The 55,279-nt window shown below is 60.3% G+C and carries 59 protein-coding genes and 2 tRNA genes (1 of these 61 cut by a window edge); 45 read left to right on the top strand and 16 right to left on the bottom strand.

Annotated features, from left to right (window positions below; all coding sequences use genetic code 11):
- The 8 genes from ACR0FE_RS04945 to ACR0FE_RS04910 all read left to right on the top strand — a co-directional run.
- On the top strand, positions 1–74 hold the 3' end of the coding sequence (locus ACR0FE_RS04945; protein WP_170619417.1) for a cytochrome c oxidase assembly protein. Its footprint begins 502 nt before the window's first position; only the last 74 of its 576 coding nucleotides appear in the window; the start codon falls outside the window, past its left edge; its stop codon occupies positions 72–74.
- A 22-nt stretch (positions 75–96) separates the two neighbouring features.
- A complete protein-coding gene (locus ACR0FE_RS04940; RefSeq protein ID WP_170613246.1) occupies positions 97–912 on the top strand; it encodes a cytochrome c oxidase subunit 3 in 816 nt (271 codons plus the stop codon).
- 156 nt (positions 913–1,068) lie between these two features.
- Positions 1,069–1,746, top strand: coding sequence for an SURF1 family protein (locus tag ACR0FE_RS04935; RefSeq protein ID WP_170613244.1), 678 nt, complete (start codon positions 1,069–1,071; stop codon positions 1,744–1,746).
- Positions 1,743–3,131, top strand: coding sequence for a threonine synthase (gene thrC / locus ACR0FE_RS04930; RefSeq protein WP_480911467.1), 1,389 nt, complete (start codon positions 1,743–1,745; stop codon positions 3,129–3,131). The genes ACR0FE_RS04935 and thrC overlap by 4 nt, the downstream gene beginning before the upstream one ends.
- Complete coding sequence (locus tag ACR0FE_RS04925) at positions 3,128–4,390, top strand: M16 family metallopeptidase (RefSeq protein WP_480905675.1); 1,263 nt, start codon at positions 3,128–3,130, stop codon at positions 4,388–4,390. The genes thrC and ACR0FE_RS04925 overlap by 4 nt, the downstream gene beginning before the upstream one ends.
- A complete protein-coding gene (locus tag ACR0FE_RS04920; protein WP_170613774.1) occupies positions 4,390–4,974 on the top strand; it encodes a GNAT family N-acetyltransferase in 585 nt (194 codons plus the stop codon). Before ACR0FE_RS04925 ends, ACR0FE_RS04920 begins: the two co-directional genes overlap by 1 nt.
- Before the next feature lie 124 nt (positions 4,975–5,098).
- On the top strand, positions 5,099–5,917 hold the full coding sequence (locus ACR0FE_RS04915; RefSeq protein ID WP_480911465.1) for an MBL fold metallo-hydrolase: 819 nt from the start codon (positions 5,099–5,101) through the stop codon (positions 5,915–5,917).
- 38 nt (positions 5,918–5,955) lie between these two features.
- The gene (locus tag ACR0FE_RS04910; RefSeq protein ID WP_480911463.1) at positions 5,956–7,371 is read left to right on the top strand and encodes an FAD-binding oxidoreductase; all 1,416 of its coding nucleotides are present in this window, start codon (positions 5,956–5,958) and stop codon (positions 7,369–7,371) included.
- Positions 7,372–7,405: 34 nt separating this feature from the next.
- On the opposite strand, the gene ACR0FE_RS04905 is transcribed toward ACR0FE_RS04910, so the two are convergent.
- The 3 genes from ACR0FE_RS04905 to ACR0FE_RS04895 all read right to left on the bottom strand — a co-directional run bounded on the left by ACR0FE_RS04905 (position 7,406) and on the right by ACR0FE_RS04895 (position 8,813).
- Entirely contained in the window at positions 7,406–7,888 is a 483-nt protein-coding gene (locus ACR0FE_RS04905; RefSeq protein WP_480911461.1) for a fasciclin domain-containing protein, read from the bottom strand.
- Between the two features lie 170 nt (positions 7,889–8,058).
- Positions 8,059–8,598, bottom strand: coding sequence for an adenine phosphoribosyltransferase (locus tag ACR0FE_RS04900; protein WP_170619414.1), 540 nt, complete (start codon positions 8,596–8,598; stop codon positions 8,059–8,061).
- Between the two features lie 80 nt (positions 8,599–8,678).
- Positions 8,679–8,813 (bottom strand): hypothetical protein, encoded by a 135-nt coding sequence (locus ACR0FE_RS04895; protein WP_480440744.1) that lies wholly within the window; start codon positions 8,811–8,813, stop codon positions 8,679–8,681.
- 107 nt (positions 8,814–8,920) lie between these two features.
- On the opposite strand from ACR0FE_RS04895, the gene ACR0FE_RS04890 reads away from it, so the two are divergent.
- Positions 8,921–9,094 (top strand): hypothetical protein, encoded by a 174-nt coding sequence (locus ACR0FE_RS04890; protein ID WP_480911459.1) that lies wholly within the window; start codon positions 8,921–8,923, stop codon positions 9,092–9,094.
- 2 nt (positions 9,095–9,096) lie between these two features.
- Here the strand turns inward: ACR0FE_RS04890 and ACR0FE_RS04885 are convergent, their stop codons facing one another.
- Together ACR0FE_RS04885 and ACR0FE_RS04880 are read right to left on the bottom strand one after the other, a co-directional pair.
- The gene (locus ACR0FE_RS04885) at positions 9,097–9,726 is read right to left on the bottom strand and encodes a LysE family translocator (RefSeq protein WP_170613228.1); all 630 of its coding nucleotides are present in this window, start codon (positions 9,724–9,726) and stop codon (positions 9,097–9,099) included.
- 50 nt (positions 9,727–9,776) lie between these two features.
- Positions 9,777–10,793: a DUF418 domain-containing protein gene (locus tag ACR0FE_RS04880; RefSeq protein WP_480911456.1), complete on the bottom strand. Its 1,017-nt coding sequence runs from the start codon at positions 10,791–10,793 to the stop codon at positions 9,777–9,779.
- A 222-nt stretch (positions 10,794–11,015) separates the two neighbouring features.
- Between ACR0FE_RS04880 and ACR0FE_RS04875 the strand changes: the two genes are divergently transcribed.
- Positions 11,016–11,876: an alpha/beta hydrolase gene (locus tag ACR0FE_RS04875; RefSeq protein ID WP_480911454.1), complete on the top strand. Its 861-nt coding sequence runs from the start codon at positions 11,016–11,018 to the stop codon at positions 11,874–11,876.
- Positions 11,877–11,878: 2 nt separating this feature from the next.
- On the opposite strand, the gene ACR0FE_RS04870 is transcribed toward ACR0FE_RS04875, so the two are convergent.
- Positions 11,879–12,751, bottom strand: coding sequence for an S-methyl-5'-thioadenosine phosphorylase (locus ACR0FE_RS04870; RefSeq protein ID WP_480911453.1), 873 nt, complete (start codon positions 12,749–12,751; stop codon positions 11,879–11,881).
- A 219-nt stretch (positions 12,752–12,970) separates the two neighbouring features.
- Here ACR0FE_RS04870 and ACR0FE_RS04865 point away from each other — a divergent pair, with 219 nt between their 5' ends.
- Positions 12,971–14,605 carry a SulP family inorganic anion transporter gene (locus ACR0FE_RS04865; protein ID WP_170815909.1) on the top strand — a complete coding sequence of 545 codons (1,635 nt, stop codon included), beginning with the start codon at positions 12,971–12,973 and terminating at the stop codon, positions 14,603–14,605.
- Positions 14,606–14,744: 139 nt separating this feature from the next.
- Here the strand turns inward: ACR0FE_RS04865 and ACR0FE_RS04860 are convergent, their stop codons facing one another.
- Positions 14,745–15,350: a flavin reductase family protein gene (locus tag ACR0FE_RS04860; protein ID WP_170613218.1), complete on the bottom strand. Its 606-nt coding sequence runs from the start codon at positions 15,348–15,350 to the stop codon at positions 14,745–14,747.
- Positions 15,351–15,423: 73 nt separating this feature from the next.
- Between ACR0FE_RS04860 and ACR0FE_RS04855 the strand changes: the two genes are divergently transcribed.
- From ACR0FE_RS04855 to ACR0FE_RS04835, 5 genes are all read left to right on the top strand, one after another.
- Complete coding sequence (locus ACR0FE_RS04855; protein ID WP_170613216.1) at positions 15,424–15,918, top strand: GNAT family N-acetyltransferase; 495 nt, start codon at positions 15,424–15,426, stop codon at positions 15,916–15,918.
- Positions 15,919–15,971: 53 nt separating this feature from the next.
- The gene (locus ACR0FE_RS04850) at positions 15,972–16,718 is read left to right on the top strand and encodes an EcsC family protein (protein WP_170613214.1); all 747 of its coding nucleotides are present in this window, start codon (positions 15,972–15,974) and stop codon (positions 16,716–16,718) included.
- Positions 16,719–16,846: 128 nt separating this feature from the next.
- Positions 16,847–17,332 carry an NUDIX hydrolase gene (locus ACR0FE_RS04845; RefSeq protein WP_170816798.1) on the top strand — a complete coding sequence of 162 codons (486 nt, stop codon included), beginning with the start codon at positions 16,847–16,849 and terminating at the stop codon, positions 17,330–17,332.
- A gap of 51 nt (positions 17,333–17,383) precedes the next feature.
- A complete protein-coding gene (locus ACR0FE_RS04840; protein WP_170807785.1) occupies positions 17,384–17,839 on the top strand; it encodes a DUF1178 family protein in 456 nt (151 codons plus the stop codon).
- A gap of 3 nt (positions 17,840–17,842) precedes the next feature.
- Positions 17,843–18,481, top strand: coding sequence for an SDR family oxidoreductase (locus tag ACR0FE_RS04835; RefSeq protein WP_480905639.1), 639 nt, complete (start codon positions 17,843–17,845; stop codon positions 18,479–18,481).
- On the opposite strand, the gene ACR0FE_RS04830 is transcribed toward ACR0FE_RS04835, so the two are convergent.
- Complete coding sequence (locus ACR0FE_RS04830) at positions 18,475–18,831, bottom strand: hypothetical protein (RefSeq protein WP_480812685.1); 357 nt, start codon at positions 18,829–18,831, stop codon at positions 18,475–18,477. The genes ACR0FE_RS04835 and ACR0FE_RS04830 overlap by 7 nt on opposite strands.
- 166 nt (positions 18,832–18,997) lie before the next feature.
- On the opposite strand from ACR0FE_RS04830, the gene ACR0FE_RS04825 reads away from it, so the two are divergent.
- The 6 genes from ACR0FE_RS04825 (at position 18,998) to ACR0FE_RS04800 (ending at position 27,779) form a co-directional block, all read left to right on the top strand.
- Positions 18,998–20,236, top strand: coding sequence for an aspartate kinase (locus tag ACR0FE_RS04825; protein ID WP_170613204.1), 1,239 nt, complete (start codon positions 18,998–19,000; stop codon positions 20,234–20,236).
- Positions 20,237–20,282: 46 nt separating this feature from the next.
- On the top strand, positions 20,283–22,526 hold the full coding sequence (gene ptsP, locus ACR0FE_RS04820) for a phosphoenolpyruvate--protein phosphotransferase (RefSeq protein ID WP_480911449.1): 2,244 nt from the start codon (positions 20,283–20,285) through the stop codon (positions 22,524–22,526).
- A 119-nt stretch (positions 22,527–22,645) separates the two neighbouring features.
- A complete protein-coding gene (gene zwf / locus ACR0FE_RS04815) occupies positions 22,646–24,091 on the top strand; it encodes a glucose-6-phosphate dehydrogenase (RefSeq protein ID WP_170613200.1) in 1,446 nt (481 codons plus the stop codon).
- Positions 24,092–24,093: 2 nt separating this feature from the next.
- Positions 24,094–25,899: a phosphogluconate dehydratase gene (gene edd, locus ACR0FE_RS04810; protein WP_480911446.1), complete on the top strand. Its 1,806-nt coding sequence runs from the start codon at positions 24,094–24,096 to the stop codon at positions 25,897–25,899.
- 3 nt (positions 25,900–25,902) lie between these two features.
- A complete protein-coding gene (locus tag ACR0FE_RS04805) occupies positions 25,903–26,538 on the top strand; it encodes a bifunctional 4-hydroxy-2-oxoglutarate aldolase/2-dehydro-3-deoxy-phosphogluconate aldolase (RefSeq protein ID WP_480911445.1) in 636 nt (211 codons plus the stop codon).
- Between the two features lie 50 nt (positions 26,539–26,588).
- Entirely contained in the window at positions 26,589–27,779 is a 1,191-nt protein-coding gene (locus tag ACR0FE_RS04800; RefSeq protein WP_480911443.1) for a pyridoxal-phosphate-dependent aminotransferase family protein, read from the top strand.
- A 98-nt stretch (positions 27,780–27,877) separates the two neighbouring features.
- On the opposite strand, the gene ACR0FE_RS04795 is transcribed toward ACR0FE_RS04800, so the two are convergent.
- Complete coding sequence (locus ACR0FE_RS04795) at positions 27,878–28,993, bottom strand: pyridoxal phosphate-dependent aminotransferase (protein ID WP_480911441.1); 1,116 nt, start codon at positions 28,991–28,993, stop codon at positions 27,878–27,880.
- 127 nt (positions 28,994–29,120) lie between these two features.
- Between ACR0FE_RS04795 and ACR0FE_RS04790 the strand changes: the two genes are divergently transcribed.
- Positions 29,121–29,903, top strand: a complete 783-nt coding sequence (locus tag ACR0FE_RS04790) for a crotonase/enoyl-CoA hydratase family protein (RefSeq protein ID WP_170613193.1) — start codon at positions 29,121–29,123, stop codon at positions 29,901–29,903.
- On the opposite strand, the gene ACR0FE_RS04785 is transcribed toward ACR0FE_RS04790, so the two are convergent.
- The 4 genes from ACR0FE_RS04785 to ACR0FE_RS04770 all read right to left on the bottom strand — a co-directional run bounded on the left by ACR0FE_RS04785 (position 29,904) and on the right by ACR0FE_RS04770 (position 35,548).
- Entirely contained in the window at positions 29,904–30,236 is a 333-nt protein-coding gene (locus ACR0FE_RS04785; RefSeq protein ID WP_480911439.1) for a DnaJ family domain-containing protein, read from the bottom strand.
- 39 nt (positions 30,237–30,275) lie between these two features.
- Complete coding sequence (locus ACR0FE_RS04780) at positions 30,276–31,439, bottom strand: benzoate/H(+) symporter BenE family transporter (protein WP_480911437.1); 1,164 nt, start codon at positions 31,437–31,439, stop codon at positions 30,276–30,278.
- Positions 31,440–31,576: 137 nt separating this feature from the next.
- Positions 31,577–34,738, bottom strand: coding sequence for a valine--tRNA ligase (locus ACR0FE_RS04775; RefSeq protein WP_480911435.1), 3,162 nt, complete (start codon positions 34,736–34,738; stop codon positions 31,577–31,579).
- Positions 34,739–34,816: 78 nt separating this feature from the next.
- The gene (locus ACR0FE_RS04770) at positions 34,817–35,548 is read right to left on the bottom strand and encodes a dienelactone hydrolase family protein (RefSeq protein WP_480911433.1); all 732 of its coding nucleotides are present in this window, start codon (positions 35,546–35,548) and stop codon (positions 34,817–34,819) included.
- Positions 35,549–35,663: 115 nt separating this feature from the next.
- Here ACR0FE_RS04770 and ACR0FE_RS04765 point away from each other — a divergent pair, with 115 nt between their 5' ends.
- Together ACR0FE_RS04765 and ACR0FE_RS04760 are read left to right on the top strand one after the other, a co-directional pair.
- Positions 35,664–37,955 (top strand): xanthine dehydrogenase family protein molybdopterin-binding subunit, encoded by a 2,292-nt coding sequence (locus ACR0FE_RS04765; protein WP_480911431.1) that lies wholly within the window; start codon positions 35,664–35,666, stop codon positions 37,953–37,955.
- Positions 37,933–39,009: a T6SS phospholipase effector Tle1-like catalytic domain-containing protein gene (locus ACR0FE_RS04760; RefSeq protein WP_170678056.1), complete on the top strand. Its 1,077-nt coding sequence runs from the start codon at positions 37,933–37,935 to the stop codon at positions 39,007–39,009. Before ACR0FE_RS04765 ends, ACR0FE_RS04760 begins: the two co-directional genes overlap by 23 nt.
- A gap of 53 nt (positions 39,010–39,062) precedes the next feature.
- Here the strand turns inward: ACR0FE_RS04760 and ACR0FE_RS04755 are convergent, their stop codons facing one another.
- Both ACR0FE_RS04755 and ACR0FE_RS04750 read right to left on the bottom strand, forming a co-directional pair.
- Positions 39,063–39,743, bottom strand: a complete 681-nt coding sequence (locus ACR0FE_RS04755; RefSeq protein WP_480911429.1) for a hypothetical protein — start codon at positions 39,741–39,743, stop codon at positions 39,063–39,065.
- Positions 39,744–39,806: 63 nt separating this feature from the next.
- Positions 39,807–39,974 carry a hypothetical protein gene (locus ACR0FE_RS04750; RefSeq protein ID WP_170613177.1) on the bottom strand — a complete coding sequence of 56 codons (168 nt, stop codon included), beginning with the start codon at positions 39,972–39,974 and terminating at the stop codon, positions 39,807–39,809.
- Positions 39,975–40,535: 561 nt separating this feature from the next.
- Between ACR0FE_RS04750 and ACR0FE_RS04745 the strand changes: the two genes are divergently transcribed.
- The 4 genes from ACR0FE_RS04745 (at position 40,536) to ACR0FE_RS04730 (ending at position 44,403) form a co-directional block, all read left to right on the top strand.
- Positions 40,536–41,282 (top strand): porin family protein, encoded by a 747-nt coding sequence (locus ACR0FE_RS04745; RefSeq protein WP_480911427.1) that lies wholly within the window; start codon positions 40,536–40,538, stop codon positions 41,280–41,282.
- Positions 41,283–41,490: 208 nt separating this feature from the next.
- On the top strand, positions 41,491–42,069 hold the full coding sequence (locus ACR0FE_RS04740) for a hypothetical protein (RefSeq protein WP_480911425.1): 579 nt from the start codon (positions 41,491–41,493) through the stop codon (positions 42,067–42,069).
- A 155-nt stretch (positions 42,070–42,224) separates the two neighbouring features.
- Complete coding sequence (locus ACR0FE_RS04735) at positions 42,225–43,571, top strand: metal-dependent hydrolase family protein (protein WP_480911423.1); 1,347 nt, start codon at positions 42,225–42,227, stop codon at positions 43,569–43,571.
- A gap of 367 nt (positions 43,572–43,938) precedes the next feature.
- A complete protein-coding gene (locus tag ACR0FE_RS04730; protein WP_321251590.1) occupies positions 43,939–44,403 on the top strand; it encodes a phosphate-starvation-inducible PsiE family protein in 465 nt (154 codons plus the stop codon).
- Positions 44,404–44,882: 479 nt separating this feature from the next.
- On the opposite strand, the gene ACR0FE_RS04725 is transcribed toward ACR0FE_RS04730, so the two are convergent.
- A tRNA-Thr gene (locus tag ACR0FE_RS04725) sits at positions 44,883–44,957 on the bottom strand.
- A gap of 83 nt (positions 44,958–45,040) precedes the next feature.
- On the opposite strand from ACR0FE_RS04725, the gene ACR0FE_RS04720 reads away from it, so the two are divergent.
- From ACR0FE_RS04720 to ACR0FE_RS04645, 16 genes are all read left to right on the top strand, one after another.
- Entirely contained in the window at positions 45,041–45,196 is a 156-nt protein-coding gene (locus ACR0FE_RS04720) for a hypothetical protein (RefSeq protein WP_480911422.1), read from the top strand.
- Between the two features lie 6 nt (positions 45,197–45,202).
- A complete protein-coding gene (gene murA / locus ACR0FE_RS04715) occupies positions 45,203–46,471 on the top strand; it encodes a UDP-N-acetylglucosamine 1-carboxyvinyltransferase (protein WP_480911420.1) in 1,269 nt (422 codons plus the stop codon).
- Positions 46,468–46,944 carry a DUF2948 family protein gene (locus tag ACR0FE_RS04710; protein WP_480911419.1) on the top strand — a complete coding sequence of 159 codons (477 nt, stop codon included), beginning with the start codon at positions 46,468–46,470 and terminating at the stop codon, positions 46,942–46,944. Before murA ends, ACR0FE_RS04710 begins: the two co-directional genes overlap by 4 nt.
- Positions 46,945–47,466: a GNAT family N-acetyltransferase gene (locus ACR0FE_RS04705; protein WP_480911417.1), complete on the top strand. Its 522-nt coding sequence runs from the start codon at positions 46,945–46,947 to the stop codon at positions 47,464–47,466.
- 60 nt (positions 47,467–47,526) lie between these two features.
- A complete protein-coding gene (hisD, locus tag ACR0FE_RS04700; protein WP_480911415.1) occupies positions 47,527–48,828 on the top strand; it encodes a histidinol dehydrogenase in 1,302 nt (433 codons plus the stop codon).
- A gap of 104 nt (positions 48,829–48,932) precedes the next feature.
- Positions 48,933–49,730, top strand: a complete 798-nt coding sequence (locus ACR0FE_RS04695) for a hypothetical protein (protein ID WP_480911413.1) — start codon at positions 48,933–48,935, stop codon at positions 49,728–49,730.
- Positions 49,731–49,816: 86 nt separating this feature from the next.
- Positions 49,817–50,296 carry a UPF0262 family protein gene (locus ACR0FE_RS04690; protein ID WP_170807803.1) on the top strand — a complete coding sequence of 160 codons (480 nt, stop codon included), beginning with the start codon at positions 49,817–49,819 and terminating at the stop codon, positions 50,294–50,296.
- A 3-nt stretch (positions 50,297–50,299) separates the two neighbouring features.
- Entirely contained in the window at positions 50,300–50,758 is a 459-nt protein-coding gene (locus ACR0FE_RS04685) for an arsenate-mycothiol transferase ArsC (protein ID WP_170619887.1), read from the top strand.
- The gene (locus ACR0FE_RS04680) at positions 50,755–51,153 is read left to right on the top strand and encodes a ketosteroid isomerase-related protein (RefSeq protein WP_480911411.1); all 399 of its coding nucleotides are present in this window, start codon (positions 50,755–50,757) and stop codon (positions 51,151–51,153) included. Before ACR0FE_RS04685 ends, ACR0FE_RS04680 begins: the two co-directional genes overlap by 4 nt.
- Positions 51,146–51,739, top strand: coding sequence for a GNAT family N-acetyltransferase (locus ACR0FE_RS04675; protein ID WP_480911409.1), 594 nt, complete (start codon positions 51,146–51,148; stop codon positions 51,737–51,739). The genes ACR0FE_RS04680 and ACR0FE_RS04675 overlap by 8 nt, the downstream gene beginning before the upstream one ends.
- 363 nt (positions 51,740–52,102) lie before the next feature.
- Entirely contained in the window at positions 52,103–52,978 is an 876-nt protein-coding gene (locus ACR0FE_RS04670) for a carbon-nitrogen hydrolase family protein (protein WP_480911407.1), read from the top strand.
- A 91-nt stretch (positions 52,979–53,069) separates the two neighbouring features.
- On the top strand, positions 53,070–53,288 hold the full coding sequence (gene infA, locus ACR0FE_RS04665) for a translation initiation factor IF-1 (protein WP_005978431.1): 219 nt from the start codon (positions 53,070–53,072) through the stop codon (positions 53,286–53,288).
- 11 nt (positions 53,289–53,299) lie between these two features.
- The gene (locus tag ACR0FE_RS04660; RefSeq protein WP_170619885.1) at positions 53,300–53,878 is read left to right on the top strand and encodes a Maf family protein; all 579 of its coding nucleotides are present in this window, start codon (positions 53,300–53,302) and stop codon (positions 53,876–53,878) included.
- Positions 53,875–54,897 carry a ribonuclease E/G gene (locus ACR0FE_RS04655; RefSeq protein WP_170612410.1) on the top strand — a complete coding sequence of 341 codons (1,023 nt, stop codon included), beginning with the start codon at positions 53,875–53,877 and terminating at the stop codon, positions 54,895–54,897. Before ACR0FE_RS04660 ends, ACR0FE_RS04655 begins: the two co-directional genes overlap by 4 nt.
- The gene (locus ACR0FE_RS04650; protein ID WP_170612412.1) at positions 54,894–55,076 is read left to right on the top strand and encodes a DNA gyrase inhibitor YacG; all 183 of its coding nucleotides are present in this window, start codon (positions 54,894–54,896) and stop codon (positions 55,074–55,076) included. Before ACR0FE_RS04655 ends, ACR0FE_RS04650 begins: the two co-directional genes overlap by 4 nt.
- Before the next feature lie 79 nt (positions 55,077–55,155).
- Positions 55,156–55,230: transfer RNA gene (locus ACR0FE_RS04645), tRNA-Phe, on the top strand.
- Positions 55,231–55,279 lie beyond the last annotated feature (49 nt).

Genomic DNA, 55,279 nt, shown 5'->3' with positions numbered 1-55,279 from the left:
ATACATTCTACGAAATCGACCTGCCCGAGGGCTATGCTGCCCTTGACGTGCAGGCAGACACAAATACGAACTAACGCCTTAAGGTGAGGGACACTGATGGCACACGCTAAAGACCATGACTACCACATTCTGAACCCCTCGATCTGGCCGCTTGTTGGCGCCGTCGGTGGTTTTGTGATGCTGTTCGGAGCCGTTTTGTGGATGCACGGAATCACTCCGTGGATATTCTGGGCCGGTCTGGTGGCCGTTCTCTACACCATGTTCGCCTGGTGGTCCGAAGTGGTGGTCGAAAGCCGTCAGGGCGACCACACGCCGGTTGTCCGTATCGGCCTGCGCTACGGCTTCATCCTGTTCGTGATGTCCGAGGTGATGTTCTTCTTTGCCTGGTTCTGGTCGTTCTTCAAACATCGGATGTACCCGATGTACGACTATGCCGGCACCGAATACATCCAGCCGGACATCCACGCGGTTGACCCGTTCCACCTGCCGCTGATCAACACGCTGGTTCTGCTGTTGTCGGGCTGCGCGATCACCTGGGCGCACCACGCGCTTGTGCACGGCAATGACCGAAAGGCACTGGTGCAGGGTCTGGCAATCGGTATCGCGCTGGGTATTGCGTTTACCTTCCTGCAGGGTTTCGAATATTACGAACTGCTGGCCCACGGTGGTTGGGAATTCGGCGGCGATCAGTTCTATTCGAACTTCTTCATGGCAACCGGGTTCCATGGCGCACACGTGATCATCGGCACCATCTTCCTGACGGTCTGTCTGATCCGCGCACTGAAAGGCGATTTCACGCCCGAGAAACACGTCGGTTTCGAAGCGGCCGCCTGGTATTGGCACTTCGTGGACGTTGTCTGGCTGTTCCTGTTCTTTGCCGTCTACATCTGGGGTCAGGCCCCGCTGATGTAACTCCGCTTTGGTGATCCAATTGCAAAAGCCGCCCTTTGGGGCGGCTTTTTCTCTATCCGGGGCGCAAGATTGCGCCCCATACAATTGCGTGGTTGCAATTCGGGTCGCACGGCCCTTAACAAGACGCCGGTTCCTGCAATGAGGTTTGCCCAAGCCATGCGCCGCTTTCTGTTTCTGCTGATCTTCGGCCTTGCCGGTCTGGGCGTGCTGGTGTCGCTGGGCGTCTGGCAGGTGCAGAGACTTGCGTGGAAACAGGGGATCCTGGCCGAGATCGAAAGCCGGATCTCAGCCGAGCCCGTTGCTTTGCCTCCGCAGGTTTCGGAGGATGCCGACAAGTATCTGCCAGTCACTGTCTCTGGCGAAATGGAACCGGGCGAAATCCATGTTCTGGTTTCGGTCAAGCAGGTTGGGGCCGGGTATCGCATCATCCAGTCCTTCAGTACCGCGGATCGGACAATTCTGGTGGACCGGGGTTTCGTCCGGACCACTGCCAAGCAGGCGGAGCGTTCGACCGGGCCTATGGAGATCACCGGCAATCTGCACTGGCCCGATGAGATCGACAGCTATACGCCCGATCCGGACATCGATGACAACATTTGGTTTGCCCGGGATGTGCCAAATCTGGCCGCAGCGCTGGGAGCGGAGCCGGTGCTGTTGATTGCCCGCACGAAGACCGACCCGAATGTAACGCCTTTGCCAGTGGATGCGGCGGGTATCCCGAACGATCATTTGCAATATGCAATCACCTGGTTTGGTCTGGCTCTGGTCTGGGCCGCGATGACCGGGTACTTCCTGTGGCGCAGCCGTGCCAATACTGAGAGTGACGCGACATGAAATACATCTCGACCCGTGGGCAGGCGCCCGAACTGACCTTTGAAGAGGCGATGCTGACCGGACTGGCCCGCGATGGCGGCCTGTACCTGCCTGCCGAAATTCCGGTAATGTCACAGGACGAGATCGCCGCTCTGGCCGGTCTGTCCTATGAAGAAATCGCGTTCCGCGTTATGTGGCCCTATGTCAGCGGCTCGTTTGCCGAAGATGAGTTCAAGGAAATCATCGCCCGTGCTTACGAAGGTTTCGGGCATGATGCCCGGGCACCATTGAAGCAGCTAAACGAAAACCATTTCCTGCTGGAATTGTTCCACGGCCCGACGCTGGCATTCAAGGATTTCGCGATGCAGTTGATCGGTCAGCTGTTCCAGGTCGCTCTGAAACGGCGGGGCGATCGGGTGACCATCGTCGGCGCGACCAGCGGCGACACCGGATCGGCGGCCATCGAGGCGTTCCGGGGACTGGATGCCGTGGACGTATTCATCTTGTATCCGCATGGCCGCGTGTCCGAGGTGCAGCGCCGTCAGATGACCACACCCGCCGATGGCAACGTGCATGCGCTTGCCGTGGATGGGGATTTCGACGATTGCCAGGCTGCGCTGAAGGATATGTTCAACGATTTCGACTTCCGTGATGGTGTCAAATTGGCTGGTGTGAACTCGATCAACTTCGCCCGTGTGCTGGCGCAGATCGTTTATTACTTCTCCGCCGCCGTCAGCCTTGGTGCACCACATCGAAAAGTCAGCTTTACCGTCCCCACCGGCAATTTCGGTGACATCTTCGCGGGCTATCTGGCCAAGCGCATGGGTCTGCCCATTGACCGCTTGGTCGTGGCCACGAACCAGAACGACATCCTGCACCGATGCCTATCGGGCGAGGGGTATTTCAAGGGCGACACGATCCCTTCGATCAGCCCGTCGATGGATATTCAGGTCAGCTCGAACTTCGAACGCGCGCTGTATTATGCCTATGGCGAAGACGGCGCCGCAGTGGCCCAATTGATGGACGAACTAAAGACGGGCGGCTTCAACGTCAGCCAGGGCGCGATGGAGGCCTTGCGTGAAAGCTTCGACTCCGGTCGCGTGTCCGAAGAAGAAACGCTTGCGACGATCCAGAACACGCTGGCCCACAGCGCCGAGCTGGTTTGCCCGCATACCGCCGTCGGCGTCAGGGTCGCCGAAGCGCACCGCACGGCGGACGTGCCGATGATCACACTGGCCACCGCGCACCCGGCGAAATTCCCGGCTGCGGTCGAGAAGGCGAGCGGCGTGCATCCGCCTCTTCCATCCCGCATGTCTGATCTGTATGAACGTCCGGAACGGGTGACCCGCATTGCCAACGATCTGGGTGCCCTCGAGGATCATATCAGAAGGCATATTGCTGAGTGACTGTCAGACAGGACCAACTGAAGAACGGGTTTCGTATCGTCAGTGAACATATGCCGGGGCTGCAATCGGCGGCCATCGGTATCTGGGTAACCGCCGGCGGGCGGCACGAGCGGATCGAGCAGAACGGCATCGCCCATTTCCTTGAACACATGGCGTTCAAGGGAACCAAGCGGCGTTCCGCACTGCAGATCGCCGAGGCGATCGAAGATGTGGGCGGCTATATCAATGCCTACACCTCGCGCGAAGTAACGGCCTATTACGCACGTGTCCTGAAAGACGACGTGGCGCTGGCCATGGATGTCATCGGCGACATTGTCCTGAATCCGGTTTTCGACCCGCGCGAGATCGAAGTCGAGCGCGGCGTCATCCTGCAGGAGATCGGTCAGGCCTATGACACGCCCGATGACGTGATCTTTGACTGGTTGCAGGAGCAGAGCTATCACGACCAGCCCCTGGGCCGGACCATTCTCGGTCCCACCGAGAGGGTCAGTTCGTTCTCGCGCGAGGATCTGTCGGGCTTCGTGGCGGAGCATTACGGCCCGGATCAGATGATCCTGTCCGCCGCCGGCGCTGTGGATCACGATGCGCTGATGAAACTGGCCGAGGAGATGTTTGGCCATCTGACACCCAGAACTGGCCTGATCGCCGAGCCTGCGCGGTTCACCGGCGGTGAGGCGCGGCAGGAAAAAGCGCTGGAACAGGCCCATTTCGCACTGGCGCTGGAAAGCCCCGGCTATCGTGACGATGCGATCTATACCGCACAGATCTACTCGACCGCACTGGGCGGCGGCATGTCCTCGCGTCTGTTTCAGGAAGTGCGCGAGACGCGCGGGCTTTGCTACACGATTTTCGCGCAGACAGGTGCCTATGCCGATACCGGGACAACCACGATCTATGCCGGAACATCGGCCGATCAGGTTGGCGAACTGGCAACGATCACCATCGACGAGATGAAGCGCGCCGCCGAAGACATGAGCGAGGAAGAGGTCGCCCGTGCCCGTGCGCAGATGAAGGCGGGCATGCTGATGGGGCTGGAAAGCCCGTCGAACCGGGCCGAACGCTTGGCGCGGCTGGTGCAGATTTGGGGCAGGGTTCCGTCGCTCGAGGATACCGTCGCCAAGATCGACGCCGTCAGCACCGAGGACGTCCGCGTCTTCGCCGAACAGATGGCCGTACAGGCCCCGGCAGCGCTGGCGCTCTATGGCCCTGTCTCGGGCGCGCCCACGCTGGCGCAATTGCAGGAGAGGCGTGCGGCGTGATGCTGTTGGGCAGACGCAAGCTGAAACTCGAAACCGAGCGGCTGAGCCTGCGTCCGCCTGTGCATTCCGATTTCAACGACTGGGCCGCGTTGCGGCGGGCGTCGCGAGATTATCTGACCCCGTGGGAGCCGATCTGGGCCCAGGATCACCTGAGCCGCAAATCCTTCACCAACCGGGTCTACTGGGCGCAGCGTTCGGTCGGCAGCAGTACGGCGATCCCGTTGTTCCTGTTTCGCCGCAGCGACAACGTACTGCTGGGGGCGATCACGCTGGACAACATCCGGCGTGGCCCGGCGCAGGCCGGAACGCTTGGCTATTGGACGGGTCAGGCGTTTGCCCGGCAGGGGTATATGCGCGAGGCCATCGGCGCGGTTGTGCACCACGCCTTTACACGCCTTGACCTGAGCCGGATCGAGGCTGCCTGTCTGCCGGAAAACAATGCCTCCCGCGGGTTGCTGGAAAGCTCGGGGTTCAAATACGAAGGCGTGGCGCAGTCGTATCTGCAGATCAACGGGCGCTGGCGGACGCATGTTCTTTATGCCAGCCTGCGTTCGGACCGGCGCGGCAAGACCGACGCCGGGTAGGTGGCCCCAAAGGGGCCATCGGGGGCTCTGCCTCCGGCCGCGGCAAGCCGCGTCTCCACCAGGATAGTTTTTGCCAGATGAACAAGGGGCATGACTTGGTGGCGTTCTGCGCTACACTCTCCTCATGCGCTGGGTGGTTCTGGCATTGATGGTAATCTCGGGAGCGGTGTCGGCGCAGGAGCGGCGGCCGAGCCATTGTATTGCCATTGCAGACGCGGCACCGGGCATTGAATATCTGCACAAGGCAGCGTGGACCGACCCGGTGCCCGAGTATTCGGTGCGCATCAGTTACATTGCCCACGCATCCTTTCTGATCCAGACGCGCGGCGGTTTGAACTCGGTCACCGATTTCACCGGTTTCATCGGCAGCGCCGATCTGATCCCCGACGTGGTGACGATGAACCACGCCCACAACACGCACTGGACGGCGCATCCGGATCCTGCCATCCCCCATGTCCTGCCGGGTTGGGGCGAATTCGGGCAGGGGATCGAACACTATCTTGATCTTGGAGAATTGGTGGTGCGCAACGTGTCGACCGATATCCGATCGACCCTGGGTGGGGTCGAGACCAAGGGCAATTCTATTTTCGTATTCGAGGTCGAAGGCCTGTGCATCGGCCATCTGGGGCATCTGCACCATGTCCCCTCGGACGAGCAGTTTGCCGCGTTGGGACGTTTGGATGTGGTGATGGCGGCCGTGGATGGAGGCACGACCATGCCCCTGCCCGAGATGATCACTGTTCTGAAGCGCCTCAAAAGCTCGGTTATCATACCGATGCACTGGTTCTCGGGGTTTTCGCTGGATCGGTTCCTGGTCGACATCCGGGATACATTCCCGGTGGAGCGTGACGGAGTTTCCGAGATCACGGTGTCGCTCAAGACGCTCCCCGACCGGCCAACCGTCGTGGTGCTGGAGCCGCAGTACCTGATTGATCTGGAATAAGACTTGTTGCAGCCGCGTGAGTTGGGCAAGGAAGGGGCATGATATTTAATCCCGCCGATGAAACCCTTGCCCGAAGGATCGAGGCTGAACTGGGTGACGCGATCCTGCGCCCTGTCGCGGCGCGATATCTGGAAGAACCGCGCCGCCGGTTTGCCGGGCATGTCGGCCTGCTGGCCGCGCCGCGCACGGTTCACGAGGTGGCGGGCCTGATCCGCATCGCATCCGACGCACGGGTGTCGGTTGTCCCTTATGGCGGCGGAACGGGACTGGTCGGCGGGCAAGTGATGCCGGACGGACCGCCGCCGCTGCTAATATCGCTTGAGCGGATGACGGCCATCCGGGCGGTCTATCCGTCCGAGAACGTGCTGGTGGCCGAGGCTGGGGCGATTCTTGCCGATGTCCAGGCAGCTGCCGAAAGCGCCGACCGCCTGTTCCCTCTGTCCCTTGCCGCGCAGGGGTCTTGTCGCATCGGAGGGAATCTCGCGACCAATGCAGGCGGGGTGAACGTACTGCGTTACGGCAATGCGCGTGATCTGTGCCTGGGTCTTGAGGCGGTGCTGCCGAATGGCGACATCTGGAACGGGCTCAGCCGGTTGCGCAAGGACAACACCGGCTATGATCTGCGGAACCTGTTGATCGGGTCGGAAGGGACACTGGGGATCATCACTGCGGCCGCACTGAAGCTGTTTCCGCGCCCGGCCGGTATCGGAACCGCGATGTTTCAGGTGACTTCTGCGCAGGCCGCCATTGATCTTCTGGCGCTTGCGCGGGACCAGGTCGGCGAAGCGGTATCGACGTTCGAACTGATCCACCGGCAGGGGCTGGAGTTTCTGTCCGAAGTTCTGCCCGCCATCCGGCAACCCTTTGCGGTGCCGCCGGAATGGTGTGTGCTGATCGAACTGGGCTTGTCGCGCGGGCTTTCTCCGACAGACACGCTTGCGGACCTTTTTGAACAGGCAAGTCAGCGCGGCTTGGTCAGCGACGGTGTGATTGCCCAGAACGAAACACAGCGTCACGAGTTGTGGTCAGTGCGCGAAGACATCCCCGAGGCGAACCGGATGATCGGCTCGGTCTCCAGCCACGATATCTCGATCCCGATTTCGCGTGTCCCCGAGTTCATTCGGCGGGGCGCGGAGATTGTGGCCGGGCTTGGGCCGTACCGGATCAATTGTTTTGGACATCTCGGGGACGGGAACCTGCACTATAACGTGTTCCCGCCAAAGGGCCGCGACAGATCCGAATTCGATGCGCAACGGGCCGAGGTCAAGCATGCGGTGCATGAGCTAGTGCACGAATTCGAAGGGTCCGTCAGCGCTGAACACGGGGTCGGGCGGCTGAAAACGGATGATCTTGAACGCTATGGAGATCCCGCCAAGCTGACAGCAATGCGGGCGATCAAGGCGGCGCTTGATCCTAAGGGGATAATGAACCCGGGCGCTGTCCTGAAGGCATAGCTGCGGCCCGCGTGATACGGGCCGCGCACTGCACTTACGAGCCAGGCAGGATCACCTTGTCGATAACGTGGATGACGCCATTGGACGTCTCGATATCGGCCTGAACAACATTCGCTTCGTTGATCATCACGCCATTGTCCAGATCGATCGTGACCTCGCCACCCTGAACGGTTGCGGCTTTCATGTCGTCGGACAGGTCGCCGGACATCACCTTGCCGGGCACCACGTGGTAGGTCAGAACGGCGACAAGCTGGTCCTTGTTCTCGGGTTTTAGCAGAGTCTCAACCGTGCCTTCGGGCAGGGCAGCAAACGCCTCATCCGTGGGGGCGAAAACGGTGAACGGCCCTTCACCTTTCAACGTGTCGACAAGCTCGGCGGCCTGAACGGCTGCAACGAGGGTTTCAAAGCTTCCGGCGCCGACCGCTGTGTCAACGATGTCCTTGGAATGGCCGTCAGCGTAAGCAGCTGTTCCGACGAAAAGGCTTGTTGCACCGGCGATTGCGAGTTTGCGAAACATGGTCTGTAATCCCTTGATGGAATGCCGTTATTGGCATCTACCGGGCTACGCGCCGCTCTCAAGAAGAGATCACTGAATATGTCGATAAGTTTGGGTTGAACACAACGTGAACCGCGCTAAGCCGGCGCGGTCGCATATTTCCATTCACGGTTTTGTGATTGAATCGAGGTTCACAGCCCCTCGAATTCACACAGGACGTGGACATCCATGCCCATGCCTTCCAGCACCTTGCGGCCGCCCAGATCGGGCAGGTCGATGATGAACGAGCATGACACGATCTCGCCGCCCAGCCGTTCGATCAGCTTGATGCCGGCAGCGGCGGTGCCGCCGGTGGCCAGCAGGTCATCGACGACAAGGATTTTTTCACCGGGCTGAATGGCGTCGTCATGGATTTCGACGATCGCCTCGCCGTATTCCAGTTTGTAGTCCTGGCTGATCGTGGTCCCGGGCAGCTTGCCTTTCTTGCGGATCGGGACAAATCCGACGCTCAGCTGATGCGCTATCGCTCCGCCCAGGATGAATCCGCGCGCCTCAAGTCCCACGACCTTGTCGATCTGTTCGCCCGCATAAGGGTGCAGCATCTGGTCGATGGCCATGCGAAACCCACGCGGGTCCGCAAACAGCGTGGTGACGTCCCGGAACATGATCCCTTCGTGGGGGAAATCAACGATGGTGCGGATATAATCCTTGACCGTAGTGTGTTTGGGCATGCGCGACCCCTTGCCTCGTGCTACGCGGGGTGTTTGGCCTATCCGTGCCTTTCACGCAAGCAAAGTTTGGCTTTTCGGGCTCACCTGCGGCGCTTTGGCAGCGCCATGGGAAGGCCATAGTAGCAGTAACGTCCCACAGGCAGCCACGACAGATGCGGCTTGCGCCAGTTGGGCTGATCTTTCAGAAGGAAGGCCTGAGCGACGTTAAGGTTCATTGCTACAAGTCCTGTTTTATTGTTATGCACACGATATCTACATTCTCTATGCAATGTATATACAATGCGCAGCTAAAGGAATCGAGAATTTGACAGGGTCCAGAGGCGTGACACAGAAAATCGGTAAAGGTTCTACCAGGAAAAACAGTCAGTTGGTTCTGCGGCTGGACAGAGATGAGCGTGACGCTTTTGTCGAGTTATGTAAAGAGCTGGACACCTCGGCGGCGCGCGAAATCCGACGCTTCATTCGTGGGTTCATGAAGGAACACGCCGAGGTGTAGCGTCAGGCGGGGCGGCGCAGAATGGCGGTTGCAAATCCCATTCCGATCAACGCCAATCCGCCGAACCGGGTCATTGCGGTGATGACATTGGCACGTCCGATCATCAGGCGCAGTCGGTCGGCCAGCAGCGCATAGGCCAGCGCGTTCAGCCAGGCCAGCCCGACAAATGTAGCTATCAGGATCGTGAACTGCGGGCCCAGCGGGTCATCCGGGCGCAGGAACTGTGGCACAAAAGCGATGAAAAAGGCGATGGACTTGGGGTTCAGCGCCGTCACGGCCGCCGCATGGCCAAAAACGCCGCGCGCCGTCACCTCGCGTTCGGTGCGGACGGTGCTCAGCCCGCCAGACGGGGCGCTGCGCAGAAGCTTGATACCCAGCCAGACCAGATAGGCCGCCCCGACCCATTTCAGAACGGAAAACAAGGTGGCCGAGGCAAGAACCAGCGCCCCAAGTCCCAGCAAGGATGCCGTCATCGCCAGCAGATCGCCAAGCGCCACGCCGGTGGCCGAGGCGACGGCGACACTGCGCCCTTTCGACAAGGCGTAGCTGAGTATCAGCAAAACCGTCGGCCCGGGGATCAGCAGCAGGGCGGTGGAAGCGGCGACAAAGGCCAGCCATAGATCTGTCGACATGAGGCATCCTGTAATTTCGTCTCACAGAAAGACTTGCCGCGCGGTTGCCGTCAAGCCTTACGTGGTTCGGTTGCCCATCGCATCAGCGCTTCAAGCGGGCCCCGCTTGAAGCGGCGGAACCACATCAGTGCAAAAAGTGTCGATGCGGCGCAGAACAGCAGTGCGTACCCCACGATCTGCGGCGCGGTCAGGGAACCGTCCAGCAATCCGGCCTCATCAAGAATGCCCATCCCGATCAGGATATGTGCCGTGTACAGGGTCAGGCTCTGCCTGCCCGGCGCCACCAGGGCAGGGGCCAGTTTTGCCCGCTCGATCACGGGCCATAGTTTGAGTGACAGTCCGATTATCAGACATGCCGTCCCCGTGCCCGCCATTATATAGAACGGACCGGGCGGGATGGATTCGGTGCCCAGCCAGGCCTTCAGTTCGGGGTCGTGGATCAGCATTTGCGGAAACAGCGCCAGAACGGCAGCGGCGAAACCCCAGATGATCAGGCGGTGTTGAATGCACAGGGTTTGCAATTGTGTCCTCCCGATCGCCATCCCGATCAGCAAGAACGCGGCCCAGGGCAGGACCGGATGCCAGCCATTAAACAGCGCGTTGCGCAGGAACCCGGGCAAGGTCCACAGGTCAGTGTAGGTCAGGGTGGCCCAGTCCCAGCCCCGGTCATAGTCGAAACTGAGCATCGCCAGCACCGACAGTGCGACAATCCCCAACGCGCCCAGCCACAAGCCGCGCGTCGTGGCGGTCAGGAACGCCGCGCCGACAACAAAATACAGCGCGTAGAAATGCAGGATGTCCGCGTCGAACACGGTCATGTTGATCAGGCCCAGCCCGAACAGAAATGCGGCGCGGCGCAACAGCAGACTGGCAGAAATTTGCGACAACCCGATGCCAACCCCAGCCAGCACCACAAACGGCGCAGCCGCGCGCCCCTCCAGCGCATCGACCAGAGCCGAGGCCCAGTCACGGCCCGGTTCCACGCCGGCTGCAATTCGGAAATTGACCAGCACCATGCCGCAAAAGGCCAAGTAGCGGGCGGCATCCAGCGCCTTGAGACGTGTCATCGGTCCTCACATTTGGCGGTGGCCAGCTAAATATTTGCCGCCACACGATAATCTTCGTCAACATGGAGAGGTCGCCGCGCGTTTCAACCATGTAAAGTGCGAAACCTGCGCTGGCTGGCTTCGTGGCAACAGATTAAGATTCAATAAAGCACTGTACCCGAGCCTTGAAATACGGCTCAAAGCGTCAGACCTGTCATGCAAGCCTGAGTGTCGGAGGGGCCAATGGTACAGACGCAACACGCAAAACCGGATGCAAAAGCTGCTGTACCGGGTATCGCCCGGATCCGGCGCGCATTGACCGGGCTCGTTCTGGCCGGGGCCGTTCTGTATATCGGCGCGGTCAGCTACATGTACCTCAACCAGAAGTCACTGCTGTTCAAGCCCGAGGGCGAACTGCCCGAACCTGCTGCGATCGGGCTGGCGGATGTCGATGTGATCTCGCTGCCGACGTCCTACGGCACGGTATTGACGGCCTGGTCCGCGCCTTCGGCCATAGACGACGCGCCGACCGTTTTGTTCTTTCATGGTCAGTCCGGGAATCTTGGTGACCGGTCCGAACGGTTTCGCGAAATCCTGAACAGCGGATACGGGCTGCTTGCGCCCAGCTATCGCGGGTTTCCCGGAAGCGGGGGCGAGCCATCCGAACAGGCGCTGATTTCCGACGGGGTGCACCTGTTCGACAGGCTGAGCAGCGCTGGCGAGACCGTTGTCCTGCACGGCCAAAGCCTTGGAACCGGGGTCGCGGCCGCGGTGGCCGAACAGCGCCCGGATGCCAGACTGCTCGTGCTTGAGGCGCCGTTTACCGCAACGGTCGACGTCGCGGCCGAGCGGTATCCCTGGTTGCCGGTCTCAACCCTGATGAAAGATCAATTCGCGACGCGGGACATCATCGACGATGTTGCCGTGCCGACCCTGATCTTCCACGGCACGATGGACGAAACCATCCCGCTGCATCATGCTGAGGCATTGGCGGCTCTGGCCGGGGATACGGCGCAGCTTCATGTGATCCCCGACGGTACGCATAACGATCTCTGGTCGCGCGGCCTTTGGGACGTGGTCGAACAGAGCCTGACAAAAAACTGACGTCAGAGGACCCGCCCGGCGACCGCATCCAGTTTGGCAAGCAACACAGGGTCGCGCTTTTCCGGTGCGGTCAGAATCGCAAACTCCAGCGCCCGGTCGCAGCCATGCGGGCAGGGCGCACGCTCGGCCCCTAGCAAGGCCGGCAACCCCTTGACCAGCGCGCGGCCCTTTTCGGCATTGCCGGTCAGGGTGGCGATAATCGTGGTCACGTCCACCTCGCCGTGATCGGGATGCCAGCTGTCGTAGTCCGTGACCATGGCAACGGATGCGTAACAAAGCTCGGCCTCGCGGGCCAGTTTGGCCTCGGGCATGTTGGTCATGCCGATGACATCACAGCCCCAGTGCTCGCGATACATCTTCGATTCCGCCAGCGAGGAGAACTGCGGCCCCTCCATCGCCAGATAGGTGCCGCCGCGATGCACGGTGATGCCAGCCGATTTGCCTGCGGTCTCGCACGCATCGCCCAGACGCGGGCAGGTGGGATGGGCAACGCTGACATGGGCCACGCAGCCGGTTCCGAAAAAGCTCTTCTCGCGCGCAAAAGTTCGGTCAATGAACTGATCTACAATAACAAAATCGCCGGGTGCCATGTGTTCGCGAAACGAACCGCAGGCCGAAACCGAGATCACATCCGTCACACCCAGCCGCTTGAGCGCGTCGATATTGGCGCGATAGGGCACCTCGGTCGGCGAATGCACATGCCCCCGTCCGTGCCGGGGCAGGAACGCCATCTCGATCCCCTCAAGAGATCCGGTCAGAATCTGGTCCGACGGTGCCCCCCATGGCGTTTCGACACTGACCCATTGTGCATTTTCCAGCCCGTCAATGTCATAAATGCCCGATCCGCCAATGACGGCAATCTTTGTCTGGGTCACGTCGTTTCTCCGATCCAAAATTTCTTTCCTGAAATTTCTGAGGCGCCAGCGGCCATTTGACAAGTGGTTTCAACCGATTGTGCGCCTGACCCTGTGGACCGTGATCTCGCTATGTGCTCAGCGCATGGCAGGTTCCCGCCAGATGCTGTACCTCGCGGTGGAAATGGCGGGTACAAGGCGCGCTTCGCGCGAACCAATCAAAACCGACAGGACCGTCCAATGCCCCGAGCCTTGCTGGCAAGTTTTGCCAATCGCCTTGCCATACCCGATCTGCGCTGGATGCCGGACGAAGGCTTCACCCTGTCGCGTATCCGGATCGAGCTGCTTTCGGGGCTGACCGTCGCCCTGGCACTGGTGCCCGAGGCCGTGGCTTTTGCCTTCGTTGCTGGCGTACACCCCCTGGTCGGATTGTACGCCGCGTTCCTTGTCGGTCTGATCACCGCTCTGATCGGCGGCCGCCCCGGCATGATCTCGGGTGCAACCGGCGCTCTGGCCGTGGTCATGGTCGCGCTGGTGGCGGAGCACGGGGTCGAGTACCTGTTCGCCACAGTTGTTCTGATGGGTATCCTGCAGGTCATTGCGGGGGCGATGCATTGGGGGCGGTTTATCCGGCTGGTGCCGCATCCGGTGATGCTGGGCTTCGTGAACGGACTGGCGATTGTGATTTTTCTGGCCCAGATGGGGCAGTTCAAGGTGCCGGGAACCATGGAAAACACCGGTCACGGCATGGGCGGCGGTGAATGGCTGTCGGGCATGCAACTTTATACCATGCTGGGTCTTGTTGCTTTGACCATGGCGGTCATCTGGGTAATGCCACGTATCACGCGTATTGTGCCGGCCCCGCTGGCTGGCATCGTGGTTGTCGCCGCGCTGGTGATCGGCTTTGGGCTGGACGTGCCGCGCGTCGGCGATCTGGCCTCGATTGAAGGCAGCTTGCCCGCCTTCCACATCCCGATGGTGCCGTTGAACTGGGAAACCTTCGAGATCATTCTGCCTTATGCAGTCATTCTGGCGGCGATCGGATTGATCGAATCTCTTCTGACCCTGAACCTCGTGGGCGAGATAACCGGCAAGCGCGGCGGCGCCTCGCAGGAATGTATCGCGCAGGGCGCAGCCAATGTCGTGACCGGTTTCTTCGGCGGCATGGGCGGCTGTGCAATGATCGGCCAGTCGATGATCAACGTGAAATCCGGAGGGCGCACACGTGTCGCGGGGATCGCGGCCGCCCTGTTCCTGCTGGTGTTCATTCTGTTTGCCGCCCCCCTGATCGAACAGATCCCGCTGGCGGCACTGGTGGGTGTGATGTTCATGGTCGTGATCGGCACCTTTGCGTGGAACTCGTTCAACATCATGCGCAAAGTGCCTCTGACAGACGCGTTTGTGATCGTACTGGTTACTGTCGTGACAGTGATGGAGGACCTTGCGGTCGCCGTTGTCGTCGGCGTGATTGTCTCGGCGCTGGCCTATGCCTGGAACAACGCCAAACGCATCCATGCGGTCACCCGCGATTCCGAGACTGAAAAAGGCGCCAAGGTCTATGAAATTCAGGGGCCGCTTTTCTTTGGGTCGTCGGAAGGCTTCCTTGAAATCTTCGACGTGCAGAACGACCCCGAAACCGTGATTATCGATTTCGCCGCCAGCCGGGTTGTGGATCAGTCCGCCTTGCAGGCCATCGAGAATATCGCGGCCAAATACGAGGCGGCAGACAAGCGGGTCATGCTGCGCCACCTGAGCCGGGATTGCCACAAACTGCTCAACAAAGCCGGACATCTGATGGTCGATAGCGACGACGACCCGGATTACGAACTGGCGGTCGACTATTCGGTTCGTACCGGTATATTGGGCGGCCACTGATTTTTGCGAGGCTCTGCCTCGCGCTCCGGGATATTTGGGGCCAGATGAATGAAGGATCCGTTTCTTCACCTGGCCGAAAATATCCCGGGGGAGTCGCGGCTTGCCGCGGCGGGGGCAGCGCCCCCCTTTGTGTGCGGCCTCAATCGTCCGGGCGTTCGAGCGCGAACAGCTCAGTAACAACCGAGTAGTCCCGATAACCAAGACGGGCCAGCGGTTTGAACGAGGTGACGTCAAATCGCCCGTCGCGGATATGCGCGTCATCGAGATGAACACCGATGACTTCTCCGAACACCACCCGGTTGGCCTCTCCGGGCAGGGTCACGATCTTTGTCAATCGGCATTCCAGAGCCGCAGGCGCGCCCTTGATCCGGGCGCAGGGGATGGTTTCACACTCGATCGGTGTCAGCCCGGCATGGGCGAATTCGTCAATTTCCTTCGGCAGACCTGCCGAACTGGCATTCATGGCATCCTGATCGGCATGCGCCACAACGTTCACGCAGAAAACGCCGGTGGCCTCGATATTGGCAATACTGTCCTTGCCGCCGTCCTGATCGTGCTTGGTGCCGGTAGTGGCAAACATTACCTGAGGCGGCGTGTACGCGACCCCGTTGAAGAAGGAATAGGGCGCTAGATTGTTGATCCCATCCGCATCGCGCGTCGAAATCCAGCCGATCGGGCGGGGGGTGATGATGGCGTTGAAGGGGTTGTGCGGCAGGCCGTGGCCGTCTTCGGGGCGATAGAACATCAAGGTCTCCAAGCGTTTGCCCAAGGCGTATCGAAGTGCTAGGGCGAATTCCAGCAAGGAAAAGAGGGCGCGCGTGCAGCAATTCAAGATCAGGCCGGAACAGCCGGATGACTGGTGGGAGGTCGAGGCGCTTTATGACCTGTGCTTTGCACCCGGTCGTGAGGCTCTGTCTTCCTATCGTCTGCGCGATGATGTGCCACCGGTGGCGGGCCTGTCGCTTGTTGCCCGCGACGGGCAGGGTATTCTGGCCGGTGCGATCCGGTTCTGGCCGGTCCATGTCGGCGATCATGATGCATTGTTGCTGGGTCCAGTGGCGGTTCACCCGACCCATCAGGGCGAGGGTCTTGGCGGTTTCCTGATCCACCAGGGGTTGCAGGCCGGGCGCGAGAAAGGCTGGGCGCGGGTCATGCTGGTGGGGGACGCGCCCTATTACTCGCGGTTTGGTTTTTCGCTGCTGAAGCATGTGGAAATGCCGCCGCCAACAAATCCTGACCGTGTTTTGGGGCTGGAACTTGTGCCCGGAAAATGGGGCGGGGTGCAGGGCCTCGTATCACGCTGGACCCGCTGAACTATTGAAACGGCCATGCTGAATGCCGATCTTTCTGACTGAGGAGGAGGCAGATGCAGAACGTGGTTCTTGTTGAAGAACTGGATGCCGACGCTGAACTGGATCGGCTTGCAGGGCATTACCGGTCCGCCGGTGGCGCGGGGGTGAAACTGCTTAATGCGCTTGGCGGATCAGCAGAATCTCTGCTGGATCAGTTGCCTGAGCCCGTGCGTCTGGGTCTGACCGGCGCGACGGAGCAGGCGCTTTGGATTGCCATGCATGCCGCAGAAGGATCGCGCCGGGCGATACCCGACCAGCAACCTTGGGTGAATACCGTCGTCAGCACGGCCATGGGAGCGGCAGGTGGTATGGGCGGTCTGTCGACGGCCCTGATGGAGTTGCCCGCAACAACGGCCATGCTGCTGCGCGCCATTCAGGGGGCCGCTGCCCGCGAAGGATTTGATCCGTCCGAGGAAGGTGTGAAATTCGATTGCGTCCGGGTCCTGTCTGCCGCAGGGCCCCTTTCAGATGATGACGGGGCTGATCTGGGGTTCTATTCCGTGCGCTTGACGTTGACCGGACCGGCCATGCAGCGCCTGATCGCGGCGGTTGCACCGCGCCTGTCGGTGGTTCTGGGCCAGAAACTGGCGGCCCAGTCCATTCCGGTTCTGGGTGCTTTGGCCGGAGGCAGCACGAACTATGTCTATTCCCGTTACTATCAACAGATTGCCCGTGTCCATTTCGGATTGCGCCGACTGGCGGTGGATGCTGACATCCCGCATGACGAACTTGTGCGCCGCTTGGCTTCGCGAATGAAATAACGCCCGACTTTTGCAGTCCCGCTTGGTAAGTACCGCATCATGTGGTATGTTTACCCTCAGCAGACCCAAAATAAGAGCAGAAATTCGGTCTGAAAAACAGGCGTTAATACCATTTGAAAGGCGGTAGCGTGAACAACGCGAAGCATTCGCCAACTTCTCGGCGCAAGGCCGGGGCTTGTCCTGTCCATTCACAGGCGGCAGCACTGTGCTACCGGATCCATCAAAACCGGCCCGAGATCCTTTTAATCACCACCCGCCGCTCCGGGCGCTGGATCATACCCAGAGGCTGGCCAATCCTGGGGCTCAGCCCGTCAGAAACCGCCGAGCGGGAGGCGTGGGAAGAAGCGGGCGCTGTCGGTCGGTGCGACAAAAAGGCGATGGGGCGGTATACTTACATCAAGCACCGTTCCAAGAAACGGACACTTCTGTGCGAAGTTGATGTGTTCGCGATGCTGGTAAGCTCACTGGCTTCGGATTTCCCGGAAAGCGACGAGCGCAAGCGGGAATGGTGCGTTCCGGAAAAGGCTGCTTTAAGGGTCAATTCGCCGGAACTTTCCGTATTGTTGCGGGATTTTGGGCAATATCCCTGCCAACTTCTGGCCGGAAGGGCTTGATATTACGGTATTGGTCGGTATCTATTTTGTAACACGTATTTTGGGCGAAACATGATTCAGTACGCATTGAAATGCAGCAACGGCCATACATTTGAAAGTTGGTTTCAATCGGCCGCCGCCTACGACAAACTTGCAGCTGCGGGCATGGTGACATGCGCGGTTTGCGGCTGTGTGCAGGTGGAAAAGGCGATCATGACCCCCCGTGTCCGGCCCGCCCGCAATGCCGTGGCGCGCCCGGAACCCGCGCCGGCCGAGCCCGCGCCGATCAATGTTGCAAAACCATCGCTTGAGATCGAAAAGATCCTGACGCAACTGCGCCGCCAGGTAGAAGAGAATTCGGATTACGTCGGTAAGGACTTCGCATCCGAGGCCCGCAAGATCCACCTCGGCGAAGCGCCCGACCGTGCCATCTATGGCGAGGCTAAGGCGGAAGAGGCCAAGGCCCTGATCGAGGACGGTGTTCCGGTCGCCCCGCTGCCATTTGTTCCCAGCCGAAAGACGAACTGACCGGTGCGCGTTGTGATCACCGGGGCCAATCGCGGTATTGGAAAGGCGCTGGCCGAAAGGTACCGGAACAGGGGTGATGACGTCATCGGAACCGCGCGCGATGACAGTGCGCAGATTAAGCTGGACGTCGCAGAACCCGCTCATCACGCTGCCATGGCTGAACGGCTGATTGGTCAACCTGTTGATCTGCTGATCTGCAATGCAGGCGTCTATCTCGACAAAGGACATGGCATCGAAAAATATCCGGCAGACATGTGGGCGCAGACATTCGCGACCAATGTCACCGGCGTCTTTCTGACGGTCCAGTCCCTGTTGCCGAACCTGCGTGCGGCCAGAGGCAGGATCGCAATTCTGTCCTCGCAAATGGCTTCGCACACGCGCGCGCCCGGTGGCAGCTACATCTACCGTGCATCCAAGGCCGCCGCGCTGAATCTGGGGCGGAATCTGGCGGCAGATCTGCAGGGTGAGGGCATTGCCGTCGGCATCTATCACCCCGGCTGGGTGCAGACCGATATGGGTGGCTCGGCGGCCGCCATCACCGTGGATCAGGCCGTTGAAGGCCTGATCGAACGTTTCGACACGCTGAATCTGGACAGTTCAGGGTGTTTTGAAACCTATGACGGTCAGGCGCACCCTTACTGAATGGCCAGCGCCGCCTTGGGAATCTCGTAAACCTCGCCGGGATCGATGAAGATCACCATCATGTCGCCACGCGTTTCGGAGGTTATTTTCGATGTCGAGCTGCTGGATTCCGGTTCGCCATTGGTGAAATAGATCTGCCGCACTTCGCCGGTGCTCAGTTGAACGGCCAGTGTCGCGGTTCCATCGTCGCGGCGACGCAGCTCGGCGTTGCACGAGCGCAGAGGTTCACCGGCAATGGCGGCGCAAGGAACGGTACCCAGTGCGTTCTTGCCATCGGTTCCGGCCAGTGTCGCGGATTGAGCAAGAGCGGACGAGGACAAAAGGGCAAAGGCAGCAGCAAGACGGTACATGAAAAAACCTCGTGAAGGATGTGTCAGACGCAGGCTGGCACCGCAGGAACTCATTGTAAAGTCGGCCTGCGCGCCAATCAGGACATCTTTGCGCCCTTGCCCTTGCGCCCCCCCTCGCTTATGAGGCTCGGGACCAGAAATAATAGGCGCGGAGACACCTGCCCCCATGCCCGTACTCGTGATGAAATTCGGTGGCACTTCGGTTGCCAATCTCGACCGCATCCGCCGCGCGGCCAAGCGCGTGGGCGTTGAAGTGGCAAAGGGCTATGACGTGATCGTCATTGTCTCGGCCATGTCGGGCAAGACCAACGAACTGGTGGGTTGGGTCGACGAAACATCGCCGTTGTACGACGCGCGCGAATATGATGCGGTCGTATCTTCAGGGGAAAACGTTACTGCTGGCCTGATGGCGCTGACACTGCAGGAAATGGACGTGCCCGCGCGCAGCTGGCAGGGATGGCAGGTTCCGCTGCTGACCACAAGCGCACACAGTCAGGCCCGGATCGAAGACATTCCGACCGGCAACATCAACCAGAAATTCGCCGAAGGCATGAAGGTTGCCGTGGTTGCAGGCTTTCAGGGCATCAGCCCCGAGGGTCGGATCACCACGCTGGGCCGGGGTGGTTCGGACACCACGGCAGTGGCCTTTGCCGCAGCCTTCGATGCCGAACGCTGCGACATTTATACGGACGTGGACGGGGTTTACACCACGGATCCGCGCATCTGTGAAAAAGCGCGCAAGCTGGACCGGATCGCGTTCGAAGAGATGCTGGAACTGGCCTCGCTGGGGGCGAAGGTCTTGCAGACCCGTTCGGTCGAACTGGCCATGCGTTACAAGGTGAAACTGCGCGTTCTTTCAAGTTTCGAAGAACAATCCGACGAGGCCGGCACTCTGGTCTGCGACGAGGAGGATATCATGGAATCCAATGTTGTGGCCGGTGTGGCCTATTCCCGCGACGAAGCCAAAATGACCGTGGTGTCCGTGGCCGACCGCCCCGGCATCGCCACGACCATCTTCACCGCGCTCAGCGACGAGGGCGTGAATGTCGACATGATCGTTCAGAACATTTCGGACGAAGGCCGGACCGACATGACGTTCTCTTGCCCGACCGACCAGGTTGCCCGCGCCGAAAAGGCATTGCATGCCATCAAGGAAAAGGGCGAGCTGAACTACGCCGAGCTGGTCACCGACAATGACGTCTGCAAGGTATCGGTTGTCGGTATCGGTATGCGTTCGCAATCGGGTGTGGCAGCGAAAATGTTCAAGGTACTCTCGGATGAGGGGATCAACATTAAGGTCATTACAACCTCCGAGATCAAGATTTCTGTTCTGGTCGACCGGAAATACATGGAACTTGCTGTTCAGGCACTGCATGATGCCTTTGAACTGGACAAGGCGGCCTGAGCATTTCAGCCAAGGGTTTTGCCTGACACCGTAAATTGGTTTGGCCATGGCGGACGGCACCGAAACTGAATCCCGCAAGCTGCTGGGGCGGCTGCGCGAAGAAATGGCGAGCGAGGCCGCCGGTCAGGAACGTCTTGACCGGATCACGCATCTGATCGCCGACAGTATCCGGGCTGAGGTCTGCTCGATCTACCTGTTCCGCGATCAGGAAACGCTGGAGCTGTGCGCAACCGAAGGATTGTCGCCCGAAGCGGTGCACAAGACCCGCATGCGCATGGGCGAAGGTCTGGTGGGCCGGGTGGCGAAGTCGGGCAAGGTGGTCAACACTGCAAACGCCCCTTCGGCGAAGGGCTTCCGCTACATGCCAGAAACGGGTGAAGAGCGGTTTTCGTCCTTCCTGGGCGTTCCGGTGCAAAGGCTTGGCGAAAAACTGGGCGTGCTGGTCGTGCAATCACGCGAGGCGCGCGAGTTTTCCGCCGACGAGATTTATGCGCTGGAAGTGGTTGCGATGGTTCTGGCCGAAATGGCCGAGCTTGGCGCCTTTGTCGGCGAGGGCGCGGCCCTGTCGCCGCTGCACCAGCAATCGGTCCAGCTGACCGGTGGTCCGGCGCAGGAAGGATCTGCCGAAGGCCATGTCTGGCTGCATGAACCGCGCGTTGTCGTGACAAACCCGATCGCGGACGATCCCCACCGCGAACGCGAGCGCCTGACCGAAGCGGTCGATGAATTGCGCGTGGGCGTCGACAAGATGCTCGAAATCTCGCAGGGCGGCGACAAGGAACAGCTACAGGTTCTGGAAGCCTATCGCATGTTTGCCAACTCCAAGGGCTGGATGCGCCGGATGGAGGAAGACATCGCCCGCGGTCTCAGCGCCGAAGCTGCGGTGGAAAAGGAACAGTCTCAGGCCCGCGCGCGGATGGAGCAGGTGACAGACCCGTACCTGCGCGAGCGGCTTGCCGACCTTGACGATCTCAGCAATCGGCTGCTGCGTATTCTGACCGGGCAGGGCAATACCAACGGGGCGGACCTGCCGCCCGATCCGATCCTGATTGCCCGCAATATAGGTCCAGGCGATCTTCTGGAATACGGGCGGTCGCTGAAAGGCATCGTTCTCGAGGAAGGCTCTGTCGGCAGCCACGCCACCATCGTCGCCCGGGCACTGGCGATTCCGCTTGTGGTGCATGTTGGTCGCATCACGACCGAGGCCCTGAACGGAGACCACATTCTGGTCGACGGCGACAACGGCGTCGTGCATCTGCGCCCCGAAGACACAGTAGTCAGCGCCTTCCGCGACAAGATCGCCATGCAGGCCAAGGCGCAGGAACGCTATGCCTCGATTCGCGATACCCCGACCGTTACCCACGATGGAGAGCGGATCCATCTGGTGATGAACGCGGGCCTGATGGCCGACCTGCCGTCGCTGGGTAATTCCGGGGCCGAAGGCGTGGGCCTGTTCCGGACCGAGCTGCAATTCCTGATCCGCAACCAGATGCCCAAACGATCGGAGCTGGTGACGCAATATCAGCGTGTGCTGGATGCGGCGGGGGAAAAGCGCGTTGTGTTCCGCACGCTGGATATCGGGTCCGACAAGGTTCTGCCTTACATGAAGCACGTGGCCGAACCGAACCCGGCTTTGGGTTGGCGTGCGATCCGCGTGGGTCTGGACAAGCGCGGCGTGATGCGCATGCAGCTGCAGGCGCTGCTGCGCGCCGCCAACGGCCGCCCGCTGACCATCATGTTCCCGTTCGTGGCGCAGGCCGACGAATTCCGCGAAGCCCGCTGGGAGGTCAACAAGACCATCGAGCGGGAAAAACGTCTGGGCCATGTCCTGCCTGAGACGCTTGAAGTGGGCGCGATGCTTGAAACGCCGTCGCTGGCCTTCGCCCCGCAAAAATTCTTTGACGAGGTCGATTTCATTTCGATCGGCGGCAACGACCTGAAACAGTTCTTCTTTGCGGCCGACCGCGAAAACGAACTGGTGCGCCGCCGTTATGACACGCTGAACGTCAGCTTCCTCAGCTTCATCGAACGTATTGTCGAGCGTTGCAACATCTCGAACACACCGCTCAGTTTCTGCGGTGAGGACGCCGGGCGCCCGGTCGAGGCGCTGTGCCTTGCGGCCATGGGCATCCGGTCGCTGTCGATGCGTCCTGCCTCGATCGGCCCGGTCAAAAGCGTTCTGCTGCGGGCAAACCTGCAGGAAGTGCGCAAGATCATCGCCGATGCCCGGCATCGCGGCGAACAGTCGGTGCGGCCCTCGGTTATGGAATGGTTGCGAAATCAGGGTTGATCTTTGAGCCCGCTTTGCCTATTCACCTCACGAGTGTTAGCGATAACATAACCTACGATACCGGTATTGCAGCGATCTGGTGCTAAGGTGATCCGAATGTGTTCTGAAGGAGCCCGGTCATGGTTTCACGCGTAATTCCCGTCAACCCGTTCGACCTTGTGCTGTTTGGTGCATCGGGCGATCTGGCGCAGCGCAAGATCCTTCCGGGCCTGTATCACCGTTTCGAAGTCGGGCAGATGCCGGACGAGGCGCGGATCATCGGCACCGCCCGCACGGAAATGGACAGCGACGGTTTCCGCGATCAGGTGCGCGCATCGATGCAGGAATTCGCGCCCGAGTTCAAAGCAGAAACGCTGGATCGTTTTCTCGAGCGGGTGGAATACGTACCAGTCGACGCGCTGGGTGAAAAGGGCTGGGACAAGCTGGGCAAGGTCCTGCGCGACGATGTTGTCCGGGCGTTCTATCTGTCGGTGGGCCCCAGCCTGTTTGCCGGGATTGCGCAGCGGCTGCAGGATAACGGCCTGGCCACACCGGACAGCCGTATCGTGGTGGAAAAACCCTTTGGCCACGATCTGGCCTCGGCCCGCGCCCTGAACGAGGGGCTGCGCGCCTGTTTCGAGGAACATCAGATCTATCGGATCGACCATTATCTGGGCAAGGAAACCGTGCAGAACCTGATGGCTCTGCGCTTTGCCAATTCCCTGTTCGAGCCGCTTTGGAACTCTACCCATATAGATCACGTTCAGATCACCGTGGCCGAAACGGTAGGGGTTGAGGGGCGCGGTGCGTACTACGATCAGTCCGGCGCCATGCGTGACATGATCCAGAACCACCTGGTCCAGCTTCTGTGCCTGACGGCGATGGAGCCTCCCTCGAAATTCTCACCCAATTCGGTACGTGACGAAAAGGTCAAGGTGATCGAGGCGCTGGAACCCGTCGCACCGGCCGACATTGCCCGCGGTCAATACCGGGCGGTTCATGGCAAAGGCGGCTATGTCGATCATGTTGGCAACCCCGCCAGCCGCACCGAAAGCTTCATCGCGCTGAAGGTCCATCTGGGCAACTGGCGCTGGGCGGGCGTGCCGTTCTATCTGCGCACCGGCAAACGCCTGCGCGCCCGTGAATCCGAGATCGCGGTATTTTTCCGTGACCCGCCACACACGATTTTCCCCAATGTCGGTCACTTGCGCGGCAACGTATTGGTGATCCGCCTGCAACCGGACGAAGGTATCACCCTGCGTACCACCATCAAGGATCCCGGTCCGGGCGGTTTCCGCCTGTCGGATGTGGCGCTGGACATGAGCTTTGCTGACGCCCTGGGCGCCGAAGCACAAGCGCCGGACGCTTACGAGCGTCTGGTGATGGACGTCATCCGCGGCGACCAGACCCTGTTCATGCGCGGGGACGAGGCCGAGGCCGCCTGGGCCTGGGTCGACCCGATCATACAGGGTTGGGAAAACCGCGGCGACCGCCCGGCGCGTTACGATCAGGGCAGCTCTGGCCCCGAGGAAGCATTGATGCTGATGCATCGCGATGGCCGCCGCTGGCGTCAGATCGGAGGTTAAACATGGTTCACTCTGTCATCACCGATGTCACCCAACGGATCATTGACCGCAGCGCGCCCCTGCGCGGTCCTCATCTGGATCGGATGGAGCAGGCAAGATCAAAGGGCCCGGCCCGCGCACATCTGTCCTGCAGCGGTCAGGCCCACGCCTATGCGGGCGCGGGACCGGATCAACAGGCCATGGTCACCGGAACCGCTGGAAATTTGGGGATCGTTACCGCCTATAACGACATGCTTTCCGCCCATCAGCCGTTCGAAGGCTACCCGGCCCTGATCCGCGACGCGATCCGCGCAGCGGGTGGCACGGCGCAGGTCGCGGGCGGTGTACCGGCCATGTGCGACGGCGTCACGCAGGGCGAGGCCGGAATGGAGCTGTCGCTATTTTCCCGCGATGTCATCGCGCTGGCCACAGGTGTGGCCCTCAGCCACAACACGTTTGACGCAGCCGTCTTTCTGGGTGTTTGTGACAAGATCGTCCCCGGTCTGGTGATCGGTGCGCAGTCATTCGGCCATTTGCCGGCGGTCTTCCTGCCAGCCGGTCCCATGACCAGCGGGTTGCCCAACGACGAAAAAGCCAAGGTCCGCCAACAATTCGCCGCCGGCGAGGTCGGGCGCGATGCGCTCATGGCCGCTGAGATGGCCGCTTATCACGGCCCCGGCACCTGCACCTTCTATGGCACCGCCAACACTAACCAGATGCTGATGGAGTTCATGGGCCTGCATCTGCCGGGCTCCAGCTTCGTCAATCCCAACACACCCCTGCGCGACGCCCTGACCGAAGAAGGCGCCCGTCGCGCCCTGTCGCTGAGTGAGTTGGGCAACAACTACACGCCGGTCTATCAGATCCTGGACGAGCGCGCCTTTGTGAACGGCATCGTCGGGTTGATGGCCACCGGCGGCTCGACCAACCTGCTGATCCACCTGATCGCGATGGCGCGGGCAGGCGGTATCGTTTTGGATTGGCAGGATTTTTCCGACATTTCCGCCGTCGTTCCCCTGGTTGCGCGGGTCTATCCAAACGGTCTGGCCGACGTAAACCATTTCCACGCCGCAGGCGGTCTGGGTTATTGCATCGGAACCCTGTTGGAAGACGGCCTGCTGCATCCCGATACGCTGACCGTTGCGGGGCAGGGCCTGCACAACTACACCAAAGAACCCAAGCTGGTCGGTGGCGAACTGATTTGGGAAGACGGCGCGGGCCACAGCCTGAACGAAAAGATCGTGCGCCCGGCCAAAGACCCGTTCCAGCCCACTGGCGGCCTGTCCCGCCTGACCGGCAATCTGGGTACTGCCGTCATGAAGGTCTCCGCCGTCGCCCCTGAACACCAGGTGGTTGAGGCCCCGGTCCGCGTGTTCCACGATCAGGACGAGGTCAAAACCGCCTTCAAGGCCGGAGAATTCACCGGTGACGTCATTGTCGTCGTCCGCTTTCAGGGTCCAAAGGCCAACGGCATGCCCGAACTGCACTCGCTGACGCCGATCCTGTCGATCCTGCAGGGCAGGGGACAAAAGGTGGCGCTGGTCACCGATGGCCGCATGTCCGGTGCGTCCGGCAAAGTCCCCGCTGCGATCCATGTCTGCCCCGAGGCGCTGGATGGCGGTGCCATCGCGTATCTGCAGGACGGCGACCTGCTGCGCGTCGACGCAGTGAAGGGGGAGTTGGAGATTCTGACGCCCGGCGTTCTGGACCGCACACCAGTCACCGCCAACCTTTCGGCCAACCAACACGGCACCGGGCGGGACCTGTTTGCGGCGTTCCGCGGCAACGTCGGCTCAGCCGATGCTGGCGCTAGTATTTTCGGAGCCTGAGCCATGACATCCAAAACCCAACGTACCCGCGAAATCTGCGCCCTGGCACCCATTGTCCCGGTACTTGTGATCGACGATGCGGCACAGGCCCGCCCGCTGGCCGAAGCGCTCGTGGCCGGTGGTCTGCCCGCGCTCGAGGTTACCTTGCGTACGCCTGCCGCGTTGGACGCCATCCGCGCCATGGCGCAGGTGCCCGGCGGTGTTGTTGGCGCGGGTACGCTGGTCACACCCGATGACGTTCGTGCGGCGAAAGAAGCGGGCGCGCAGTTCGGCGTCTCGCCCGGTGCAACCGACGCCCTGATCGCCGCCTGCGAGGCCGAAAGCCTGCCCCTGCTGCCCGGCGCCGCCACCGCCAGCGAAGCGATGCGCCTGCTGGAACAGGGCTACGACATGCTGAAATTCTTCCCGGCCGAGGCCTCGGGCGGCGCGTCTGCGCTGAAAGCCATCGGTGCGCCCCTGCCGCAGATCAGCTTCTGCCCGACCGGCGGCGTCTCGCCCGCAAATGCGCGCGATTACCTGTCGCTGTCCAACGTTGTCTGCGCTGGCGGCAGTTGGGTTGCGCCAAAGCAAATGGTGCTGAATGGCGACTGGGCCGGTATCGAGTCACTTGCGCGCGAGGCCTCGCAACTGGTGGATTGACGCGGCCGCAACCTGCGTTAGGTTAGGCGCCAATTCAGGCAAGGCGATCCATGACACAGCAAGTTTCCCTCGCGCAGGGGCGCGAATATCTGGCCATTCCTGGCCCCTCGGTCATGCCCGATGCGGTGCTGCAGGCCATGCATCGCCCATCGCCCAATATCTACGACGGCGAGCTGATCGACATGATGCCGGCGCTGACCGCCGACCTGCGCCGCGTCGCGCGCACGCAGCATGACGTGTCCATCTATATCGCCAACGGCCACGGCACGTGGGAGGCCGCACTGTCCAATGTGATCGCACCGGGAGAAACCGTTCTGGCCCCTGCGTCGGGCCGGTTTACCCATGGCTGGGCCGAAATGGCCGAGGGCATCGGAGCGCAGGTCGACCTGATCGAGTTCGGAACCGCCTCTCCGTGGGATTTTGACCGCATCGCCGAAGCTCTGCGCGCCGATACTGAACACCGCTACAAGGCGGTGCTGGCGGTTCATGTTGATACCTCCAGTTCAGTGCGCAACGACATCCCGGCCCTTCGCGCCCTGCTGGACGAACTTGACCACCCCGCGCTGCTGATGGCCGATTGCATCGCCTCGCTGGGCTGCGAACGGTTCGAGATGGATCACTGGGGGGTCGATGTCATGGTCACGGCCTGCCAAAAGGGCCTGATGACCCCTGCCGGTACGGGCTTTGTTTTCTTCAATGACAAAGCACAAGCCAAACGCGCAGCCATGCCGCGCGTGTCGCAATACTGGGACTGGCAGCCGCGGGCCAATCCCGACCTGTTCTACCAGTATTTCAACGGCACTGCGCCGACGCATCACCTTTACGGTCTGCGCGCCGCGCTGGACCTGATCCACGCAGAAGGTATCGAGCAGGTGTGGGCCCGCCACGAACGCCTCGCACACGCGATCTGGAGCGCTTGTGAAATCTGGGCGCAGGGCGGTGCGCTGCAGCTCAATGTCGCCGACCGCGCCTTTCGCAGCCACGCGGTGACGGCCCTGCGCCTGACCGACGGTCAGGGCACGACGCTGCGCAGCTTTACCGAACGAGAGCTGGGTTTGACGCTGGGGATCGGTCTGGGGATGGAGGACTGGGACGGCTGTTTCCGGCTTGGCCACATGGGCCATGTGAACGCTCAGATGGTTATGGCGATGCTGGGCGGAATGGAAACCGCCATGGCCGCCCTGAATATCCCGCGCGGCAAAGGGGCGCTCGAAGCTGCGGCAGCAACGCTGGCGGGCTAGTCCGAAAAGATCCGCTCCTTCATCTGGCCAAAAATATCCTCGGGGGGGATCGCGCCTAGGGCGCGATTGGGGGGCAGACAGCCCCCTGGCACAGCGCTTCAGGCCGGTTCCGCCCTAGCCGCTGCAAGCGCCCCGGGCAGCGCGGCCGCAAAGGCATCCAGATCGGCCGCCGCGCCGCAACTAACCCGAATGCAGCGGTTCTGTGGTGCGGCAAAGGGCATCCGCACAAAGATACCTTGCGCCACCAGCGCATCCAGAACCGCTTTGGCAAAAACCCCATCCCGCCCGCAATCGATGGCAACAAAATTGGTGGCCGATGGCAGGGGCACCAACCCGTTCTCCCGCGCGATTGCGTCAATCCTATCGCGCGCCTCGGCAATCCGCCCCTGAACGTTGGACAGCCATGCGTCGTCCCGCAACGCCGCCAGCGCCCCGGCCTGCGCCGCCCGGTTCATTCCGAAATGATTGCGCACCTTGTTGAAGGCCGCAATCAGCCCCGGTGCTGCAATGGCGTACCCGACCCGTGCCCCGGCCATTCCATACCCCTTAGAAAAAGTCCGCATCCGGATCACGCGCGGATCGTCCGCCGCGACCGGTGCCCCTGTTCCTTCCGGCGCACATTCGACATAGGCCTCGTCAAGCACCAGCAGGCAGCCATCGGGCAATTCGTCCAGCGCGGTCAAGATATCGGCACCCGCATGCCAGCTTCCCATCGGATTGTCGGGATTGGCCAGGTAGACCAGCTTGGCATCCACTTCTGCCGCCTTGGCAAACAGCGCCACCGGATCTTCTTGATCCTTTGCATAAGGCACCTTGTGAAGCACGCCGCCAAAGCCTGCGACATGGTAATTGAAGGTCGGATAGGCCCCGTCCGAGGTCACAACCGCATCCCCCGGCTCGACAAGCAGCCGAACCAGATAGCCCAATAGCCCGTCGATCCCTTCACCCACCACGATATTCTTCACGGACACGGCGTGATGATCGGCCAGGGCGTGGCGCAGATCGTGGTTTTCGGGATCGCCATACATCCAGATCTCGCTCGCGGCGCGTTGCATCGCCTCAATGGCGCGGGGCGAGGGACCAAACACGCTCTCATTCGCGCCCAGTCGGGCCACGAACGGGGCACCGCGATCACGCTCCTGCGTTTCGGGCCCGACAAACGGGACGGTGGCGGGCAGGGATCGGGCAAGCGGGGTGTAGCGCGGATCAGTCATATGCGCAGATAAGCGCAGGGCGGCGGGTTGGGCAAGCATCAGGTCAGATGATCTGCCCTCACGTCGTGGTGGAACTGGCCATGCCTTTCAGGGCATGATCGGCGAAACAGGATCTGGGAGGCCTCGCATGGCGCGCGTATCCGTCGAATATAAAGACCACATTGCCCACGTCACGCTGACCCGGGGCGACAAGATGAACGCGCTGGACGATGCGATGATTAAAGCCATCCTGGCCGCCGGTCAGGAAGTCGCGGCCTCGGACGCAAGGGCCGTTGTTCTGTCGGGCGAAGGCAAAAGCTTCTGTGCAGGTCTCGACATGGCAAGCTTTGCCAAGATGGCCCATATGGACCCGACCGAATGGCTGATGACGCGCAGCCACCATGACGCCAACGAGATGCAGGAGCTTGCGCTGATCTGGCGGCGGGTGCCGGTGCCGGTGATCTGCGCCATTCAGGGCGTGGCCTATGGCGGCGGTCTGCAAATCGCTCTGGGCGCGGATATCCGTATCGCCCATCCCGAAAGCAAGCTGGCCGTGATGGAGATGAAATGGGGCATTATCCCCGACATGGGCGGGATGGTCCTGTTGCCGCAACTTGTCCGCTCGGACGTGTTGCGCCTGCTGACCTATACAGCCCGCCCCATCGGTGCCCAGCAAGCCGCCGATTGGGGGCTTGTTACCAGACTGTCGGATGATCCAATGACCGAGGCGCTGGCTCTGGCCGAAAATATCGCGGGCAAAAGCCCCTCGGCCATCCGTGCCGCCAAGCGACTGATCGAAGTGGCCGAATGCAAGGCCCGCGCAGAGGTGCTGATGGAGGAATCGGCGGAACAGGTGGAACTGATCGGCAAACCGGATCAGATCGAGGTCATCTCGGCCCAGATGCAGGGCCGCAAGCCCGAGTTCAAGTGATCACCGCATGAACGCCCGGCGCGCATCAAGGGCCATGTTGTAACGCATCTCAAGATCGGCGATGCGCGCCATGGCCGCTTTTCGGTCTGCGGCATCGGTCAGACCGGCATAGACCTGTCGGGCCGCGTCCAGTTCTTTCCTGAGGCTGAATTCTTCGGGCAGCACACCGGCCTGCGCCATGATCCGGTGCCCGGCCGCAATGGCCGGATCGCTCTGGGCCTCGGTCGAACGATCGGGCAAGGGCTGACCTTCGCCGTTCAGCCCCTCTAGCTGACCTTCCGCCTGCGCCTTTTTGATCTGGCGTTCCACCAGTTTTCCAAGTGATCCAAGCATGGCAGGATTATACGCGACCATTGATGCAGACGAAAGCGTTCACCGGGTCCGTTTCGTAACCAGATAAGCAATGCCGCCTGCCGCCAGACCCCAGACCGCCGCGCCCAAGCCGAACACGGTGATACCGGAAGCAGTGATCGCAAATGTCAGGATCGCCGCTTCCCGTTCGGCAGGAACTTCCAGCGCCGCAAACGTCGCGTTTGCCATGACACCGATCAACGCAACCCCGGTCAGCGTTCCCATCAGCAGCGGGTCGGCATGGGCGGCAAACCCGGTGATCGCCACGGCAAAAACGCCAAGCAGACAGTAGAATAAGCCTGCCATGACCGCAGACCAGTAGCGCAGGTCCCGGTCCGGATGGCTGTCCTCGTTCGAACACATGGCCGCGGTGATGGCGGCCAGACAGGTGGCAGGGGCTCCGAATGGCGCGGACAGAATGCTGGCCCCGCCGACAGCCGAGAACAGCCTGCCAGTGTCCGGTGCATAACCAAAACTGCGCATCACCGCGATGCCGGGGATGTTCTGCGTGGCCATGGTCACGATGAACAGCGGAAGCCCGATGCCTATGGCAGAGGCCACCGAGAATGTCGGCATAGTCCAGACCGGCGCGGCGACCAGATGTTCAGGCCGAACCGGGCTGTCGCCCGCGTTCAGAAAAACGACGATCGCCGACGCAATAACCGCAGCAGGAACTGCGATTAACCGACTGATCCGGCCGGCGGCAAACCACGTTACGATGACCGGCAACGCCTGCCAGTGCAGCTCAACCGCCGCCTTGAATGGCACAATACACAGCGGCAGCAGAACCCCGCCCAGCATGGCCTGAGCCAGCGTTGTCGGGATCGCAGCCGCCAACCGCCCCAAAGGACGCCACAGGCCTGCCAGAACGGTCAGGGCTCCGGCGCAGAGAAACGCGCCGACAGCCCCCGAAAAACCGGCGGCAGGGGTGGCAGAAACCGCCAGCAACGCAGCGCCGGGCGTGGACCAAGCCACGCTTATCGGCTGCCGATACCAGAGGCTGAGGACTATGGCTGCCAGCCCCATCGCAACCGCAGCCATCATCAGGCCGGACGCAGCCTCAGTTGCCGAGGCACCCATAGCGGCAAGGCCTTGTAACACAATCGGGAACGAGCTGAAAAACCCGACCACCGCCACCACCAGGCCGGTCGAAATCGTCTGCACGGGGGGATGGGAATGCGCCATTTCTGCCTCGGGGTTGTTTGGACAACTTGCTAACAATCGCAAGCGGTCGGGAACAAGGGGAAAGCCGCGTCACCAAAAGAAAACCCCGCCGACAGGTGGCGGGGTTCAGGAATTGAGTATTTGGGAAAAGATGAAGATCAGGCGATTTCTGCCAAACGGGCAAGTGCCTCGTTCAGCTTTGCTTCTTCTTCTTCGCGGGCGGCGAGGTTGGCTTTGGCTTCCTCAACCACTTCTTCCGGGGCCGAAGCCACGAATTTGGGGTTGTTCAGGCGCCCACGCAGGCCGCCCAGTTCCTTGGCCAGCTTGGCCTTGGCTTTCTCAAGTCGTTCCTTTTCCGCGCCGATATCTATGATATCCGCCAGCGGCAGGCCGAAGGACGCGCCGGGTGCGGCAATCGAGATTGTGCCTTTGGGTAGATCTTCTGCGTTGGTCAGGCTGTCGATCCGCGCAAGGCGCTTGATCAGCGCCTCGTTGCGGTCCCATGCGGCCTGGCCGTTGGCGTCGATCTCGGTCACCAGCATCGGCACGTACAGACCAGCAGGCACCCGCATCTGAGCACGGGCTGAGCGGGTGTTTTCGATCACCGAGATCACCCAGTTCATCTCACGATCCGCATCCGCGTCGATCAGGTCGGCCGCAGAATAGGTCGGCCAGTCGGCGTGGACCACCATCTTGGCGCGGTTGCCTGTCAGGCCCCAGAGTTCCTCGGTGATAAAGGGCATGATCGGGTGCAGCAGAACCATGCACTGATCCAGAACCCAGCGCATGGTGGTGCGGGTTTCAGCCTGAGCCGCAGCATCATCACCCTGCAGCAACGGTTTGGATAGTTCCACATACCAGTCGCAGACCTTGCCCCAGACAAAGGCATAAAGCCCGTTGGCCGCGTCGTTGAAGCGGTAGCTTTCCAGCGCCGCGTCAACCTCTTCGCGCACGCGGGCGGTTTCGCCGATGATCCAGCGGTTTACGGCGGCCTTGGGTTTCAGGTCGGCCACGTCCAGTTGCGGCACGGCGTCGGTGAAGACCTCGTTCATCTCGGCAAAACGGACGGCGTTCCAAAGTTTGGTGCCGAAATTGCGATAGCCGGTGATGCGTTCCTTGGACAGTTTCAGCACGCCGCCAATCGCTGCCATCGAGGCGTTGGTGAACCGCAGCGCGTCGGCGCCGAATTCGTCCACGATCTCCAGCGGGTCGATGACGTTGCCGGTGGTCTTGGACATTTTCTTGCCCTTCTCGTCGCGGACGAGTTGGTGCAGGTAGACGGTGTGGAACGGGATCTGATCGACCACGGCCAGTTGCATCATCATCATCCGGGCGACCCAGAAGAACAGGATGTCGAAGCCGGTGATCAGAACGTCCGTGGGGAAGTAGCGTTCCAGTTCCTCGGTCTGCTCGGGCCAGCCCAGAGTGCCGATGGGCCAGAGGCCGGAGGAGAACCAGGTGTCCAGGACGTCAGGGTCGCGCCAGACCGGGTAAACCAGCTTGGTCGGGTCCTGTTCGATTGCATATTGTGCAAGGCTTTCGGCGAATTGATGAATCGCCTCCTGCTTGTCGGCGACTTCAATAACTGTCGCGTGGCTCAGAGGGCTGGGGATGTTAGCATTGTCGTCCAAGAATTTCTCGGTTACCGCTTCAAGGCTGGATGCACATTCCATAACGTTGCCACGGTGCAGCATGCCGCCTTCGTTCAGCAAACGGCCCATCTCGACCAGATCAAGGTTGCCGTCGTTTTCGTCGTCAATGAAGTCTTCGGCGGACAGATCGAGACCATACCAAACCGGAATCTGATGCCCCCACCACAGTTGGCGCGAGATGCACCAGGGCTCGATGTTTTCCAGCCAGTGGTAATAGGTCTTCTCGCCCGACTCGGGGATGATCTTCACCGTGCCGTCCTTGACCGCATCCAGCGCGGGGCCGACGACCTTTTCGGCGTCCACGAACCACTGGTCGGTGAACATCGGCTCGATGACGACTTTCGAGCGGTCGCCGAAGGGCTGCATAATCGGTTTGCTCTCGACCAGCGGCACCAGCTTGTCCGCGCCTTCGTGCTCGGGCTTCAGCGCCGTCGAGCCCAGACGCGGGTCATCTGCGCGGGTCATCACCGCCAGACCGTCGTTGGTGATCTCTTCCACCACTTTCGCGCGCGCCTCGAACCGGTCGAGCCCGCGCAGGTGATCGGGGATCAGGTTGATCGCGTCGATCTCGTTCTCGGTAAACTCACGCCCGCGTGCGTATTCCTGCGCCTTGTCGGCCTCTTCGGCGTAAGGAGCCCCATCGGCCCGCATCGCGCCTTTGGTGTCCATCAGGCGATACATCGGAATGCCGCCTCGCTTGGCGACCATGTTGTCGTTGAAGTCATGCGCACCGGTGATCTTCACCGCGCCCGAGCCGAAATCGGGGTCCGGGTAGTCATCGGTGATGATCGGAATCTGGCGGCGGTGCTCTTTCGGGCCAACCGGGATTTCGCAGAGCTTGCCAACGATGGGTGCATACCGCTCGTCCGAGGGGTGAACCGCAACCGCACCATCGCCCAGCATAGTCTCGGGCCGGGTTGTCGCGATTGAAATGTAATCCCGCTCCTCCCGGAGGATCACATTCCCATCTTCATCTTTTTCCAAATACTCATATGTCTCGCCACCGGCGAGCGGGTATTTGAAGTGCCACATATGACCCGCGACCTCGATGTTCTCGACCTCAAGGTCCGAGATCGCGGTCTCGAAATGCGGGTCCCAGTTGACCAGCCGCTTGCCGCGATAGATCAGGCCCTTTTCGTACATGTCGACAAAGACTTTGATCACCGCGTCGTGAAAATTCGCAGAGTTTTCGTGCCCCGTGCGCGGGTCGCGCGGCGCGCCCGCCATGGTGAAGGCATTGCGCGACCAGTCGCTGGATGATCCCAGGCGCTTCAGCTGCTCGATGATCGTGCCCCCATATTCGCCCTTCCATTCCCAGACCTTGTCCAGAAACGCCTCACGCCCCAGTTCGCGGCGGCCGGGCTGCTGCGTGGCGGCCAGCATCTTTTCCACCTGCATCTGCGTGGCGATACCGGCGTGGTCCTGACCGGGCTGCCACAGCGTGTCGAAACCGCGCATCCGGTGCCAGCGCGTCAGGATGTCTTGCAGCGTGTTGTTGAACGCATGGCCCACATGCAGCGCGCCGGTGACATTGGGCGGCGGGATCATGATGGTAAAGCTTTCGTCGCGCGAGCGGTTTGCGCCTGCCTTGAAGGCTCCGGCCTGTTCCCAGGCCTTGTAGATGCGGGCCTCGGCCTCGGCCGCGTTGAATGTCTTTTCCATCGCCATGGGATGCGTCCTGCGTCAACAAAATCGGGTCAGCGCTTGCAATAGCGAATGCACGCAGGAAGGGGAAGGGCGTCTGTGCTACCCGGCCATCTCAAATCGGTCTTTGAAATAGGTATCAACGCGCTGATAGGCCGGATCGTGGAAATCCAGCGTCAGCAGCGAATGGGCCTTGCCCGGATACTCAACCGTTTCGAGGTTCTCGCCAAAGGCGTTTTCCAGCGCCTGCATCAGTTTTTGGGGCGACAGGTTGTCTTTGGCGTACCGCATGGCCAGACCGGGACCTTTTTGCGCCATGCCCAAACGTGCATCCGAAATGTCCTGCGCGCTCATATGCAGCTTGTCGCCGCCAAAGATCGGCAATGCGGGCTGACTGGCCACGCCGCCAAGAACCGCGTCGTCGGCCATCAGGGTCAGGGCAAAGCTGCCGGTCAGGCACATGCCGATGACACCAACGCCCGCGCTGCCTTCCTGATCCCGGATATGACCCGCAAGCGCCCGCATCCAGCCCGCAACCGGGCTTTGGCGGCCTTTCATGAACATGTTGATCTCGCGCCGGACGCAGAACAGCCGGGCAAAATTCCTGCCCGTCTGAGTTTTGCCGAACGTACCGAACAGGTGCGGCAGATACACCCGGAACCCCGAGTCGTTCAGCCGCCGCGCCAGTTCCAGCGTTTCCGGCCCGATCCCCGGCAGTTCCTGCAGGATCATGATCGGTGGACCTTCGCCCCCGACATAAACGTCATGCGTGGTTTCTGTGCCTGTGCTGATAGGGGCGGTGAACGGGAATACGGCGTCATGTGTCCAGGTCATGGCGCCGACGCTATACCATTGGGATGCTGCTGGAAATCGAATTTCTTCGCGACCGACTGGACATCGCATACGCGGGAACTAACCTCGCAGCCACAGCAGCCTGAAAGGGACAGCAATGGAAAAGTTCGGCAAAAGCCAGCCGGTCAAACGGACCGAAGATCACCGCTTTCTGACCGGGCAGGGGCGCTACATGGACGATGCCGTGCCGGACAATGCCTTGTATGCGGCCTTCTTCCGCAGCCCGGTTGCGCATGCGCGGATCATAGCGCTGGATCTGGATGCTGCGCAGCAGGCGGATGGGGTCCGCCTGGTCATGACGCTGGACGATCTGGCCGCAACCGGGATCGACACGGTGATGAACGCGGCGATCATGCCCAACCGGGATGGTTCGCAAGGCGCGGCGCCAAAGCGGCACATGCTTGCCAAAGACCGTGTGCGCTTTGTGGGTGAGCCCGTTGTTGCAGTGATTGCCGAGACGCAGCTTCAGGCGCAGGACGCGGTTGAACTGATCTGGATGGAGACCGAGGACCTGCCCGCCAAGCTGGATGTGGATGCGGGCGGAGAGCCGCTGCACCCCGAAGCCCCGGATAACCGCGCCTTTGACTGGGGGCTGGGCGATGAAGCCGCGACCGAGGCCGCCATTCAGTCCGCCGCCCATACCGTGGCGCTGAATGTGGCGGACAACCGGGTCATCATCAATTCGATCGAGCCGCGCGGCTGTCAGGCCAGCTGGTCGGACGGCCGGCTGCACTTCGCCTATGGCGGTCAGGGTGTCTGGGCGATGCGGGGGCAACTGGCGCAGAAACTGAAGCTTGAAACCGAGGCGATCCGTGTCACCACGCCGGATGTGGGTGGCGGGTTTGGCATGAAGGTGATGCCCTATCCCGAGTATTTCTGTGTCTGCGTTGGCGCCATGAAACTGGGGCAACCCGTGCATTGGATGTCCGACCGGTCCGAAGCGATGCTGTCCGATCATCATGGCCGCGATCTGACGTCTTTGGCCGAACTGGCTTTCGACGACAATCTCAGGATCACGGCGTACCGGGTCCACAGCAAGGTCAACCTTGGCGCCCATAACAGTCATTTCGGGCAGGCCATCCAGACCAGCCTGTTCAGCAAGGTGCTGATGGGTGTCTACGATGTTCAGACCACATATCTGCGGGTCGAAGGGTTCTACACCAACACCACGCAGGTCGACGCCTATCGCGGCGCGGGCCGGCCCGAGGCGATCTATGTCCTCGAACGGGTCATGGACCGCGCCGCGCGCGAACTGGGTGTCGATCCGTGGGAACTGCGGCGCAGGAACTTCATCAAACCTGCGGACTTCCCCTACAAAACCGCAACAGGGGAAACCTATGACGTCGGCGATTTCGACATGGTTCTCAGCCGCGCTGGTGAGCAGACCCGAGGCTTTGCCGCCCGAAAGGCCGCCGATGCTGAACGCGGCCTGATCCGGGGGCAGGGGCTTTGTTACTATATCGAAAGCATTCTGGGCGACCCTTCCGAAAACGCGAAGATCGAGTTCCGCGAGGATGGAATGGTGAACATGTGCGTTGGCACTCAATCGAATGGGCAGGGACACGAGACGGCCTACACTCACTTCCTGTCGGATCAGACCGGGATACCAATGGACCGGATCGTGGTGGTCCAGGGCGATACCGACCGTCTGGCGCATGGCGGCGGGACGGGCGGATCCCGCTCGGTGACAGTGCAAAACACGGCAACGCTGGCCACAATCGACGTCATGATCGCCGCATTCTCGCCTTATCTGGCCGGTAAGGTGGGGGTCGAGGAAACCCAAGTGATTTTTGACCACGAAACCTTTCGGGCGCCGGGGTCCAACCTGACACCCACCCTGATCGAGGCCGCCGAGATGGCCCGCGCCGATGGCCGTACCGACCTGTTGCAACACACGGCACGCGCCGATCTGGAAGCGCGCAGCTATCCCAACGGCGCACATGTTGCCGAAGTCGTGATCGATTCTTTCACCGGGGAAACCTGGGTCGACCGCTATACGGTGGTTGATGATTTCGGCAACCTTATCAATCCGATGCTGGCCGAGGGGCAGGTGCATGGCGGGGTGGTGCAGGGCATTGGCCAGGCACTGAACGAACGAGTGGTGCATGATGCGCAGGGGCAACTGCTCACGGCTTCGTTGATGGATTACGCCTTGCCCCGTGCCGCCGGGATACCCATGATTAAGTTTACCTCGGCGCCGGTTCCGTCAACTTCCAACCCGATGGGGATGAAAGGATGCGGTGAGGCCGGGACCGTGGGCGCGCTGGCCGCTGTTGCAAACGCGGTTCAGGATGCGCTCTGGGATCATGGGGTACGGCAGGCGGACATGCCTTTCACACCTCACAGAGTATGGGAGATGCTGACACATGGTTCTGTCGCGGCTGAGTAGAAAGGTTCTGGGATGGCTCGGACGGCCGCTTCGCTCCGAGCACTCGGCCGAGGCGCTGCACCGCGAGCCAATCAGCCATGTCATCATTCTGGACGGCACCATGTCCACGCTGGAGCCGGGCCTTGAGACACATGCCGGTCAGACCTATCGCCTGTGTCGGGAAATGGGCAGCCAAGTCTCGGTCTTTTACGAATCCGGTGTGCAATGGGAAAGCTGGAAGTCCTCGCTGGATGTGATGATGGGGCGCGGCATCAATCGCCAGATCAGGCGTGCCTACGGCTATCTTGCCTCGCGGTACAAGCCCGGCGACCGGATCTACTTCATCGGATATTCCCGTGGCGCGTACGGTGTGCGTAGTCTTGCCGGTGTCATCGACATGATTGGCCTGCTCAAGGCCGAGCATGCCACCGAACGCAACATCAAACAGGCTTATCGCCATTATGAATGCAATCCAGGTGGAGCAGCGGCAGGTGATTTCCGGCGCAAGTTCTGCCATGACGAAATTGCGATAGAAATGGTTGGCGTCTGGGATACGGTCAAGGCGCTGGGCCTGCGCCTGCCCATGCTGTGGCGTTGGGCCGAGGATCGGCACGCCTTTCACCACCACAAGCTTGGTCCCTCGACCCGCCACGGCTATCACGCCCTGGCGCTGGATGAGACGCGCGAAGTGTTCGAACCGGTCCTGTGGAAATGTACGCCCGAGTTCCGCGGCCATGTCGAACAGGTCTGGTTCCGCGGCACCCATGGCGATGTCGGCGGGCAACTGAACGGCTTTGAAGAGGCGCGCCCACTCAGCAACATCTCCCTGATCTGGATGCTGGACAAGGCAGAACTGCATGGTCTGCCCTTGCCGGACGGTTGGCGCGAGCGTTTCCCGGTCGATGCGTCCGCCAGATCAGTCGGGACATGGAGGGGCTGGGGCAAGATCTTCCTTCTGCGCAAGCATCGCAAGGTCGGTCGGGACCGCTCGGAACATCTGCACGTGTCGGTTTCACCGGATGATCTGCCGGGGTGGGTGCCCATGCCCAACTTGCCCTCTCATCCGGCGCAATAACTGCGACCGGCCATCCACCGCCGCCGGCGCTGCAAAATGTTGAATGCCCCCAATCAATCGCCTGGATCACGCAGCGACACTGTCACGTCATCCATGACATAGAACCTGTTCTGATCTGCCGAGGCGCTGACGGAAACATCAACGAACCCTTCATTGTCAGGAGTGCCGTCAAGGTCGCGCAGGTTCGCCTCGGCAAATGGCGCCTCTAATGAAGCGTCACCCAAGACTGCGAGGCGATAAACCATGTCGTCCGGAAACATCGAGATCAGAACCGTGTGCCTGTCGCCGATGCTGTAGCTGCCCACCGGTGTATCAAACATGGAAATCTGGCCATTGTTGAAAACGATCCGGCCGAAATACCGCCCCACGACACCGCTATCTACGATCATTCCGCCATCATCCAGAATCTGCCCCTGCCACGTGATGTAGATCGGCGCGGTTTCGTCGCTGATCGGTGACGTCCGGAAAGTGATATGGTCGCCGGACGTCTCTGTTGCAGGTGGCCGCTCACGGATACTCAGGGAAAGATCGCCAGCAATGGCGTCTTCGGCGGATACGAAGAAGAACTCTTCTGATCCGACACTGATACTGTCGCCGGCGGGTGGCCCTGGCGGGTTGGACAGTGGCGACTGTCCGGGCGTCCCGCTCTCGAAATCCGCGTGAAAAATGGTGCTGCAAGATGTCGGCAATACGGCGGCGCAAAGGATGAGTGTGGAAGAATTGATAAATTTCATAGGACACTCCGAAACAAGAACGGACCCCAAGCGGTTTCAATACAATGCCGCCGGTGGATGCCTTCAGAATACCACAACCTGCATCGACCCGCCCAACGCCGCCCAAGAGCTGACCTGTTCCGGCTTCCGCGCGAATTTGCCACGCAGTGTCATGTCGCCCTGGGTGCTGTGGTGTGACGCGCCAAACTCGTACCCATCAGCAATCGCAGAACACACCAGAACGCGCCACATCTGCCGATTAGCCCCGCGCTCTGTCTGAATTATGTCGGGAGGATTAATTTGCCTAACTACGGGGAACCCCCAATACCGCAGCCCCGCTCGATTTGTTAGTTATCAGATAACGGAGCAACCACACACACCTCCGTCCAACACTACACGGGGGGCTGGCCGAATAGACCCCCTCACTCATGCCAGCCCCTCAACCCTTTCCCAAAACCAAAGTGTATATGACAGGCATCGGACATCCGGTTGCAGGTTGCGCCCGATCGAAACATCCTGGACACTTTCGAAGCTTCAACCTCAGCGCTCAGAGAGAATCTTTCCGGGCAATAGACGTCCCTCTTGGTTCTCCGTTTCTTCAGCACAACCGTGGGTCCGCTCAGATATGTAGGTTCAAGAGTAGCCCGCCAGATAAGCCATTGGTTGAAATGCTGATTGAACGAAGCCCGATCAGATAATCCTTTTGACTCGGATCACCGCCATCGCCATCATTCACACAAGAATACCAGAATGCGATTTTGGCCCCTCCCTGCTGTGAAAGTTCATGCAGTCGGCATGTGATAGGAGGAATTTATGAAAAGATTACCCACATGGACAGCTGCTCTCGCCACTTGGGCAGTTCCAGCGCTGCCTGTTGCAGCCCAGTCGAGCGACTGGAATTACGAAGCCACGATTTATCTGTTCATGCCAGAGACAAAAACGTCACTGGATTCGCCGAACGGCAACATCGATGCAACGCTGAGTTTTTCGGACGCTCTCAGCAAGTTGGACCTCGCCTTCATGGGTGCCTTCGCGGCCAGTAACGGCCGGTGGAGTCTGTTGACTGATTACAACTACACCAAGCTTTCCATTGACAACGACCTGTCCGGGCCTGCGTTCTCCGGCGTGGAAACGTCCCTCAAGACGCAGTTCCTGAGCGGCTACGTTGGTTACCGCGCCTACGAAGACCCAACTTTGAAACTGGATCTGGCAGGAGGGTTCAGGTGGTTCAACACGGAAACCGAATTCACGCTGTCCCCGGGGGCATTGCCTGGGACGACCAGTACCGTAGACGCCAGTTGGACAGACCCTGTCATAGGTCTCCGCGCCCGCTATGCGATTTCTGATCGCTGGTCCGGTACGGCCTTTCTGGACTACGGAGGGTTCCGAAGTGGCAGCGAGACCTGGCAAATTTTGCTGACGGCGGATTATGCCATAAACGACCGATGGATGATCAGAGGCGGATACCGCCATATTTCGTTTGATCACGAAGTGAATGGTAACGACTTTGACTTCAGCCAGTCCGGCCTGCTGATCGGCGCGACATACGCTTTCAATTAGGTGTTCCTGTGTGTGGCGGATAAATTTCGCTTTTGATTTCAGCAGGTCGCTTCAATTGTTTCGCTGTGGCCATCTCCCGAAACGAAGCGCAGCTCTTTTGTGGTGCAAGTGCGTGAAGTCGTGGCACTGAGGTGCCCGATCATTGGTTAGCGATCAGGTTATCAAGGCGAACGGGTCGAGCGCGCGACGGCCGAAGTAGGGATATATCATGAGTGGAATTGGTAGGCGTTTGAAAAGAGCAGTTAGGGACATCGCCGTTGGCGACTACGAGAACGCGGTGACAGCAATCTTCCAGGCTTTTGATGCGACGGGGAAAAAGCGATACCCGTCAAAAGGATCAGGTCATAGGTTCAAAAAGCTGCTGGAAGACCAAGAGGAAATCGTTTGGGAGATTGCCTTCAGTGTCAGAGTAATAGGCACGAAATTTGAAGGCCTTACGATGCCGGAAGCGATGTGGAAATTGGCTAGAAACCCCATCGTGCATGAAGGTGAGTTCAGTAAGCGCATTAGTTTTGAGGGTGGTTATGAGCGGCTTCCAGTGGGAGAGAATTGGAACCTGCCACCAAGATTTCTGACAGGCCTGGCAACTGCAGCTATATCGGCTAAGGAAAATTCGGACGAGCAAGAAGATTTGGCCTTTAAGTTCAATTTCTTTGGCCGGGATATTCCTGCCCAGAGTTTGTGGGGCGCCGAAGAATGGATCAGGGCCGAGTTAGAGAATATTCACCGCCGCAAAGCAGAAAAGGTTGCACTGCGCCGAGCTGATGAACAATCCCACAAACGCTGATCAACAATAAGGAGGATCAGGTCTGAAACTTTGACGAAAGCGGAGCACCTCTTCGGATGCACTTCTGGCCAGTTTTGAATGCTCATCGAAAAACTGTGTATCATGGTGTGCGAACGGAGACATTCGCGCTCTGTGAACTGGAAAATAGGGAAATAATGCTGATTAAGCTTACAAATGTATTGAGCCTACTTACCGCGGTGACAGCTTTTTCGCCTGCGATCGGGCAAACCCCTCAGTCTTCGACTCTTTTTTTAAACGTCGATGTTTTTGACAGTCGAAATGCAACTGTGATCGAAAATGCTAACGTCCGGGTCACGGGCAACTTTATCGCCGAGGTTTCGACCACTGAGTTGCCACCCGAAGCCGCAACTGTAATTGACGGCGGCGGGCGCATGCTCGTTCCCGGTCTGATCGATGGGCACAATCACATCATGCTGGGTGCCAGTCCCATTGCACTCGCCTACAATCTGCATTGGACCTATGTCGGCGCGTTGGCGACGCGGGAGGCTGAGGCCATGCTGATGCGCGGCTTCACGACCCTGCGGGACGCCGGAGGGCCTTGCTACGGTATTGCTCAGGCCATTGATGAAGGCATCATACCTGGGCCGCGCATATTTTGTTCCGGGCATTTCATAGGGCAGACGTCCGGGCATTTTGACCTTCGTTTGTACAACGAAACCCACCCGAGGCAGCGTGGCGAGCGTAGTTTTTTCGAGACGCAGTGGTCATTCATTGCAGACGGTGTGCCGGAAGTTCGTGCCATGACCCGCGAGGCGTTGCGGCTAGGGGCGACCCAAATCAAACTAAGCCTGGGAGGTGGCAACTCCAGCCCCTATGACCCACTGGATACCACGCATTACTCAGTCGAGGAGATCCGTGCTGCGGTGGATGCGGCCGAGGATTGGAATACCTATGTTCTGGTGTACGCATATTCAGACGAGTCGGTTATGCGAGCGCTGGCCGGCGGTGTAAAAAGCATTGATCATGGCAATCTGATCAAGGAAGAAGCGACCATCGCAGCAATTCGAGATGCGGGTGCCATCCTCAATCCACAGTTCCTGATCTTCACACCAGACGATGAGATGCTTGCAGGAGGAGACCCGGACACCATCGCCAAGGGCGCGCCAGTCCGAGACAATGTGGAGACCTTCGTCTCGCTCATCCAGAAGTACGACTTGCCGATTGCCTTTGGGGTCGACCTATTTGGCTCACCGGCGCTTCTTGCTATGCAGAATCTGGAGTTCGAGCGTCGCGGAAGATGGTGGTCAGGAGCGAAAGTTTTGCAGCAAGCGACATATAATACCGCCGAACTCCTTGCCCTCTCCGGGCCACGAAACCCTTACCACGAAGGCAAACTCGGAGCTATTGAACCCGGGGCTTATGCCGATCTTGTGCTGGTGGATGGCAACCCGGTGGAGGATATCACTCTGATGGTCGATCCAGAGGCCAACTTCTCAGTTATCATGAAGGATGGTGTGATCTACAAAAACAGTCTTGAGTGAAGCGGCCCCTCAGACGCAATGTACGATTTGAACGCAAGATTCAGTCAAGTCCGTGGTAGGTGTACACACTCAGTACGAAAGTTTGGCAGTGAATAGCAGTGAGAGGGCTCAAAAATCCAACCAGACGCGGTGACAATGGAGAACCGCCGTCAATGAACCGAGGCTCGTCGACCGCTTATCCCGAAAAGAGGCATTTGCCCCGATTAGAAAATGAACTCACAGAGCCCAACAGAGTGCTTTGAAGACCTAAAGATCGGCCTGGAAGACTACACGCGTTTCATGGGAAAACTCGGTCCAAGCCGAAGTGAGCGATGCAACACCATGAAATTTCTCACGCTTGCGAATGAAGTCGGAATTGGAGATTACAGTGAGTGGTGAAGAGAACAAACCCATCCCAGCACATGTGGAACTAGACCCCGATCACGAAGATGCCATTGTTCGGTGGTGCAACCGCATGATCCGCCACGGTGTCAGGGCATTGTCGGTGCTGATGCTCGGAATCATTCTGATGGCAATTATTGACGCCGGTTTCACAACCTACCAAAAGTTGCTGGAACCGCCTGTCTACATCTTGGAAGTCAGTGACCTTCTCACGGTTTTCAGCGCCGTGCTGGTCGTTCTCATTGCGATAGAAATCTATACAAATATTACACTATATTTGACCGCCGACGTCATCCACATCAAGCTTGTTGTCGCAACAGCCTTGATGGCTGTAGCTCGAAAAATCATCACGCTAGACGACAAAAATTTGGAACCTCAGTACTTTCTTGGTTACGCAGCAATCGGTCTTGCGCTGGGCGTAACCTACTGGCTTATAGCCAGAAAACCATGAGTCACTCGGATCTTTTGTTGCCATCGCTTCTGTGAAGCTGTTTCCTGAACATGAAATAGAAACCTCGTCAGCCCATGCGTTCCTGATTAACCCCCGACTAATCCGTGGATTAACCGGACTTTGCCGACATAAACCCTAATGCCGGAAGCAAAGAAGGTCAGCTTGGTTGTTGCAGCACCATTGGCGGGTGGCTTATTCTGATCGTTTCATGGGTCCAGAGCCCGCACGCCGTTTGAAGCAAAGCGGTAAACGAAACGCCCGCTAAAAGGATTTCTGCTATCTTGAGCACTCTCCATTTTCTGGAAGCGCCGCAAATTACGGATTCCCCTCTCGAAATGACGCTTATTGGCTGCACCGCATTTGCACGCATTTTGCACGTTGCAGAAACAATCTTGCCGGCGAATGCAGCACTTTGCAGTGCTTTCTTGCGGTTTGACTATTTGGGAGAAGCCTAATTTTTAATTATTATCAGGCAGTTATGGTGCTGCTGGAGAGAATTGAACTCTCGACCTCTCCCTTACCAAGGGAGTGCTCTACCTCTGAGCTACAGCAGCGCTGTGGGCGGGTGATTAGACTCAAACGAAACGCGGCGCAAGGGTGTCTGGACGGTTTTTTTCGCCTCCTGTAGAGAAAGGTCATGGCAGAAAACAAATCACCCAAAAAACGCGGCAATTCCGGGGACGCGCGGGAAGAGCGACTGAAAGCGGCGCTCAAGGCGAATATGGCGCGGCGCAAGGCGCAGGCCAAGGCGCGTGCGGCATCCGATGACAATGCCGACAAGGAAGAGGGATAAGAGCAGATGGATTCGATTCTGGTGACGGGCAACGGCCCTCTCAATGGTCAGATACCGATTGCGGGGGCCAAAAACGCGTGTCTGACGCTGATGCCCGCAACCTTGCTGAGCGAAGAACCGCTTACGCTGACCAACGCACCGCGGCTGAGCGACATCAAGACCATGACCACGCTGCTGCAATCGCTGGGGGCCGAGGTGTCCGCGCTGCAGGACGGTCAGGTGATCGCGATGTCCAGTCACACCCTGACCAGTCATGTCGCCGACTACGATATCGTGCGTAAGATGCGCGCCTCGAACCTGGTGCTTGGCCCGTTGCTGGCCCGCTTTGGCGAGGCGGTCGTGTCGCTGCCCGGCGGCTGCGCGATCGGTGCGCGGCCCATGGATCTGCACGTTGAAGGGCTCGAAGCGCTGGGCGCCGAGATCGCGTTGAAAGATGGTTACTTGCACGCCAGTGCGCCGGGCGGCCTGAAAGGCGCCGTGCACGAGATGCGCTTCGCCTCGGTCGGTGCGACGGAAAACATCGTCATGGCCGCGACGCTGGCCAAGGGCACCACGGTCCTGAAAAACGCAGCCCGCGAGCCCGAGATCGTCGATCTGGTCGAATGCCTGCGCAAGATGGGCGCACAAATCTCGGGTGAGGGCACGTCGACCATCGAAATCCAGGGCGTCGACCGGCTGCATGGCGCGACGCATCAGGTGGTGACCGACCGCATTGAACTGGGCACCTACATGCTGGCCCCCGCGATCTGCGGTGGCGAGGTTGAGTTGCTGGGCGGCCGGATGTCTCTGGTCGAATCCTTCGCGGCCAAGCTGGATGCGGCCGGCATCAACGTTAGTGAGACCGAAAAGGGCTTGAAGGTCGCGCGCAAGAATGGCCGCGTCAGCGCCGTGGACGTTGTCACGGAACCTTTCCCGGGCTTTCCCACCGACCTGCAGGCGCAGATGATGGCGCTGATGTGCACGGCCGAAGGCACCTCAATCCTGGAAGAGCGGATTTTCGAGAACCGATTCATGCACGCCCCCGAACTGGTCCGCATGGGCGCGCATATCGAGGTGCATGGCGGCACGGCGACCGTCACTGGTGTTGAAAAGCTCAAAGGGGCGCCGGTCATGGCGACCGACCTGCGGGCCTCGGTGTCGCTGATCCTTGCCGGAATGGCGGCGGAAGGCGAAACAACGGTCAGCCGGGTCTATCATCTGGACCGCGGATATGAACATGTGGTGCGCAAGCTGGAAGGCGTGGGCGCAAAGATTGAACGGATCAAGGGCGAATGACAGACGCAAGTTTCGAAGACGGGCGCGAGGCGCCGCTGAATCTGGGGGCCGAGGACGGCGATGACCTGCAGGTGATCTCGACCCTTGCACAGGACGCGGTTTTCCCTGCGACCGAGATGAAATGGCAACCTTCGCAGCGCCGCTTTGGTCTGCTGCTCAACCGCTTCCGCTGGGAAGACAAGGACGCAGCCGACCGCCGGGGCCGCCCGTTTGAGCGCGTGCAATCCGTTTTGGTGTTCGACTCGGTCCTGTCCGTTGCCAGCCAGGGTGTCGACCGCAGCGACAAGGATACAGTGATGTCACTGCTGTCGGTCGATTTTGAACCGGGCGAAGAAGGCGCGGGTCAGGTGTTGCTGACGCTGGCCGGGGACGGTGCGATCCGTCTGACGGTCGAGGCGCTGGATGCCACGCTCAAGGACGTCACGCGCCCTTACCGCGCCCCGTCCGGGCATGCCCCGCACCATCCCGAATAGATGCAGAACAAACGCGGCATATCTCAGGCGTTTTCTGCTGCTCCAGAAGGTGTCATTCTGCGCCGCGCTACCGTTTTTGGCGTGTTCGACATCAGCCGGGTTCTGATCCGGTCGATCACCCTGCTCTGCACGGCAGATCATCAGAACGACCCCCGGGCCATCGCGCAATGGACGGAAAACAAGGACCCGGCCACGATCCGAGGCTGGATCAAACCCGGTTCGCAGATCTGGCTGGCCGAGCGGGCCGGGCAGGTGGCAGCCGTTGGCGGTTTGTTTGAAACCGGAGAGATCACTCTGCTTTACATCGATCCGGATCATACCGGCTGTGGTCTTGGTTCGGCATTGTTGAACCGCATGGAACAGGAACTGATCGCTGCGGGATGTTCCGAAGCCCGACTTGAGGCAACGCAAACCGCGCAAGATTTCTATCTGCGCCGCGGCTGGCAGGCCACCGGGCAGTGTTGCGACCGCATGGATCTGTCCTGCTTTGCCATGCGCAAATCGCTGCACCCCGGCGACTGAGGGTTGAGGCCCGCCCCTCCCGGCGATATGTCCCGCGTCAAACGTCCGGAGTGCCAGATCATGCCCGTTTTCCTCGATACGACCGCGCCCGACTTCGAAAGCGCTTTTCAGACCCTGCTGTCCGCCAAACGCGAGGACAGTCCGGATGTGGATGCGGTGGTTGCGCAGATCATCGACGATGTGCGCACCCGGGGCGATGCGGCGGTGATCGAGCTGACCTCAAAGTTTGACCGGCTGGACCTGACACCGGAAACCATGGCCTTCTCAGCGGCTGAAATCTCAGCAGCGGTTGCACAGGTTTCGGCCGACGACCGCGCGGCGCTGGAACTGGCGGCGGATCGCATCCGTGCCTATCACGAAAAACAGCTTCCACAGAACGCACAATGGACCGATGAGGCCGGGGCGACGCTGGGTTGGCGCTGGACAGCAGTTTCGGCAGCGGGGCTCTATGTGCCGGGGGGGCTTGCGTCTTATCCGTCATCTGTTCTGATGAACGCCATCCCCGCCAAGGTCGCCGGGGTTGAACGTCTGGCCATCGTAGTGCCGACACCGGACGGGCAGGTGAACCCGCTGGTCCTGCTGGCCGCACAACTATCCGGTGTGGACGAGGTGTATCGCATCGGCGGTGCACAGGCGATTGCCGCGCTGGCCTACGGGACAAAGACCATCGCGCCCGTGGACAAGATCACCGGTCCGGGCAATGCTTTTGTCGCGGCGGCCAAACGCCGGGTCTTTGGCAAGGTCGGCATCGACATGATCGCGGGCCCGTCCGAGATTCTGGTGATCGCCGACAAGGACAATGACCCCGACTGGATCGCGCTGGACCTCCTCAGCCAGGCCGAACATGACGAAAGCGCGCAGTCGATCCTTATCACCGACGACGCCGCATTCGGGCAGGCGGTCGCGCAGGCGGTCGAAAAGCGCCTCCAGACCTTGCAGCGCCGCGTGATTGCCGGGGCCAGCTGGCGCGATTTCGGCGCCGTCATTACCGTGCGCGATCTGGAACAGGCCGCCGCGCTGTCAAATCGCATCGCCCCCGAACATCTTGAGCTTTGCGTGGCCGACCCGGTGGCGCTGAGCACGAAAACCGTTCACGCGGGTGCCATTTTCCTTGGCCAATACACGCCCGAGGCCATTGGCGATTATGTCGGCGGCCCCAACCACGTGCTGCCGACCGCGCGTTCCGCCCGGTTTTCCTCGGGTCTCAGTGTTATGGATTTCCTCAAGCGCACCACGCTCAGCCACATGACGCCCGAAGCCCTGCGCGCGATCGGACCCGCCGCCGAGCAACTGGCCACATCGGAAAGCCTCGAGGCGCACGGGCTGTCCGTCACGGCCCGCCTCAGGCGGCTGAACGGGTAAAGCTATGGCCTGCGGGCCACAGCCGACCCGACCCTGGCCGGGGACGGGTTCCGGGGCGCTCGATTGACCGCTAAACCGTTCACCGACCAGCAAGGATCAGTCTATTGGAACGTGTGGCGACCCTGTGGATCGGAGAACGGTTCAGCTTTCTGGAACATTTGTGCCTGAAATCCTTCGCCGACGTGGATCAGACGCCGATCGTCTACCATTACGGCGATCTGCGGGACATTCCGGACTATATCGAAGCCCGCGACGCGCGCGAGATATTCGATACCCCCGAGATTATCCGTGACCCAGTCACCCGGTCGGCGGCCGTGCATGCCGATCTGTTCCGGCTGAAACTGCTGGAGCAGACAGATTACATCTGGGCTGACACCGACGCCTACGCCCTGCGCCCGTTTGAAACCGAAAACGGCTACCTGTTCCCCAAGGCCAACCGCAAAACCCGCCGCATCATGAATGGCGTGCTGGCCTTGCCCGGCGACAGCCCGGCCTTGCGGAACATGTGCGATTTCGCTTTCGACAGCGATCTGGTTCCGCCCTGGTGGAGCGATCAGCAAAAGACCACTTACCTGGAACTCTACGGCAAATCCACGCATTGGAGCCTGCCCATCTTCAGCTTCGGCCCGCCTATGCTGTTCCACTACATCTTCCAAACACCCGAACACGAGATGAGCGTTCCCCGTACGCTGCTCTACCCGATCCCGCTGCGCCACCGGTCGCTGTGGAACGAACCGGACCTGTCCAAACTGGACGCCCTGAACTGGCAGCAGCAGATGTCGGTCCATTTCTTTGGATCGTGGTTCCGCAGGATCTTCTCGGGGCGCCCGATCAATCCGGGATCACTGGTCGACACGCTGCTGCGCAAGCACGGAATCGACCCTTCGGACCACCCTTTGTGACAGGGCTCGCGGCATCCGAACCCACGCATTGCCCATTCAGAATTCTTACGATAAGTCTGGCCAGACCTGAACGGACCAAATGATCTATGACCCGCATTTCGCATATCGAACTGGATGACCGAAACCTGCCTCCGCCGACCCCCGAGATCGAGCAGGAGCGTAAGGTCGCGATTTATGATCTGCTCGAAGAGAACACCTTTACGCTGCCACAGCGCGACGGTCGTACCGTGCCTGACGGCCCGTATCACCTGCAATTGTCGATCCGCGACAAACGGCTGGTTTTCGACATCGAAACCGAGGCCAGCGAAAAGGCGGCCGAGTTTCACCTGTCGCTGGGGCCGTTCCGGCAAGTGGTCAAGGATTACTTCCAGATCTGCGAAAGCTATTTCGATGCCGTGAAGACCCTGCCGCCCAGCCAGATCGAAACCATCGACATGGCCCGGCGGGGTATCCACAACGAAGGCAGCCGCGTGCTGCAGGAACGGCTGGAAGGGAAGGCCGACATCGATACCGATACCGCCCGCCGCCTGTTCACGCTGATCTGCGTGTTGCATTTCGGAGGCTGACGCGTGAAGCCGTTGCCGCAGTCGGTCCTGTTTTGTTGCGACCACAACGCGGTCCGGTCTCCCATGGCCGAAGGGATCATGAAAAAGTTCTATGGCACCGGCACCTATGTTCAGTCTGCCGGCGTGCATAACGATCTGGAAATCGACGGGTTCTGCATTGCCGCCTGTCAGGAGATCGATGTCGAACTGTCGCGCCACCGCTCTCGGTCGTTCGACGAGATGGAAGAATGGGGCGATGACCTCAGTTCCTTCGATCTGGTGGTGGCGTTGTCGCCTGCCAGTCAACGCAAGGCGCTGGAACTGACCCGTGTTTTTCACCTCGATGTCGATTATTGGCCAATAATGGACCCTACCGGACTGGGCGAGACACGCGAACAAAAGCTACATCACTACCGTCAGACCCGCGATCAGATCATTCAGCATCTGAAAGATCGCTGGGGCGAACCAACGGAGAGATCATGAACGCGACCGTCAAAACCTATTTCGAAGCCTTCAACGCCGGTGACGTGGACGGCATGCTGGCCTGTTTGTCCGATGATGTGGCCCATCACGTGAACGAAGGCCAGATCCGTGTCGGCAAGGAAAAATTTGCAGCCTTCTGTGCTCATATGAACCGCTGCTACCGCGAGAACCTGACCGATATCGTGGTTTTCGAGGCCGAGGGTGGCACCCGCGCCGCCGCCGAGTTCATCGTCAACGGCACCTATCTGGAAACGGATGAAGGATTGCCACAAGCCAGCGGCCAGACCTACCGCCTGCCCGCAGGGTCCTTCTTTGACCTCAAGGACGGCAAAATCACCCGCGTTACCACCTTCTACAATCTCGCCGACTGGACCCGTCAGGTCGCAAATGCCTGAGGTGAGCGAAGTCCGCACTCTGACCGGCGCGGCACTGGAGGCCGCGCTGGATGATGTGGCGCGCCTTCGGATACAGGTGTTCCGCGCCTGGCCTTATCTCTATGACGGTGATTTGGATTACGAACGAAAGTATCTGCAATCCTACCGCGACAGCGACCGCGCCATAATGGTCGGCGCCTTCGACGGCGACCGCCTGATCGGCGCATCGACCGGCGCACCGCTGACCGACCACGCCGACGATTTCGCGGCGGCGTTCAAAGGAACCGGGCTGGATCTGGGCGACATCTTCTATTGTGCGGAATCCGTGTTGCTGCCCGACTATCGCGGGCAGGGCGTCGGCCACAAGTTCTTCGACCTGCGCGAAGCCCACGCCCGCAGCCACGGGTTTTCCAAATGTGCGTTTTGCGGCGTCCAGCGTCCTGCCGACCACCCGATGCGCCCCGAAACATACCGGCCGCTCGACGCCTTCTGGCACGCGCGCGGATACGCACCGCTTTCCGGCGCCATCGCGCAGTTTTCGTGGAAGGATATCGGGGAAAAGGGCGAGACCCAGAAGCCTTTGCAATTCTGGATCAGGGATTTGTAGGCCGCTTTGGTCGCTTGCCGACAAAACAGCCATTCATCGTGCCAACGCGGTGAATGACCAGTTGTTCAGGCTGAGCTTACTCGTCCAAATCGCCGCTATGCCTTCGAGGAAGGCAGCCGATGTCTCATTTGCCACGCCGCGCCAGCTCATGAGGCCGAACCCGGCATCCAGTGGGTTCTTTTCGGAATGGCCGACACCTAAGTACAGCGCGCTATGGCGGGGTCGGGTGATCTGACCGCTAATCGTTGCCTTCCTGTCTCGGCTCTAAGTGGTTGCGTAGTTCGACAATTCGAAGGAATTGCGCTGTACAGTCCGCCACCTCCGCATCTAATGTCCCAGCAACTTTGAACCGGGGACACATCGATGAAAGTCGCAACCGCCGCATACGATCTCGACTGGCTCGCCAGTTGGAGCCAGTACGAGGACAAGCTGGACCGCTGGGTCGCCGAGGCCACGGGGCAGGGCGCCGACCTGCTGGTCTTTCCCGAATACGGCGCGATGGAATTGTCGACGCTGGACGGGGCCGGGGTGGCCGGTGATCTGGAACGCTCGATCCAGGCGGTGTCCGGGCGGATGGAGGACGTACAGAACCTGCACACCCGCCTCGCGCAGACGTACAAAACATACATTCTGGGCGCATCCGCCCCGGTGATTGACGGTCCGGGCCGCCCCGTAAACCGGGCCGTTTTCTATGCGCCGGACGGTGGTGTCGCGCATCAGGACAAGCAAATCATGACCCGGTTCGAGCGTGAGATCTGGGACATTGCCCCCGGTGGTCCGCTCAGGCTTTTCGACACCGCACTTGGCAAAATCGGTATCCTCATTTGCTATGACAGCGAGTTTCCCCTGCTGGGTCGCGCCCTGAACGAAGCCGATCTTATCCTGGTGCCATCCTGCACCGAGGCGTTGTCAGGATATTGGCGCGTTCGCATCGGTGCGATGTCAAGAGCGTTGGAAAATCAATGTGTTACGGTTATGTCGTCGCTGGTTGGGCGTAACGATTGGTCCGAGGCGGTAGACATGAACACCGGCACAGGTGGCATATTCGGCCCGCCCGACAAGGGCTTTCCCCAGACCGGAGTGCTGGCCGAAGGCACCCTGAACCAACCGGGTTGGACCTATGCGGATATCGATCTGTCCGCCATTGCCGAGGTTCGCGCCGATGGCCATGTTCTGAACAGAACCCACTGGGACGAACAGCCACCCCGCGCCGAATCGGTCACAATATCCAGCCTTTAGATGATTCCGCCCTTGAAATAAGGCCGAAATAGGCTCATTTAAGCGCACATCCCTGTAGATTCTGCAGGTGCAACGTAATGATGGAGACAACATGGCCAAGGAAGATACGCTCGAATTTCCCGGTGTCGTGAAGGAACTCCTGCCTAATGCGACGTTTCGGGTCGAGCTGGAAAACGGCCATGAAATCATCGCACATACGGCAGGGAAGATGCGCAAGAACCGCATCCGTGTTCTAGCCGGCGACAAGGTTCAGGTCGAGATGACCCCTTATGATCTGACCAAGGGTCGGATCAACTACCGCTTCAAATAACGCCTGCCGCAATGGCGTTTATTCTCGGATCGGGCAGCCCAAGACGGCTGGACCTGTTGGCCCAGCTTGGCGTGCAGCCCGATGCCATCCGCGCGCCCGATATCGACGAAACGCCCCTGAAGGGCGAATTGCCGATTCCCTATTGCAGCCGCATCACTCGCGCAAAAGTGCAGGCAGTTCAATCGGATAGCGATGACGTCACCCTGTGCGCGGACACCACCGTGGCGCTGGGCCGCCGCATTCTGGGCAAACCCGAGGATGTGGGGCAGGCGGCTGAATTTCTGCACGCCCTGTCCGGTCGGCGCCATCGCGTGATCACCTCGGTCGCCGTGCGGCGCGGAGAGCGGATCCTGCAGCGTGACGTGGTTTCCCAAGTCAAGGTCAAGCGTTTGTCTGACATTGAAATCAACGCCTATCTGGCGACCGGAGACTGGAAGGGCAAAGCTGGCGCTTACGCCATTCAGGGTCCTGCCGGGGCGTTCATCCCGTGGATTTCCGGCTCTTTCACCGGTATCGTCGGCCTGCCCCTTTCCGAAACCGCCGCTCTTTTGCAAGGCATCGGCTATCCCCTGTATCGTGAGGTATCATGAAGGGTCGTACCATCGTTCTGGATCACATCGACGACCGCGAGGCTGCCGCACTGATGGTAGACGGCAAGCTGGACGATTTCCTGATTGCCGCAGACGCCCCCGTGCCGGGTACGATTTACCGCGCACGTGCCGACCGCCCGGTCAAAGGGCAGGGCGGAATGTTCCTGACCACGCCCGACGGCCCCGCGTTTCTGCGTCAGGTCAAAGGTCTGGCCCCCGGCACATCGATGCTGGTGCAGGTCACAGGGTATGCGGAACCGGGTAAGGCGCTGCCGGTTACGGACCGCGTCCTGTTCAAAAGCCGCTATGCGATCATCACGCCCGATGCGCCGGGCTTGAACATCTCGCGCTCGATCCGGGACGAGGATGAGCGCGATCGGCTTCTGGAGATCGCGCATGAAAGCATGGACGGCAGTGACTACGGCCTCATCCTGCGCTCGTGTTGCCAGGGCGAGAACGCCAACGAAATCGCCGCAGACATCAGCGCCATGCTGGCCAATGCCGACCAGGTCATGAACGACCCCGGGACCGAGCCGGAGTTGCTGCTGGAAGGCGACAGCCCACACGTTCTGGCATGGCGCGACTGGACTGATCCGGCCGAGGTTGTAACCCAGTCCGGAAGCTTCGAAACCCATGGTGTGCTTGACGCGCTGGATGTAGCGCGCGGTATTTCCGAACCACTTCCCGGTGGTGGTCATCTTTACATTCAACCGACACGCGCGTTGGTGGCGGTGGATGTGAATACCGGGGCCGACACGTCGCTTGCAGCCGGAACAAAAGCCAATTTCGCCTGTGCCAAGACACTGGCGCGCGCATTGCGCGTGCGCGGTCTGGGTGGGCAGATCACGCTGGATCTCGCCCCCATGCCCAAGAAGGATCGCAGAGGCTTCGAAGGGGCTCTGCGCGCTGCATTCAAAGCCGACGGCATCGAGACCACTCTGGCGGGCTGGACGCCTCTGGGCCACTATGAGTTGCAACGCAAACGCGGACGCATTCCCCTGTCCGAGGTGCTGAAATGAGCTGTCCGATCTGTGGTGAAGACACCGTGACCAGGTTCCGTCCCTTCTGTTCAAAGCGCTGTGCCGACATCGATCTGGCCAAGTGGCTGAACGGCTCCTATGCGGTCGCTTCCCAGCGGGAAGAGGACGAAGAGGCAGATGTCTCCGGGGAGAATTCCGAGCCGCCAAGGCCGCATTGAAAAAATCTCAAAAAGCCTCTGGACACTGCGTGGTGCAAGTCATAGAAGGCCTCCACCCAACGACGAAAGTCGTTCCCGTGCCCGGGTAGCTCAGGGGTAGAGCAGTGGATTGAAAATCCTCGTGTCGGTGGTTCGATTCCGCCCCCGGGCACCACTTAAATTAAACAAAAACAGATGCTTACTGAACTTAGCGTCCTTACGCC

Source organism: Ruegeria sp. K7, from assembly GCF_056531785.1.
This window is presented reverse-complemented; position numbering and strand designations above follow the sequence as displayed.

What these genes read in the sequence shown, in the direction of transcription:
- ACR0FE_RS04905 (WP_480911461.1), bottom strand. Translation starts at nt 7,888, where the DNA reads ATGTTTCGCAAACTCGCAATCGCCGGTGCAACAAGCCTTTTCGTCGGA.
- ACR0FE_RS04825 (WP_170613204.1), top strand. Translation starts at nt 18,998, where the DNA reads ATGCCCGTACTCGTGATGAAATTCGGTGGCACTTCGGTTGCCAATCTC.
- ACR0FE_RS04940 (WP_170613246.1), top strand. Translation starts at nt 97, where the DNA reads ATGGCACACGCTAAAGACCATGACTACCACATTCTGAACCCCTCGATC.
- ptsP (WP_480911449.1), top strand. Translation starts at nt 20,283, where the DNA reads ATGGCGGACGGCACCGAAACTGAATCCCGCAAGCTGCTGGGGCGGCTG.
- zwf (WP_170613200.1), top strand. Translation starts at nt 22,646, where the DNA reads ATGGTTTCACGCGTAATTCCCGTCAACCCGTTCGACCTTGTGCTGTTT.
- ACR0FE_RS04920 (WP_170613774.1), top strand. Translation starts at nt 4,390, where the DNA reads ATGCTGTTGGGCAGACGCAAGCTGAAACTCGAAACCGAGCGGCTGAGC.
- ACR0FE_RS04720 (WP_480911422.1), top strand. Translation starts at nt 45,041, where the DNA reads ATGGCAGAAAACAAATCACCCAAAAAACGCGGCAATTCCGGGGACGCG.
- ACR0FE_RS04895 (WP_480440744.1), bottom strand. Translation starts at nt 8,813, where the DNA reads ATGAACCTTAACGTCGCTCAGGCCTTCCTTCTGAAAGATCAGCCCAAC.
- ACR0FE_RS04760 (WP_170678056.1), top strand. Translation starts at nt 37,933, where the DNA reads ATGGTTCTGTCGCGGCTGAGTAGAAAGGTTCTGGGATGGCTCGGACGG.
- ACR0FE_RS04680 (WP_480911411.1), top strand. Translation starts at nt 50,755, where the DNA reads ATGAACGCGACCGTCAAAACCTATTTCGAAGCCTTCAACGCCGGTGAC.
- ACR0FE_RS04755 (WP_480911429.1), bottom strand. Translation starts at nt 39,743, where the DNA reads ATGAAATTTATCAATTCTTCCACACTCATCCTTTGCGCCGCCGTATTG.
- ACR0FE_RS04705 (WP_480911417.1), top strand. Translation starts at nt 46,945, where the DNA reads ATGCAGAACAAACGCGGCATATCTCAGGCGTTTTCTGCTGCTCCAGAA.
- ACR0FE_RS04790 (WP_170613193.1), top strand. Translation starts at nt 29,121, where the DNA reads ATGGCGCGCGTATCCGTCGAATATAAAGACCACATTGCCCACGTCACG.
- ACR0FE_RS04780 (WP_480911437.1), bottom strand. Translation starts at nt 31,439, where the DNA reads ATGGCGCATTCCCATCCCCCCGTGCAGACGATTTCGACCGGCCTGGTG.
- thrC (WP_480911467.1), top strand. Translation starts at nt 1,743, where the DNA reads ATGAAATACATCTCGACCCGTGGGCAGGCGCCCGAACTGACCTTTGAA.
- ACR0FE_RS04800 (WP_480911443.1), top strand. Translation starts at nt 26,589, where the DNA reads ATGACACAGCAAGTTTCCCTCGCGCAGGGGCGCGAATATCTGGCCATT.
- ACR0FE_RS04710 (WP_480911419.1), top strand. Translation starts at nt 46,468, where the DNA reads ATGACAGACGCAAGTTTCGAAGACGGGCGCGAGGCGCCGCTGAATCTG.
- ACR0FE_RS04885 (WP_170613228.1), bottom strand. Translation starts at nt 9,726, where the DNA reads ATGTCGACAGATCTATGGCTGGCCTTTGTCGCCGCTTCCACCGCCCTG.
- ACR0FE_RS04745 (WP_480911427.1), top strand. Translation starts at nt 40,536, where the DNA reads ATGAAAAGATTACCCACATGGACAGCTGCTCTCGCCACTTGGGCAGTT.
- ACR0FE_RS04735 (WP_480911423.1), top strand. Translation starts at nt 42,225, where the DNA reads ATGCTGATTAAGCTTACAAATGTATTGAGCCTACTTACCGCGGTGACA.
- ACR0FE_RS04775 (WP_480911435.1), bottom strand. Translation starts at nt 34,738, where the DNA reads ATGGCGATGGAAAAGACATTCAACGCGGCCGAGGCCGAGGCCCGCATC.
- ACR0FE_RS04910 (WP_480911463.1), top strand. Translation starts at nt 5,956, where the DNA reads ATGATATTTAATCCCGCCGATGAAACCCTTGCCCGAAGGATCGAGGCT.
- ACR0FE_RS04750 (WP_170613177.1), bottom strand. Translation starts at nt 39,974, where the DNA reads ATGTGGCGCGTTCTGGTGTGTTCTGCGATTGCTGATGGGTACGAGTTT.
- ACR0FE_RS04785 (WP_480911439.1), bottom strand. Translation starts at nt 30,236, where the DNA reads ATGCTTGGATCACTTGGAAAACTGGTGGAACGCCAGATCAAAAAGGCG.
- ACR0FE_RS04935 (WP_170613244.1), top strand. Translation starts at nt 1,069, where the DNA reads ATGCGCCGCTTTCTGTTTCTGCTGATCTTCGGCCTTGCCGGTCTGGGC.
- ACR0FE_RS04860 (WP_170613218.1), bottom strand. Translation starts at nt 15,350, where the DNA reads ATGTTCTATCGCCCCGAAGACGGCCACGGCCTGCCGCACAACCCCTTC.
- ACR0FE_RS04805 (WP_480911445.1), top strand. Translation starts at nt 25,903, where the DNA reads ATGACATCCAAAACCCAACGTACCCGCGAAATCTGCGCCCTGGCACCC.
- ACR0FE_RS04655 (WP_170612410.1), top strand. Translation starts at nt 53,875, where the DNA reads ATGAAGGGTCGTACCATCGTTCTGGATCACATCGACGACCGCGAGGCT.
- ACR0FE_RS04900 (WP_170619414.1), bottom strand. Translation starts at nt 8,598, where the DNA reads ATGCCCAAACACACTACGGTCAAGGATTATATCCGCACCATCGTTGAT.
- ACR0FE_RS04865 (WP_170815909.1), top strand. Translation starts at nt 12,971, where the DNA reads ATGCCCCGAGCCTTGCTGGCAAGTTTTGCCAATCGCCTTGCCATACCC.
- edd (WP_480911446.1), top strand. Translation starts at nt 24,094, where the DNA reads ATGGTTCACTCTGTCATCACCGATGTCACCCAACGGATCATTGACCGC.
- infA (WP_005978431.1), top strand. Translation starts at nt 53,070, where the DNA reads ATGGCCAAGGAAGATACGCTCGAATTTCCCGGTGTCGTGAAGGAACTC.
- ACR0FE_RS04765 (WP_480911431.1), top strand. Translation starts at nt 35,664, where the DNA reads ATGGAAAAGTTCGGCAAAAGCCAGCCGGTCAAACGGACCGAAGATCAC.
- hisD (WP_480911415.1), top strand. Translation starts at nt 47,527, where the DNA reads ATGCCCGTTTTCCTCGATACGACCGCGCCCGACTTCGAAAGCGCTTTT.
- ACR0FE_RS04675 (WP_480911409.1), top strand. Translation starts at nt 51,146, where the DNA reads ATGCCTGAGGTGAGCGAAGTCCGCACTCTGACCGGCGCGGCACTGGAG.
- ACR0FE_RS04650 (WP_170612412.1), top strand. Translation starts at nt 54,894, where the DNA reads ATGAGCTGTCCGATCTGTGGTGAAGACACCGTGACCAGGTTCCGTCCC.
- ACR0FE_RS04880 (WP_480911456.1), bottom strand. Translation starts at nt 10,793, where the DNA reads ATGACACGTCTCAAGGCGCTGGATGCCGCCCGCTACTTGGCCTTTTGC.
- ACR0FE_RS04740 (WP_480911425.1), top strand. Translation starts at nt 41,491, where the DNA reads ATGAGTGGAATTGGTAGGCGTTTGAAAAGAGCAGTTAGGGACATCGCC.
- ACR0FE_RS04770 (WP_480911433.1), bottom strand. Translation starts at nt 35,548, where the DNA reads ATGACCTGGACACATGACGCCGTATTCCCGTTCACCGCCCCTATCAGC.
- ACR0FE_RS04840 (WP_170807785.1), top strand. Translation starts at nt 17,384, where the DNA reads ATGATTCAGTACGCATTGAAATGCAGCAACGGCCATACATTTGAAAGT.
- ACR0FE_RS04875 (WP_480911454.1), top strand. Translation starts at nt 11,016, where the DNA reads ATGGTACAGACGCAACACGCAAAACCGGATGCAAAAGCTGCTGTACCG.
- ACR0FE_RS04795 (WP_480911441.1), bottom strand. Translation starts at nt 28,993, where the DNA reads ATGACTGATCCGCGCTACACCCCGCTTGCCCGATCCCTGCCCGCCACC.
- ACR0FE_RS04830 (WP_480812685.1), bottom strand. Translation starts at nt 18,831, where the DNA reads ATGTACCGTCTTGCTGCTGCCTTTGCCCTTTTGTCCTCGTCCGCTCTT.
- ACR0FE_RS04915 (WP_480911465.1), top strand. Translation starts at nt 5,099, where the DNA reads ATGCGCTGGGTGGTTCTGGCATTGATGGTAATCTCGGGAGCGGTGTCG.
- ACR0FE_RS04670 (WP_480911407.1), top strand. Translation starts at nt 52,103, where the DNA reads ATGAAAGTCGCAACCGCCGCATACGATCTCGACTGGCTCGCCAGTTGG.
- ACR0FE_RS04850 (WP_170613214.1), top strand. Translation starts at nt 15,972, where the DNA reads ATGCAGAACGTGGTTCTTGTTGAAGAACTGGATGCCGACGCTGAACTG.
- ACR0FE_RS04660 (WP_170619885.1), top strand. Translation starts at nt 53,300, where the DNA reads ATGGCGTTTATTCTCGGATCGGGCAGCCCAAGACGGCTGGACCTGTTG.
- murA (WP_480911420.1), top strand. Translation starts at nt 45,203, where the DNA reads ATGGATTCGATTCTGGTGACGGGCAACGGCCCTCTCAATGGTCAGATA.
- ACR0FE_RS04690 (WP_170807803.1), top strand. Translation starts at nt 49,817, where the DNA reads ATGACCCGCATTTCGCATATCGAACTGGATGACCGAAACCTGCCTCCG.